Annotated in this window: 56 protein-coding genes, 2 tRNA genes and 2 pseudogenes (1 of these 60 running past the window's edge); 40 read left to right on the top strand and 20 right to left on the bottom strand. The window is 62.9% G+C overall.

The window, feature by feature from the left end:
- Positions 1 to 53: 53 nt before the first annotated feature.
- From E3T39_RS12775 to leuA, 7 genes are all read left to right on the top strand, one after another.
- Positions 54 to 413, top strand: a complete 360-nt coding sequence (locus E3T39_RS12775) for a hypothetical protein (RefSeq protein WP_134515934.1) — start codon at positions 54 to 56, stop codon at positions 411 to 413.
- A gap of 58 nt (positions 414 to 471) precedes the next feature.
- Positions 472 to 819 carry a GntR family transcriptional regulator gene (locus tag E3T39_RS12780; protein WP_134515936.1) on the top strand — a complete coding sequence of 116 codons (348 nt, stop codon included), beginning with the start codon at positions 472 to 474 and terminating at the stop codon, positions 817 to 819.
- A 2-nt stretch (positions 820 to 821) separates the two neighbouring features.
- Positions 822 to 1,796 (top strand): hypothetical protein, encoded by a 975-nt coding sequence (locus E3T39_RS12785; RefSeq protein WP_134515938.1) that lies wholly within the window; start codon positions 822 to 824, stop codon positions 1,794 to 1,796.
- A 94-nt stretch (positions 1,797 to 1,890) separates the two neighbouring features.
- The gene (locus E3T39_RS12790; RefSeq protein ID WP_134515940.1) at positions 1,891 to 2,367 is read left to right on the top strand and encodes a DUF2975 domain-containing protein; all 477 of its coding nucleotides are present in this window, start codon (positions 1,891 to 1,893) and stop codon (positions 2,365 to 2,367) included.
- Positions 2,367 to 2,615, top strand: a complete 249-nt coding sequence (locus E3T39_RS12795; RefSeq protein ID WP_134515941.1) for a helix-turn-helix domain-containing protein — start codon at positions 2,367 to 2,369, stop codon at positions 2,613 to 2,615. Before E3T39_RS12790 ends, E3T39_RS12795 begins: the two co-directional genes overlap by 1 nt.
- A 38-nt stretch (positions 2,616 to 2,653) precedes the next feature.
- Complete coding sequence (locus E3T39_RS12800) at positions 2,654 to 6,397, top strand: SCO7613 C-terminal domain-containing membrane protein (RefSeq protein ID WP_134515943.1); 3,744 nt, start codon at positions 2,654 to 2,656, stop codon at positions 6,395 to 6,397.
- Between the two features lie 152 nt (positions 6,398 to 6,549).
- The gene (gene leuA, locus E3T39_RS12805; protein WP_134515945.1) at positions 6,550 to 8,316 is read left to right on the top strand and encodes a 2-isopropylmalate synthase; all 1,767 of its coding nucleotides are present in this window, start codon (positions 6,550 to 6,552) and stop codon (positions 8,314 to 8,316) included.
- A 97-nt stretch (positions 8,317 to 8,413) separates the two neighbouring features.
- Here leuA and E3T39_RS12810 read toward each other — a convergent pair whose 3' ends face one another.
- Positions 8,414 to 9,091, bottom strand: a complete 678-nt coding sequence (locus E3T39_RS12810) for a hypothetical protein (protein WP_198416135.1) — start codon at positions 9,089 to 9,091, stop codon at positions 8,414 to 8,416.
- Between the two features lie 168 nt (positions 9,092 to 9,259).
- Here E3T39_RS12810 and recO point away from each other — a divergent pair, with 168 nt between their 5' ends.
- The 16 genes from recO (at position 9,260) to E3T39_RS12885 (ending at position 25,358) form a co-directional block, all read left to right on the top strand.
- Complete coding sequence (gene recO, locus E3T39_RS12815) at positions 9,260 to 10,000, top strand: DNA repair protein RecO (protein WP_134515947.1); 741 nt, start codon at positions 9,260 to 9,262, stop codon at positions 9,998 to 10,000.
- Positions 9,997 to 10,830 (top strand): isoprenyl transferase, encoded by an 834-nt coding sequence (locus tag E3T39_RS12820; RefSeq protein ID WP_241979700.1) that lies wholly within the window; start codon positions 9,997 to 9,999, stop codon positions 10,828 to 10,830. The genes recO and E3T39_RS12820 overlap by 4 nt, the downstream gene beginning before the upstream one ends.
- A 60-nt stretch (positions 10,831 to 10,890) precedes the next feature.
- The gene (locus tag E3T39_RS12825) at positions 10,891 to 11,580 is read left to right on the top strand and encodes a DsbA family oxidoreductase (protein WP_134515949.1); all 690 of its coding nucleotides are present in this window, start codon (positions 10,891 to 10,893) and stop codon (positions 11,578 to 11,580) included.
- Entirely contained in the window at positions 11,577 to 11,717 is a 141-nt protein-coding gene (locus E3T39_RS16185) for a hypothetical protein (protein ID WP_166784130.1), read from the top strand. The genes E3T39_RS12825 and E3T39_RS16185 overlap by 4 nt, the downstream gene beginning before the upstream one ends.
- A 132-nt stretch (positions 11,718 to 11,849) precedes the next feature.
- Positions 11,850 to 13,028, top strand: a complete 1,179-nt coding sequence (dusB, locus tag E3T39_RS12830) for a tRNA dihydrouridine synthase DusB (RefSeq protein WP_134515951.1) — start codon at positions 11,850 to 11,852, stop codon at positions 13,026 to 13,028.
- On the top strand, positions 13,021 to 14,271 hold the full coding sequence (locus tag E3T39_RS12835) for a deoxyguanosinetriphosphate triphosphohydrolase (protein WP_134515953.1): 1,251 nt from the start codon (positions 13,021 to 13,023) through the stop codon (positions 14,269 to 14,271). Before dusB ends, E3T39_RS12835 begins: the two co-directional genes overlap by 8 nt.
- A gap of 131 nt (positions 14,272 to 14,402) precedes the next feature.
- Positions 14,403 to 16,268: a DNA primase gene (gene dnaG / locus E3T39_RS12840; RefSeq protein WP_134515955.1), complete on the top strand. Its 1,866-nt coding sequence runs from the start codon at positions 14,403 to 14,405 to the stop codon at positions 16,266 to 16,268.
- A gap of 222 nt (positions 16,269 to 16,490) precedes the next feature.
- Entirely contained in the window at positions 16,491 to 18,137 is a 1,647-nt protein-coding gene (locus E3T39_RS12845; protein WP_134515957.1) for an ABC transporter substrate-binding protein, read from the top strand.
- Between the two features lie 100 nt (positions 18,138 to 18,237).
- Complete coding sequence (locus E3T39_RS12850) at positions 18,238 to 19,329, top strand: ABC transporter permease (protein ID WP_134515959.1); 1,092 nt, start codon at positions 18,238 to 18,240, stop codon at positions 19,327 to 19,329.
- 2 nt (positions 19,330 to 19,331) lie between these two features.
- Positions 19,332 to 20,399 carry an ABC transporter permease gene (locus E3T39_RS12855; protein ID WP_134515961.1) on the top strand — a complete coding sequence of 356 codons (1,068 nt, stop codon included), beginning with the start codon at positions 19,332 to 19,334 and terminating at the stop codon, positions 20,397 to 20,399.
- The gene (locus tag E3T39_RS12860; protein WP_134515962.1) at positions 20,396 to 22,084 is read left to right on the top strand and encodes an ABC transporter ATP-binding protein; all 1,689 of its coding nucleotides are present in this window, start codon (positions 20,396 to 20,398) and stop codon (positions 22,082 to 22,084) included. Before E3T39_RS12855 ends, E3T39_RS12860 begins: the two co-directional genes overlap by 4 nt.
- A gap of 5 nt (positions 22,085 to 22,089) precedes the next feature.
- Positions 22,090 to 22,992, top strand: coding sequence for an ATP-binding cassette domain-containing protein (locus E3T39_RS12865; protein WP_134515964.1), 903 nt, complete (start codon positions 22,090 to 22,092; stop codon positions 22,990 to 22,992).
- Positions 22,993 to 23,222: 230 nt separating this feature from the next.
- Positions 23,223 to 23,295, top strand: a tRNA-Asn gene (locus tag E3T39_RS12870).
- Between the two features lie 124 nt (positions 23,296 to 23,419).
- Positions 23,420 to 24,295 carry a sensor histidine kinase gene (locus E3T39_RS12875; protein WP_134515966.1) on the top strand — a complete coding sequence of 292 codons (876 nt, stop codon included), beginning with the start codon at positions 23,420 to 23,422 and terminating at the stop codon, positions 24,293 to 24,295.
- A complete protein-coding gene (locus E3T39_RS12880) occupies positions 24,292 to 25,056 on the top strand; it encodes an AzlC family ABC transporter permease (protein ID WP_134515968.1) in 765 nt (254 codons plus the stop codon). Before E3T39_RS12875 ends, E3T39_RS12880 begins: the two co-directional genes overlap by 4 nt.
- Complete coding sequence (locus E3T39_RS12885; protein WP_134515970.1) at positions 25,053 to 25,358, top strand: AzlD domain-containing protein; 306 nt, start codon at positions 25,053 to 25,055, stop codon at positions 25,356 to 25,358. Before E3T39_RS12880 ends, E3T39_RS12885 begins: the two co-directional genes overlap by 4 nt.
- A gap of 15 nt (positions 25,359 to 25,373) precedes the next feature.
- Here the strand turns inward: E3T39_RS12885 and def are convergent, their stop codons facing one another.
- Positions 25,374 to 25,946, bottom strand: a complete 573-nt coding sequence (gene def, locus E3T39_RS12890; RefSeq protein WP_134515972.1) for a peptide deformylase — start codon at positions 25,944 to 25,946, stop codon at positions 25,374 to 25,376.
- A 40-nt stretch (positions 25,947 to 25,986) separates the two neighbouring features.
- Here def and E3T39_RS12895 point away from each other — a divergent pair, with 40 nt between their 5' ends.
- The 6 genes from E3T39_RS12895 to E3T39_RS12920 all read left to right on the top strand — a co-directional run bounded on the left by E3T39_RS12895 (position 25,987) and on the right by E3T39_RS12920 (position 31,343).
- Positions 25,987 to 26,901 (top strand): DMT family transporter, encoded by a 915-nt coding sequence (locus E3T39_RS12895; protein WP_134515974.1) that lies wholly within the window; start codon positions 25,987 to 25,989, stop codon positions 26,899 to 26,901.
- Positions 26,902 to 27,142: 241 nt separating this feature from the next.
- Positions 27,143 to 28,336: a glycosyltransferase gene (locus E3T39_RS12900; RefSeq protein WP_420898162.1), complete on the top strand. Its 1,194-nt coding sequence runs from the start codon at positions 27,143 to 27,145 to the stop codon at positions 28,334 to 28,336.
- Between the two features lie 41 nt (positions 28,337 to 28,377).
- Positions 28,378 to 28,451: transfer RNA gene (locus E3T39_RS12905), tRNA-Ile, on the top strand.
- A gap of 504 nt (positions 28,452 to 28,955) precedes the next feature.
- Positions 28,956 to 29,447 carry a hypothetical protein gene (locus E3T39_RS12910; RefSeq protein ID WP_166784131.1) on the top strand — a complete coding sequence of 164 codons (492 nt, stop codon included), beginning with the start codon at positions 28,956 to 28,958 and terminating at the stop codon, positions 29,445 to 29,447.
- A gap of 340 nt (positions 29,448 to 29,787) precedes the next feature.
- Complete coding sequence (locus E3T39_RS12915; RefSeq protein ID WP_134515978.1) at positions 29,788 to 30,690, top strand: SCO6745 family protein; 903 nt, start codon at positions 29,788 to 29,790, stop codon at positions 30,688 to 30,690.
- Positions 30,691 to 30,875: 185 nt separating this feature from the next.
- A complete protein-coding gene (locus E3T39_RS12920; protein WP_277612824.1) occupies positions 30,876 to 31,343 on the top strand; it encodes a tetrahydrofolate dehydrogenase/cyclohydrolase catalytic domain-containing protein in 468 nt (155 codons plus the stop codon).
- 60 nt (positions 31,344 to 31,403) lie between these two features.
- On the opposite strand, the pseudogene E3T39_RS16495 reads toward E3T39_RS12920, so the two are convergent.
- A pseudogene (locus E3T39_RS16495) lies at positions 31,404 to 31,907 on the bottom strand (MmyB family transcriptional regulator); the annotation flags it as partial.
- A 1,026-nt stretch (positions 31,908 to 32,933) separates the two neighbouring features.
- Between E3T39_RS16495 and E3T39_RS12930 the strand changes: the two are divergent.
- Positions 32,934 to 33,395, top strand: coding sequence for an SRPBCC domain-containing protein (locus E3T39_RS12930; protein ID WP_166784132.1), 462 nt, complete (start codon positions 32,934 to 32,936; stop codon positions 33,393 to 33,395).
- Between the two features lie 259 nt (positions 33,396 to 33,654).
- Here the strand turns inward: E3T39_RS12930 and E3T39_RS16500 are convergent.
- Positions 33,655 to 33,853 (bottom strand): annotated as a pseudogene (locus tag E3T39_RS16500) (IS3-like element ISAar46 family transposase); the annotation flags it as partial.
- Between the two features lie 366 nt (positions 33,854 to 34,219).
- Here E3T39_RS16500 and E3T39_RS12935 point away from each other — a divergent pair.
- A complete protein-coding gene (locus E3T39_RS12935) occupies positions 34,220 to 35,644 on the top strand; it encodes a GntP family permease (RefSeq protein WP_134515983.1) in 1,425 nt (474 codons plus the stop codon).
- On the opposite strand, the gene E3T39_RS12940 is transcribed toward E3T39_RS12935, so the two are convergent.
- Positions 35,628 to 36,407: an IclR family transcriptional regulator gene (locus E3T39_RS12940; RefSeq protein WP_134515985.1), complete on the bottom strand. Its 780-nt coding sequence runs from the start codon at positions 36,405 to 36,407 to the stop codon at positions 35,628 to 35,630. The genes E3T39_RS12935 and E3T39_RS12940 overlap by 17 nt on opposite strands.
- Before the next feature lie 113 nt (positions 36,408 to 36,520).
- On the opposite strand from E3T39_RS12940, the gene E3T39_RS12945 reads away from it, so the two are divergent.
- Together E3T39_RS12945 and E3T39_RS12950 are read left to right on the top strand one after the other, a co-directional pair.
- Positions 36,521 to 37,570, top strand: coding sequence for a tartrate dehydrogenase (locus E3T39_RS12945; RefSeq protein WP_134515987.1), 1,050 nt, complete (start codon positions 36,521 to 36,523; stop codon positions 37,568 to 37,570).
- Between the two features lie 701 nt (positions 37,571 to 38,271).
- Positions 38,272 to 39,048 carry an isocitrate lyase/PEP mutase family protein gene (locus tag E3T39_RS12950; protein WP_134515989.1) on the top strand — a complete coding sequence of 259 codons (777 nt, stop codon included), beginning with the start codon at positions 38,272 to 38,274 and terminating at the stop codon, positions 39,046 to 39,048.
- 210 nt (positions 39,049 to 39,258) lie between these two features.
- Here E3T39_RS12950 and E3T39_RS12955 read toward each other — a convergent pair whose 3' ends face one another.
- Both E3T39_RS12955 and E3T39_RS16190 read right to left on the bottom strand, forming a co-directional pair.
- On the bottom strand, positions 39,259 to 40,080 hold the full coding sequence (locus E3T39_RS12955; RefSeq protein WP_241979701.1) for an endonuclease/exonuclease/phosphatase family protein: 822 nt from the start codon (positions 40,078 to 40,080) through the stop codon (positions 39,259 to 39,261).
- A gap of 4 nt (positions 40,081 to 40,084) precedes the next feature.
- Positions 40,085 to 40,285 (bottom strand): hypothetical protein, encoded by a 201-nt coding sequence (locus tag E3T39_RS16190; protein WP_166784129.1) that lies wholly within the window; start codon positions 40,283 to 40,285, stop codon positions 40,085 to 40,087.
- Positions 40,286 to 40,485: 200 nt separating this feature from the next.
- Between E3T39_RS16190 and E3T39_RS12960 the strand changes: the two genes are divergently transcribed.
- Positions 40,486 to 41,049 (top strand): dihydrofolate reductase family protein, encoded by a 564-nt coding sequence (locus E3T39_RS12960; protein ID WP_134515993.1) that lies wholly within the window; start codon positions 40,486 to 40,488, stop codon positions 41,047 to 41,049.
- Between the two features lie 209 nt (positions 41,050 to 41,258).
- Complete coding sequence (locus tag E3T39_RS12965; protein ID WP_134515995.1) at positions 41,259 to 41,993, top strand: VOC family protein; 735 nt, start codon at positions 41,259 to 41,261, stop codon at positions 41,991 to 41,993.
- Between the two features lie 68 nt (positions 41,994 to 42,061).
- Here the strand turns inward: E3T39_RS12965 and E3T39_RS12970 are convergent, their stop codons facing one another.
- Positions 42,062 to 42,529, bottom strand: a complete 468-nt coding sequence (locus E3T39_RS12970; RefSeq protein ID WP_134515997.1) for a VOC family protein — start codon at positions 42,527 to 42,529, stop codon at positions 42,062 to 42,064.
- A gap of 268 nt (positions 42,530 to 42,797) precedes the next feature.
- On the opposite strand from E3T39_RS12970, the gene E3T39_RS12975 reads away from it, so the two are divergent.
- Both E3T39_RS12975 and E3T39_RS12980 read left to right on the top strand, forming a co-directional pair.
- On the top strand, positions 42,798 to 43,280 hold the full coding sequence (locus E3T39_RS12975) for a COG4705 family protein (protein ID WP_198416136.1): 483 nt from the start codon (positions 42,798 to 42,800) through the stop codon (positions 43,278 to 43,280).
- Between the two features lie 276 nt (positions 43,281 to 43,556).
- Complete coding sequence (locus tag E3T39_RS12980; protein ID WP_134515999.1) at positions 43,557 to 44,312, top strand: ZIP family metal transporter; 756 nt, start codon at positions 43,557 to 43,559, stop codon at positions 44,310 to 44,312.
- A 51-nt stretch (positions 44,313 to 44,363) separates the two neighbouring features.
- On the opposite strand, the gene yidC is transcribed toward E3T39_RS12980, so the two are convergent.
- Positions 44,364 to 45,179: a membrane protein insertase YidC gene (gene yidC, locus E3T39_RS12985; RefSeq protein WP_134516001.1), complete on the bottom strand. Its 816-nt coding sequence runs from the start codon at positions 45,177 to 45,179 to the stop codon at positions 44,364 to 44,366.
- Between the two features lie 187 nt (positions 45,180 to 45,366).
- On the opposite strand from yidC, the gene E3T39_RS12990 reads away from it, so the two are divergent.
- A complete protein-coding gene (locus E3T39_RS12990; RefSeq protein ID WP_134516003.1) occupies positions 45,367 to 45,678 on the top strand; it encodes a thioredoxin family protein in 312 nt (103 codons plus the stop codon).
- Between the two features lie 222 nt (positions 45,679 to 45,900).
- Here E3T39_RS12990 and E3T39_RS12995 read toward each other — a convergent pair whose 3' ends face one another.
- From E3T39_RS12995 to E3T39_RS13025, 7 genes are all read right to left on the bottom strand, one after another.
- Positions 45,901 to 46,269: a hypothetical protein gene (locus E3T39_RS12995; RefSeq protein ID WP_134516005.1), complete on the bottom strand. Its 369-nt coding sequence runs from the start codon at positions 46,267 to 46,269 to the stop codon at positions 45,901 to 45,903.
- 127 nt (positions 46,270 to 46,396) lie between these two features.
- Positions 46,397 to 47,248: a ComEA family DNA-binding protein gene (locus E3T39_RS13000; protein WP_134516007.1), complete on the bottom strand. Its 852-nt coding sequence runs from the start codon at positions 47,246 to 47,248 to the stop codon at positions 46,397 to 46,399.
- 7 nt (positions 47,249 to 47,255) lie between these two features.
- Positions 47,256 to 47,741 carry a hypothetical protein gene (locus E3T39_RS13005; RefSeq protein ID WP_134516009.1) on the bottom strand — a complete coding sequence of 162 codons (486 nt, stop codon included), beginning with the start codon at positions 47,739 to 47,741 and terminating at the stop codon, positions 47,256 to 47,258.
- A complete protein-coding gene (locus tag E3T39_RS13010) occupies positions 47,738 to 48,445 on the bottom strand; it encodes a 4Fe-4S single cluster domain-containing protein (protein ID WP_241979703.1) in 708 nt (235 codons plus the stop codon). Before E3T39_RS13010 ends, E3T39_RS13005 begins: the two co-directional genes overlap by 4 nt.
- Positions 48,442 to 48,654, bottom strand: a complete 213-nt coding sequence (locus tag E3T39_RS13015; protein WP_134516013.1) for a DUF2997 domain-containing protein — start codon at positions 48,652 to 48,654, stop codon at positions 48,442 to 48,444. Before E3T39_RS13015 ends, E3T39_RS13010 begins: the two co-directional genes overlap by 4 nt.
- A 9-nt stretch (positions 48,655 to 48,663) precedes the next feature.
- Entirely contained in the window at positions 48,664 to 50,292 is a 1,629-nt protein-coding gene (locus E3T39_RS13020) for an AAA family ATPase (protein WP_134516015.1), read from the bottom strand.
- Entirely contained in the window at positions 50,289 to 51,095 is an 807-nt protein-coding gene (locus tag E3T39_RS13025) for a hypothetical protein (protein WP_134516017.1), read from the bottom strand. The genes E3T39_RS13020 and E3T39_RS13025 overlap by 4 nt, the downstream gene beginning before the upstream one ends.
- Positions 51,096 to 51,545: 450 nt before the next feature.
- Between E3T39_RS13025 and E3T39_RS13030 the strand changes: the two genes are divergently transcribed.
- Positions 51,546 to 51,812, top strand: a complete 267-nt coding sequence (locus E3T39_RS13030) for a DUF3140 domain-containing protein (RefSeq protein WP_134516018.1) — start codon at positions 51,546 to 51,548, stop codon at positions 51,810 to 51,812.
- 538 nt (positions 51,813 to 52,350) lie between these two features.
- Here E3T39_RS13030 and E3T39_RS13035 read toward each other — a convergent pair.
- The gene (locus E3T39_RS13035) at positions 52,351 to 52,917 is read right to left on the bottom strand and encodes a hypothetical protein (RefSeq protein ID WP_134516020.1); all 567 of its coding nucleotides are present in this window, start codon (positions 52,915 to 52,917) and stop codon (positions 52,351 to 52,353) included.
- Between the two features lie 223 nt (positions 52,918 to 53,140).
- Between E3T39_RS13035 and E3T39_RS13040 the strand changes: the two genes are divergently transcribed.
- On the top strand, positions 53,141 to 54,187 hold the full coding sequence (locus tag E3T39_RS13040; RefSeq protein ID WP_134516022.1) for a TM2 domain-containing protein: 1,047 nt from the start codon (positions 53,141 to 53,143) through the stop codon (positions 54,185 to 54,187).
- 42 nt (positions 54,188 to 54,229) lie between these two features.
- Here the strand turns inward: E3T39_RS13040 and E3T39_RS13045 are convergent, their stop codons facing one another.
- The 3 genes from E3T39_RS13045 to E3T39_RS13055 form a co-directional block, all read right to left on the bottom strand.
- The gene (locus E3T39_RS13045) at positions 54,230 to 55,009 is read right to left on the bottom strand and encodes an SDR family NAD(P)-dependent oxidoreductase (RefSeq protein WP_134516024.1); all 780 of its coding nucleotides are present in this window, start codon (positions 55,007 to 55,009) and stop codon (positions 54,230 to 54,232) included.
- Between the two features lie 81 nt (positions 55,010 to 55,090).
- Positions 55,091 to 55,729, bottom strand: coding sequence for an MBL fold metallo-hydrolase (locus tag E3T39_RS13050; protein ID WP_134516026.1), 639 nt, complete (start codon positions 55,727 to 55,729; stop codon positions 55,091 to 55,093).
- Positions 55,730 to 55,796: 67 nt separating this feature from the next.
- Positions 55,797 to 55,871: the final stretch of a putative quinol monooxygenase gene (locus E3T39_RS13055; RefSeq protein WP_134516028.1), read on the bottom strand. 249 nt of this gene lie beyond the right edge of the window; only the last 75 of its 324 coding nucleotides appear in the window; its start codon lies off the right edge, out of view; the stop codon is at positions 55,797 to 55,799.

Raw genomic sequence — 55,871 nt, forward strand, 5'->3', positions numbered from 1 at the left:
GTTGTTCATGATTCAACCCAACACCCGACCACCGACATTCCCGAGGAAAAATCATGCTTATAAGCGCTAAATCGCCAAAACCCACCAAAAAATACCCAAAAAAATGTTTCCTCTGGCATATCGATCGTCGACCAGGGCTGCTCTTTCTCGAGTTCTTTCTCGGCATCTCAATCTTTCTTCCGCCAAAGTTCCGGCTCGTGCTGCTTTCTCTCGGCATAACCTTTCACTTGGGAATCGCGATCACGATGGGGCTCGTGAGCTTCGCGTTCGCTATGTGGGCGGCACTTCTTTTGTCGCTCTGGCCCAGTGGCAATTTGATCGGACTCATCACAGCGTTGATCCGCCTGCGGCTGAACAAGCGACTCGCGGCGCGGCCTAACTTCGTTCTTGCGAGCGACGAACCGGGGCGGTAGATGTCGGTCTCTGTCGCATTCTGGATAGGAGATGCATTGTTATAGTAACATTGCAGGCATGTTGGTCCGCATTGATCATGGCTCAGAGGTTCCCCTCGGCAAGCAAATAGCCGTCCAAATTCGTTCGGGGATTGCCGAGGGCAGTGTGCAAATCGGTGAGCGACTACCACCAGCGCGCGAATTGGCGCAGGCATTGGGGGTCAATATGCACACGGTCTTGCGAGCCTACGGTCGACTCCGTGAAGAAGGAATCGTCGAGATGCGGCAAGGGCGTGGCGCCTGGGTTCGAGCTCGGACGTCACCGGAACACGCACACCTGACTCGGCTGGCTGAAAAAATCCTGGCCGAAGCATATGAATTGGGTCTGACTCGTGCAGACGTGATCCGTCTAATGGAAAGGATTTAATCATGGCTGCAACACTCGGGGGCGTGCGCAGGGTTCGCACCGTCACAGCAGGGGTCCTCACCCTGATGCCATTTGTCGCCATCGTTGCGACATGGCTATTGTGGCGCGGCAGCCTGCCGGAGGCTCTTCCCACCCAGTGGTCTGGCGACACAATTGCCACCACCCAACCGACGTTCGTTCTCCTTGGTATCACTGCCGTCACGGCAGTTGTTACCGGCGCATTTGGTCTCACCTCGGGCCTCACGCGCACAGCGCATTTCACGCCGCGTCTGCCTCTTCTCGTCACGGGGATCGTTGGAAGTCTCTGCTTCATCATGTGGACGACCAGTGCGGCGTTGGGCGCGGCAGCCGCATCGCAGCCGGTTCTGGAGAACTTGGGTGTTGTGATTTGGGGCGCGATCACTTTTGGGTTCTTGCCCGCCATAATTGCTGGCAAGCCAGCGCGGCCGGATGCGGAAGGGCAGCCTGACCCCCTGGTGTTGTCGCCGACACAGACCGCTGCCTGGAGCCACACAATGACTGTGCCTGCTTTCGCTTGGACCGCCGTGGGGATTTTTGCTGTAGGTACCGTTTCGTTGTGGGTCCCGCTGGCCTCACCGAACCCAGGTGTGGCAATTGTCAGCTCTGCCGTTGTTCTGGCTGTGGTCGTGCTCCTCATGGTGGCCATGAGTAGGGTCAGAATCACAGCAGACGGCCGCGGCCTTCGCATGCGCTCTCAGCTTCTTCCTTTTGTCGCAAAGTCCATTCGACTATCGCAAATTAAAAAGGTCCGTACGGAAGCTGTCAATCCAGGTGCATGGGGAGGGTGGGGCTACCGAGTCCTGCCAGGCCGCTCGGCGGTAGTGCTCCGGGCGGGCGAGGGCGTCGTGCTCACGCTCAATAACGGCAAAGAGTTCGCCGTCACGGTCGATGATTCCTCGAATCTTGCCTCCGTCCTGGGCGGACTGTCGGCGACACCCGTTGAAGAAAATGAGTAGCTAGCTTATCGAGTAATCACCCCTTTTCCGAGTTCGGAATAATGTGTGTATATTGTTTATCGATAGATTTACACCGATAATCGATAGGATTAGCATGCATCGCACGGCGATCATCACCTTGAAAACACTCATCCTCGCGCTGATCGCGTTGCTTTTAGCGTGCCAGGTCTTCGTGATTCCCGCGGTCGCGCAGCAGATGGTCGAAAAGTCCCCGCAGCTGGGCTATCTCCAGGTACCCGGGATCGTGGTCACCGTCGGGTTCCTGCTCTGCGTGCAGGTCGCACTCGCCTGCGTCTGGCGGCTGCTCTCGTTGGTGCGGGCATCCATCATTTTTAGAGAAAACGCGTTCAGGTACGTCAACATCATCCTCGGCATAGTCGCCCTGGCGACCCTCCTCATCCTCGGATCGTTTATCACCCTGGCCGTTGCTGGTGTTGCCTCACCTTCGGTCATCATGCTGTGCTCGCTCGGAATAGTCGTCGGTTCGGGCCTTGCCTTGATGATCGTTGTGATGCGAGGGCTCTTGCGCAAGGCCTCGCAACTCGAACGCGACCTCGCGGAAGTGGTCTGATGCCCATCGTGATCAACCTCGACGTCGAACTCGCCAAGAAGAAGATGTCGGTCGCCGACTTCGCTGCCGCGATCGACATCACCCCGGCGAATGTGTCCGTGCTTAAGAACGGGCGGGCAAAGGCCGTGCGATTCTCAACCCTGGACGCGATCTGCCGCGTGCTCGAATGCCAGCCCGGTGACATCTTCAGGTGGGTGCCGAACGATGACGCGGATTTTGCCGCACAAGCCACGGTGACGGGCGCATGAGCATGCAGCCAATGTTGCAACCGTGGAACGATGTTGCGATGAGCCACCTTCTCGACCGGAGGTCGTGCCCGGTCTGCGGGGTCGCCGCGCTGCCCGATGAACACTGCCGCAACTGCGGTGCCGCGCTCGTGGGCATTCTGGCTGCCCAACTCTGGGAAGCCTCCGAGGCAGCAGCCGAGGCGCTCGTTGCTCGACAGGAAGCACTCGTCCGGGTGTCGCGCCCGTCTACAAGAACCGAGGTCGAAGCCGGCGCCGGGCCTGTGCCGCCGAAATCGGCATCGACAGTTGCACCGAGGCCAAAGCGGATGCGCGGGCGCCCCGACATAAGCGCAAGTGCGGCGACCACAGCTGCTGCGCGGTCAAGCGCGACCGTTCAGTCGGTGTTGGCTGTTGCGGGCGCTGGATTGTTTGCGGTCTCCGCGGTCGTCTTCACCTTCTTCAACCCCGACCTCACCGATCACACCCTGCGCAGCGTGATCGTCGGGCTGATCACCATCCTCTTTCTTAGCGGCGCCTGGCTTCTGGCCCGCCACCAGTTGCAATTGTCGGCGGAGGCAGTAGGTTGCCTCGGGATGGTCTTCATTGCCCTCGACGTCTTTGCTGTCTCGCAACTGTCGCAGCCCGGGGCCGGCCCCTGGGTGCTCGCCGCCACCGGAACAATCGTCAGCTGCGGCGTCATGGTCTTCGCCTCGACGCGCGCGCGCATTCGCGGCTGGCTGTGGATCTCGCTCGCGGGTCTCACTGTCGCTCCCGCGATGCTGGGCTACGCGGGGGGAACCACACTGTCGGCGACCCTGGGGCACCTTGGAGTGGCGTTCGTCGCGCTCGGGCTGATCGGGACGACACCCGCTCTCGCGCACCGGTTTGATGGGCGCCTCCGGCCGGAGCGGATGACACTTGCGACGATTCAGATCGTCGCGGCCGGCATCGTGCTTGCCCAGATAGGGTTCATCGAGTTCACCACCACGACCCAGTACTGGCTGACGATCACCGCAGTGTTGGCCGCCGTCGCAGCGCTCGCCCTACTTGCGACCCGGCAGATCGCCCGGACCTTCTGGAGCGCCACCACCGGCGCTACCGCGATGGCCGCCGCTGTCAGCTTCCCGTTCGCACTCGACCTCTGGGCCAACGGTGCGGGCGTGTGGTACTTGACCGTCGCCCCGGCAGCGGGGGCCGCCGCACTGCTCGTGTTTCAGGCACTTGCCCCGAGAGCGCGTGCCCTCGGGCGGCGAGCCTTCCTGGGGGGTGCATTTGCGTTGGCCGGTGTGAGCGTGCTCTCGCCTGTTTTCCTAGCTGTGCTCATCGGGGCCGTAACGGTGCTCACTTCTGCCAGCGGCTCAGACAGCGGTGCGAGTGACGTACTGCCTCCGCATGGGGTTCTCGCTGTTGTGCTCGGCCTTGGCGCCATGTCCGGAGGGGTCGGCGCTTTCTCGGTACTAGCGCGGCGCCCGAGCGCAACGAGAACGGATGCCGCTTCCCCCAAGCTGGCAGCGTGGACCGGCTCGATTGCGATCTGGCTCGCCGCCCTCGCTGGGCTGGCCCTTGCTTGTCTGCCCGTCTTGCCCCTGGGGTCGCGAATCGCGATCGCCCTGAGCCTGGCCGTGACAACGAGCCTTGTGCTCGTTGCTGTTCCGCGCATCAGGGGCGCCTCCCTCAGGATGCGATTGCCACTCGTTTTGGGCACCCATTTCGCAGTGTTGCTGGCTACTGTTTGCTCCCTGGCCGACGGTACTGTGACCGTCTGGGCTGGCATCGCGATCATCGCGACCATCGCCGTCATCGCGAAAACTGTACCGACCAAGACGCGGTTTCTGCATGTCGGAGCGGGTTACGCCTACGCACTGTTCATCTTCGCGCTGGCACTGAACCAAGTGGGCGTCGGCACCATTGCGTTACTTTGCCTCACCACATCGCTCGGGTCGATCGGTGCGATCGCCGCAACCTTCCTTCGACGGGTGGCACCTCCGGCGTGGTACGCGATTCTGGTCGTGACGTCGGTGCCGTTCATGATTGGGGTTGTGCAGGTGCTCTTCGAGCGCAGCGGCTGGACGGCGCTCTCGACCACGCTCATCTTTTTGCTGGCGCTCACCCTCCTCAATACGCGGCGTGCGGGCCTAGGCATCGTGCTCCGCTTTATCGCTGCCAGCCTCCTCGTTCCGTCACTGGCCGTCGTGGTGATCTGCCTCGGCGCGCAGGTGCTCCTCGGCAGCGCGTCTCCGGTGACCCTGCCGGTGATCGCCGCTCTTGTCGCCATCGTTCTCCCCAGCACCGGCTTGATCGGCCGGGTGCTGGGCAGGCGGGGGATTGGGACTCGAGATGCGACGGCTGCCCGAATCGCGATTGAAGCCTCCACACTGCTCACCGCAGCGATCGCTGTCGTGCTGGCGCTCGTGCGCGTGGCCGCAGGATTACCGACCACCTTCATCGTGCTGGTCGTCCTCGGGCTCGGCGCCGCAGCCACGGCCTTCTGGGGAAGACGTCGCTACGGGTGGTGGGTCGCCGCCGCCTCATTCACCGGCGCGCTGTGGTGCCTCTGGGCCCTGGCCGGAATCAGCGTGCTCGAACCATACTTGCTTCCACCGAGCCTGGCCGCCGTGATCATCGGAATGATCCTCGCCGCACGCGGTTTTCGCACCGTATCGCTCTACGCGACGGGCCTGGTCGTGGCCGTCGCACCGGTCCTGGTGGTTCTGGCGGTGTCCGGCACGGCAGCTGCCGCGTTGTCCCCGTGGCGTGGCTACAGCCTCGTCGCCGCGGGCTGGCTCCTACTTGGTCTCGGCGTGTTGCTCGGTCGCGGCTCTACGGCGCGTGGCGAATTACTCCGCGTCCTGCAGATACCGACCCTCGGTGTCGCGATAGCCGCCGGGGTGGCCGGTGCGATCCAGGGTGTGAGATTCGGCCTCGGCACCGACGCGATCACCACCGGAGGGGTACCACTCGTTCTGATCTGCTTCGGAATCGGCCTGGCGGGCGCGCTGCCGGCTGCCCTTGGGGCGCGCGCCATCCGCTCGATTGTGTCGGAGGACTCATCGCTCGCCCGCACTCGCTGGTTGTATGCGCCCTCCGCCGTCTACGTCGCCGTCGCCACCTGGACGGCGATCGAGCGCGATTGGTTCACGATCTGGGCAATGTGGGCACTCATGCTCGGGTACCTCGTCGTCATGATCGTCATCGCCTGGCGGCTGCGCACCCACCCAACGAGCCTGCCACCAGCGTGGTTCATCTTTGCCCTCGCTTTCGTCACGTCAATCGTGGCGTGGAGTCCCCGAGATCTGCGTGTCGAGTGGTTCTCCTTGCCCCTGGGCATCTTCCTGATTGGGGCTGGCGCCGTGATCCTCGGGGGTACGCGAGGGCATGCCGCGCGCGTGCATTCAGATAGTGGCCGCCGGCGTGACGGCACCGTCAACAGCTGGCCGGCAGGTTGGATCGGCTCGTGGCCCGTGCTCGCCCCGGGGATCGTGACCCTGCTGTTGGCGTCGGTCCTGGCCACCTTTACCGACCCACAGACCTGGCGGGCGATTCTCGTGATCATCATCGCGCTCGTCTGTATCTTGATCGGGTCGAGTCTCAAGCTCGCAGCGCCGTTTCTAGTCGGCATTGTCGTGCTTCCCCTCGAGAACGTTCTCGTGTTCCTGGTGCAGATCGGCCGGGGGATAGAGTCGATGCCGTGGTGGATCACCCTGGCTGTCGTCGGTGCCGTGCTGCTGATTATCGCCGTCACCTATGAGCGACGAGCAGGTGAGGACAATAGCATCACTGATCGGTTGCGAGATTTGCGCTAGAGCACGTGGTCGCAACCGTGCCAAACGGTGCTAGCCTAAAAAACGTGTTGAACGGTGCGCTCCTCCTTAGCTGCCGCGACGAGTCCTAATCTAAAGGCCTCCCTCGTCGCGGCGTTTGTCGTTGGCTGTACGACACCACGAGGAACAGGATCATGAAGAACAACCAGACCGCATCCACCCTGCCGATCCACCGCTATCGCCCGTACCACGAGCAGTTCGCCGTCGAACTGACCGATCGTACCTGGCCGAGCAAACACATCACGGTTGCCCCGCGCTGGTGCGCGGTCGACCTGCGGGACGGCAACCAGTCGCTCATCGACCCGATGAGCCCCGAGCGCAAGCGCATCATGTTCGACCTGCTCGTGCGCATGGGCTACAAGGAGATCGAGGTGGGCTTCCCCTCGGCGAGCCAGACCGACTTCGACTTCGTACGCAGCCTCATCGACGACAACGCCATTCCCGACGACGTCACCATCCAGGTGCTCACCCAGGCGCGAGAACACCTGATCAAACGCACCTATGAGTCCATCACCGGTGCCAAGCAGGCTATCGTGCACTTCTACAACTCCACCAGTATTTTGCAGCGCGAGGTTGTTTTTCGCGAACAGAAGCAGGGCATCGTCGACTTGGCCCTGTTCGGGGCTCGTCTGTGCAAGCAGATGGAAGCGACCATTCCGGGCACGACCATCTACTACGAGTACTCCCCGGAGAGCTTCACCGGCACCGAGCTGGACTTCGCCGTGGACATCACCAATCAGGTCGTCGAGATCCTCGCGCCTACCGCGGACCGCAAGGTCATCGTCAATCTGCCGGCCACCGTTGAGATGGCCACCCCCAACGTGTACGCCGACTCCATCGAGTGGATGAGCCGTCATCTGACCCAGCGCGAGAACATCCTCATCTCGCTGCACCCGCACAATGACCGCGGCACCGCCATCGCTGCCGCCGAACTCGGCTACCTGGCCGGCGCCGACCGCATCGAAGGCTGCCTGTTCGGCAATGGAGAGCGCACCGGAAACGTCGACCTCGTCGCCCTTGGCATCAACCTGTTCACCCAGGGCATCGACCCACAGATCGACTTCAGCAACATCGACGAGATCAAACGTACGGCCGAGTACTGCAACCAGCTGCCGGTACCGGAGCGCAACCCGTGGGCCGGCGACCTGGTCTTCACCGCCTTTAGCGGATCGCACCAGGACGCCATTAAAAAGGGCTTCGAAGCGATGGATGCCGACGCGGCCAAGCAGGGCTGCACCGTCAACGACCTGGTCTGGGCCGTTCCCTATCTGCCGATCGACCCGAAGGATCTCGGACGCAGTTACGAAGCCGTGATCCGGGTCAACTCGCAGTCCGGCAAAGGCGGCGTCGCTTATCTGCTCAAGACCGACCACGCCCTCGATCTGCCCCGTAAATTGCAGATCGAATTCTCCGGTGTCGTGCAGGCCAAAACCGACGCCGAGGGCGGCGAGGTGACGAGCGAGCAGATCTGGGACATCTTCAACGACGAGTACTTGCCGGCGACGATCAAGAGCCCCGAAGCCAAGTGGGGCAGGTTCGAGCTGCACTCCACCCGCACGTCGAGCGACCTGTCCGGCACGGTTGACCTGGCGGTCGAACTGCGCGACGGCGACACGGTGACGCCCGTGACAGGTTCCGGCAACGGCCCGATCAACGCGTTTTTGGGGGTAATGGCCGAGCGCGGCATCGCCATCACGCTGTACGACTACGTGGAGCACGCTCTCTCGGCCGGCGGCGACGCGCAGGCGGCCGCCTACGTCGAACTCGACGTGAACGGCAAGCGCTACTGGGGCGTCGGCATCGACGCGGACATATCTACAGCCTCGCTCAAGTCGGTTGTCTCCGCCGTCAACCGCGGCATCCGTGCCGAGGTCGGCGACCTGGAGCTGGCCGCCGTCTGACACCGCAGCATCCGTTTTCGCTAAGACGAAAGCCCAGTCCCGTCAGGCGAGTCTGGGCTTTCGTTGCACCATCCAGGTGCGGTCGGTGAGCCGGTGATCAGGCCAGCGCAGGCAAATACACCGTTCGGTTCAGGTGGCGCGTTCCCAGCAGCACTCTGCAATCGTTGATCGCGTGATCGAGCAGGGCATACAACCGGGCGTCCGGGTCGCTGATACAGGCTTCTCCGATACCCTGCACGGCGACGCGAATGATCGTGTCGGCGGTACGCGGTGTGAACTTGGTGTGCGACCACGAATGCACACTGCCGATGAAGCCGCGCGCCCAGCGCTCGGCATCGGGCGCTTCATCGAGGGCGGCCCGAATGAGGGGGCGCACCCGCTCGGCCAGCGCCGGATCAAGAATGGATGCCGTGCGCTCGCAGGTAAGCACGCCCACCGCGAGCGCGCGCTGGCGTTCCAGGCTGGCCACAGGAAGCGCTTCGCAGCTGGCCCGCAGCGCGATCACGACTTCGATCCGCTTGTCGGAACCGGTCAGGCCGATAACCGACGGAATCAGCAGTGCGAGCCGCGACCTGGCGTCGTCTGAACTGCAATCGTTGACCATTCGAGCCAGTGAGGCGAGCTCCGGGTGGGTGCATGTGGGGTGGTCGCTCCAAGACTCGCCAGCGAGGTAGGAGGCGAATTCCATGAAGCAGCCCCCGCTTTTGGGAGTGCGGTGTTTGCCACGCGAGAGCACGGGCATAATGTCGGGCAGACTGCCCTGGACTGGTTTCATGAAAACCTCCATACCACGGGGACTATGTGCCCTTAAGTCTCCCCCCGTCCGGTGCGAAAGACCAGAGCCAGCAGCGACTAGTGACAAAAAATCAGTCAAGCGCGGCAGTCGTTCTGCGGGTACCCGCGCCGTGGCCGCACTCCCAGCGGCAGAGTGGGATAATTATCTGTGCCTGTCTACCGAGATGAAGCCGTCGTGCTGCGCACCCACAAGCTGGGTGAAGCCGACCGGATCGTCACCATGCTCACGCGGCAACACGGCAAGGTGCGCGCAGTCGCCAAGGGTGTGCGGCGAACCGGCTCCAAATTCGGAGCCAGGCTTGAGCCGTTCATGGTCGCCGACGTGCAGCTCTATGAGGGCCGCAGCCTCGATATCATCACCCAGGCGGAGTCGCTCGGCTCATACGGCGCCCTGATCACCGCCGATTACGGCAGCTACACTGCCGCAAGCGTGATGGTTGAGACCGCCGACAAACTCACCGAATCCGAGGGGTCGCTGCAGCAATACCTGCTGCTCGTCGGCGCGCTGCGATCACTGTCCCGACAGGAACACGGTTCCCACCTCACCCTCAACTCCTACCTGCTGCGTGCCGTGTCAATGGCTGGTTGGGCGCCGAGCTTTCAGGACTGCGCCCGGTGCGGCGCGCTCGGCGAGCTCAGCGCGGGCGGTCAACACAGCGCCATGGTCGTGCAGATGGGCGGCATTGTGTGCGACGAGTGCGCCGCACCCGGATCGCCCCGGCTCGATGCGGCAACCATCGATCTGCTCAGTGCGCTACTGACCGGCGATTGGGTGCACGCCGCCGAGTCGCCCGAACGCACCCAGAGCCAGGCGGCTGGCGTCGTCGCCGCCTACACCCAGTGGCACCTGGGCCGCGGGCTTCGCTCGCTGGAACACATCGCTCGATGATGGCGAGTCTGTTCGGTCTGAAAGGTTCGGCGCACGCGCCGTTTACCCACCGCGACGCCGCTCCGTTCAAACCGCTCGACTGGACCGGCCTGTACCCGCCCGAACTACCCCGCAAGGTTGTGCCGGAACATGTTGCCGTGGTCATGGACGGCAACGGACGTTGGGCCAACGGGCAGGGCCTGACCCGAATTGAGGGCCACAAGGCCGGCGAGGCCGCTCTGCTCGACGTCGTCGCTGGTGCCATCCAGATTGGCGTCAAACAGCTCAGTGTGTACGCCTTCTCCACCGAAAACTGGAAGCGTTCGCCCGAGGAGGTGCGTTTTCTCATGGGCTTCAACCGTGACGTGCTGCACCGCCGCCGCGATCAACTCAACGAGTGGGGCGTGCGCATCAAGTGGGCCGGGCGCAAACCGAAGCTGTGGGCATCCGTTATCAACGAACTACAGTTCGCCGAGCGGCTCACCGCCGGCAACGATGTTCTCACCCTCACCATGTGCGTGAACTACGGCGGTCGCACCGAAATAACGGATGCCGTGCGCGCGCTAGCCGAGGACGTCGCCGCCGGCAGGCTGAAGCCGTCTGGTATCACCGAGAAGGCCATCGCCAGGCAGTTGTACGTGCCAGAGCTGCCCGACGTCGACCTGTTCGTGCGCAGTTCGGGGGAGCAGCGCACGAGCAACTTTCTGCTTTGGCAGAGCGCCTACGCGGAGATGGTCTTTCTCGACACGCTGTGGCCGGATTTCACCCGGGTCGACCTCTGGCACGCGATTGAGCTCTACGCTTCACGCAACAGGCGCTATGGCGGCGCCGTCGACACTCCAACGGCCTGAACACCGCCGGCTAATATTCCGAACGGGAATACACAGAGACTGGCCCCCGTTGTGACGAAGGTGACTGATACGAATACGACCGCAAGCCCAAGTTCTGACCCCATTAAGGTTGACATCTGGTCCGACGTGCAGTGCCCCTGGTGCTACATCGGTAAACGCAAGTTCGAGGCCGGCGCAGCCCAATTCAGCGGTGCCATCGAGGTGGAATATCACAGCTTCGAACTCTCGCCCGACACTCCGGTCGACTACGCCGGCACACCGTCTGAGTATCTGAGCGAGGCAAAGGGCATGTCGCCCGCGCAGGTCGCCGAGATGCTCGAGCGTGTCACCGGCATTGCCGAGAGCGTGGGCCTGCACTACGACTACGATTCGGTGCACCAGACCAATACGGTTATCTCCCACGAGTTGCTGCACTATGCCAAGGCCCACGGTCGCCAAATCGACATGAAGGAGCGTCTGCTCAAGGCCTACTTCATCGATGGGCGCCATGTTGGCCGTATCGAGGATCTAGCCGATCTGGCCGCGGAAATCGGCCTTGATCGTGCAGACGTTGTGCGGGCGCTGACCGCGCACGACTTTCTGGCTGACGTCAAGGCAGATGTCGCGCTGGCCAATGAATACGGGATCCAGGGAGTTCCATTCTTCGTCATTGATGGCAAGTACGGCATCTCCGGCGCGCAGGATCCTGCTACTTTTACTCAGGCTCTCAACCAGATACTCACCGAAAGATCAGAGGAGAAAATCGCATGAGCGACACCAACACCACCATCGTCCCGCCGGTGTACACCGATGCAGCCGGTCGACCCACGATCCAACTCATCGGACAAACCGACGCGTCAACCGACGAGGCCGCCGGTTCCTGCTGCGGTGGCGGCTGCTGCAGCTGATCTAAATCCATCTCACCCAGGCGCAGCGGTCAAACGGTCCATTCCTTGCGGCAGCTGCGCTTTTGTGCGCCGTCCGGCCTGCCGCCGCGGCCGATTCGCGGATCCTTCGCTTTCTGGGAGAATTGACCCAACATGACTTTACGCACCCCCACAATCGGTGAGCCGGCGCCGCCAGCACGTGAACCGCTGAGAATAGGCCCGCTCACGCTCGATGTGCCCGTGGTGCTCGCGCCGATGGCCGGCATTACGAACACGGCCTTCCGTCGCCTCTGCCGCGAATACGGTGCCGGACTGTTCGTCAGCGAGATGATCACCTCCCGCGCACTCGTGGAGCGCAATGCCGAGACGATGCGGCTGATCACCCACCATGAGAGCGAAACCACCCGCTCCATTCAGCTGTACGGCGTTGACCCGAAAACCGTGTCCGAGGCCGTGACCATGCTCGTCGCGGAGGACCGTGCCGATCACATCGACCTCAATTTCGGCTGCCCGGTACCCAAGGTCACCCGCAAGGGCGGGGGAGCGGCGCTGCCCTGGAAGATCGGCCTGTTCCGCCAGATTGTCGAAGCCGCCGTCACGGCGGCCGGCCCGATTCCCCTCACCGTGAAAATGCGCAAGGGCATCGACGCCGACCATCTCACCTATATCGAGGCCGGCAAAGCCGCCGCCGGAGCCGGCGTATCATCCATCGCCCTGCACGGGCGCACGGCAGCCGAGTTCTATTCCGGCGAGGCCGACTGGTCGGCCATCGAAAAGCTCAAGAATGCCATCAGCGACGTGCCGGTGCTCGGCAACGGCGATATCTGGTCAGCCGATGACGCCCTGCGCATGGTTCGTGAGACCGGATGCGACGGCGTCGTTGTCGGGCGCGGGTGCCTGGGCCGTCCGTGGCTGTTCGGCGACCTCGCTGCGGCGTTCCGCGGCAAGGAGCTCAAAGCCGAACCCGGCCTCGGCCAGGTCATCAACGCTTTCCGCCGCCATGCCGAACTGCTCACCGAATACTTCGACAGCGAAGACCGCGCCTGCCGCGACATTCGCAAGCACGTTGCCTGGTATTTCAAGGGCTACCCGGTGGGCGGCGACCTGCGAGCGAGTCTCGCCATGGTGCAATCCCTCGCGCAGCTCGACGACCTGCTCGGTACCCTCGACGCCTCGTTGCCCTACCCGGGCGCCGACGTCGAGGGTCCGCGCGGTCGCGCGGGAACACCGAAGAAGCCCTCGCTGCCCGAGCACTGGCTCGAGTCGCAGGATCTCGTCGGTGCGCAACGAATAAATCTGACCGAGGGCGAAGGGGACACCAGCGGTGGCTAACAAAACGGGATACAGCGAGACTGACGAGGCGCGTTGGCTTCCCGAGGAACATTATTCGCGGCGCAGCGACTTCGCCCGCGACCGGGCACGCCTGCTGCACTCGAGCGCCCTGCGTCGCCTCGCGGCCAAGACGCAGGTGCTCAGTCCAACGGCGGGGCTCGACTTCGCTCGAAACCGGCTAACCCACTCGCTCGAGGTTGCTCAGGTCGGGCGGGAGATTGCGTCGCGCCTCAACGTCGACCCCGACATCGTCGATACGGCCTGCCTGGCGCACGACATCGGGCATCCGCCCTTTGGGCACAACGGCGAGAAGGCACTCAGCCTCTGGTCTGAAGATATCGGCGGGTTCGAGGGCAACGCCCAGACCCTGCGTCTGCTCACGCGGCTGGAACCCAAGGTGTTCGGTCCCGATGGTCACAGCTACGGGCTGAACCTCACCCGGGCCAGCCTCGACGCGAGCTGCAAATACCCCTGGCCCGAGGGCTCGTCGGTCTTCGACCCGAGCGGGCGCGCCAAGTTCGGGTTTTACCAGGATGACATCGCCGCCTTCGAATGGCTGCGCGACGGAGCGCCCGACCGCCGGCTCTGCATCGAAGCGCAGGTGATGGATCTCTCCGACGACATCGCATACAGCGTGCACGATTTTGAAGACGCAATCGTCAACGGTTACGTCGACGTGGCCGCCCTGAGCAGCCGCACCAACCATGACGAACTCCTCGCCACCATGTCAGAGTGGATCGGCGACGCGACCAGCGCCGACGACCTCGCGACCGCATTTAACCGCCTCGACTCTCTCGATGGCTGGATGGATTCCTGGACCGCCGGGCGCCGCGACCAGGGTCACCTCAAGAACCTCACGAGCCAGCTCATCGGCCGCTTCAGCGGTGCAGCGGTGCACGCCACCAAGGAAGCGTATCCGGGCGCGAATATGCTGCGCTTCGGGGCCAACGTGATCGTGCCCCGCGAGATCCAGGCCGAAATCGCGGTGCTCAAAGGCATCGTGGCGGCCTTTGTGATGACCCGCAACACCCGCAAGCCCATCTACGTGCAGCAGCGGCAGGTGCTCACTCTGCTGGCTGAAACGCTGCACCAGTCTGGCGACGAACACCTCGACCCTGGTTTTCGCGAAGACTGGCATGCTGCCGCCGATGATGCCGCCCGAAAGCGCGTTATCGTCGACCAGGTCGCGAGCCTCACCGACCAGTCGGCCCTGGCCTGGTTCGAGCGCCTGGTGCAGGGCTAAAACTCCCTCTCTCTGTGGACGGGGCCTGGGCCCCGTCCGTGGGCCCAGTTTATAAACTGGGCCCACGGTCCGAACATGGGCCCGGGGACCTCGCGACGAAGCCCGTCGCCCCGGGACGATAGAATTAAGGCATGGCTGGACTGATTCGACAAAGTGACATCGAAGAGGTCAAGGCTCGCACGAATATCGCCGACATCGTCGGTGATTACGTCACCCTGAAGTCCGCGGGTGTCGGTTCGATGAAGGGTCTCTGCCCCTTTCACGACGAACGCAGCCCGAGTTTTCACGTGCGTCCCCAGGTCGGTTTCTACCACTGCTTCGGCTGCGGTGAGAGCGGTGACGTCTACTCCTTTCTGCAAAAGATGGACCATGTCAGCTTCAGCGAGGCCGTCGAACGCCTGGCCGGTCGGGTCGGGCTCGACCTGCACTACGAAGACGGTTCCGGCGCAGCTCCCGACCACGGCAATCGTGCGCGACTGCTCGCTGCCAATCAGGCAGCATCCGATTTCTTCATTGAGCAGCTCGGCAGCGCGGGTGCCGAGGTTGGCCGCGCCTTCCTGGGTCAGCGCGGATTCGACGCCAACGCCGCAACTCGATTCGGGGTGGGGTTCGCCCCGAAAAGTTGGGACGAACTGACCAACCACCTGCGTGGTCGCGGATTCACCACCGAAGAACTCACCCTTTCCGGCTTGGTCTCCGCTGGCGACCGCGGCATCTACGACCGCTTCCGTGGTCGCCTGGTCTGGCCGATTCGCGACATCACCGGGCAGACCATCGGCTTCGGCGCCCGCAAGTTGCTCGACGACGACAAGGGCCCCAAGTACCTCAATACGCCCGAGTCGCCCGTGTACCACAAGGCCCAGGTGCTGTACGGCCTCGACCTGGCCAAACGCGATATCTCGCGCAGCCACCAGGTCGTGGTCGTCGAAGGCTACACCGACGTTATGGCGTGCCACCTGGCCGGAATCACCACGGCCGTCGCTACCTGCGGTACCTCATTCGGGGTCGACCACATCAAGGTGCTTCGCCGTGTGCTCGGTGATGATTCCGGCGTTGGCGAGGTCGTTTTCACCTTCGACCCGGATGCCGCCGGCCAGAAGGCCGCCATGCGCGCTTTCAGCGAGGAGCAGCGGTTCTCCGCCCAAACCTATGTGGCCGTAGGCCCGGAGGGACTCGACCCCTGCGACCTGCGACTGCAACGCGGTGACGACGCCGTACGGCGGCTGGTCGACTCGAAGAAGCCCATGTTCGAGTTCATGATTCGGCAGATTCTCTCTCAGTACAATCTCGACACCGTCGAGGGCCGAACGGCGGCCCTGCGCGCAGCGGCCCCCGTGGTCGGCGATATTCGCGACCCCGTGCTGCGCCCCGGGTATACCCGCGAACTCTCCCGCATGCTGGGAGTCGACATGGGCGAAGTCGCCAGGGCAGTGACGAACGCCCAGTCCGGGGCACGCGCCTCGGCGAGCGGCGGACCGAACGCGCCACGCCACGCCGGCGCGGTCGAAGTTTTGCCCCAGCGGCCGTTTTCGCTGGTCGAATTGCCCGGCGACCCGGTTACCCGGCTTGAGCGCGACGGTCTCATGGCGATGCTTCAGCGACCGACACTGATCGGGCGCGACATTCTTGACAGCGCGGTGCAGACATCCTTTGCGAACACCTCGCTCGCGGTCGTGCGCGACGCCATCGCCGCGAGTCTCGCTCATTTCGAAGCGCCCGACTGGCTCGATCGAGTGGTCTCCGAGGTTCCTGACACCTTCAAGAACCTCGTGCAGGAACTCGCCATGGCCAATCTTCCCGAGCGCACCGAGAAAGACGTCGCCCGTTACGTACGCGACATCACGATCGTGCTCATTGACAAAGACCTGCTCAGGCTCAAGGCCGAATTACTTGGGCGCCTCCAGCGAGCGGATGCCGCCGAGACCGACATGTACCGCACTCTTCAGCGGGAACTCGTGCGGGTCGAGGCCGAGCGCCGAGCCCTCCGCGAGGAATGACCCTGTAACCGGCATTTTTCGTACCCTCGCCAGCAACGCCTGAGCCGCGAATTTCAACCTGCAACACCTGAGCCCGAGTTTTGTTGCAGATCTGTAAAGAAGCTGTGGTTGATCGTTGCGATCTGCGGATTCTGTGCTAATTCTTGGCTAACAGCAATGAACAGCTGCGCTCTTTTCGGGTGCTCCTGATCATAGGACTTCTACAGGAAGAGGACGACGGATATGACATCCGCATTCACTAACGGCAAGCGCGCTCTCGCTGCCACAGCCGGCTTCGCGGTCGCAGCACTAGTACTGTCCGGCTGCGCCGCCGGCGGCGGAGGCGACGGAGGCGACGACGCCGCCTCCACGGGTGGCCCGATCACCATCGGAACCACCGACAAGGTCACCACCCTTGATCCGGCCGGCTCCTACGACAACGGCTCCTTTTCTGTGCAGACCCAGGTCTTCCCATTCCTCATGAGCAGCAAATTCGGGACAGCGGATGTCGAACCTGACATCGCGGTCAGCGCCGAGTTCACAGCGCCCACGGAATACACCGTTGTCCTCAAGCCCGACCTCAAATGGGCCAATGGCAACGCCCTCACCGCAACTGACGTCAAGTTCAGCTTCGACCGCCAGCTCGCCATTGCGTCCGATGTCGGCCCGTCGTCGCTGCTCTACAACCTCGACAGCACGGCTGCCGTGGACGACACCACGGTTGTCTTCACGCTCAAGGCCGGCAACGACCAGATCTTCCCGCAAATTCTGTCCAGCCCCGCTGGAGTCATCGTGGATGAAGACTCTTTCTCCGCAACAGAGGTCACGTCCGACGATGACATCGTTACCGCTGAGGCCTTCGCCGGCCAGTACGTGCTGACAAGCTACGACTTCAACAACCTCCTCTCCTATAAGGCGTACGAGGGCTACGACGGCCTGCTCGGCGCGCCCAAGACGGATGTCATCAACGTCAAGTACTACACCGACGCCTCGAACCTGAAGCTCGACGTGCAGGAAGGCAACATCGACGTCGCGTGGCGCAGTCTCTCGGCGACCGACATCGACGACCTGCGCGGCAATGACGCGGTCAAGGTCGTTGACGGCCCCGGTGGAGAAATTCGCTACATCACCTTCAACTTCAACACGCAGCCCTTCGGTACGACAACCGCTGACGCCGACCCGGCCAAGGCCCTCGCCGTTCGTGCGGCCGTCGCCGACGTTGTTGATCGCGCCGAGCTCGCCGATCAGGTCTACAAGGGCACATACACCCCGCTGTACTCCTACGTTCCCGCCGGAATGACCGGTGCAACCGAGTCGCTCAAGGGTCTCTATGGAGACGGCCAGGGCGGACCGGACGTCGAGAAGGCCAAGGCCGACCTCGCTGCAGCCGGCGTGACCACACCGGTCGCACTCAACCTGCAATACAACGCCGACCACTACGGCCCCGGCTCGAGCGACGAATACGCGCTGATCAAGGACCAGCTGGATGCCTCCGGCCTGTTCACTGTCAGCCTGCAGTCGACCGAGTGGGTGCAGTACTCCAAGGACCGTGTCGCCGACGTGTATCCCGCTTACCAGCTCGGCTGGTTCCCGGACTACTCCGACGCTGACAACTACCTGGCACCGTTCTTCGCCGAGGGCAACTTCCTCAAGAACCACTTCGACGATGCCGACGTTACTGCCCTGATCCAGAAGCAGGCCGTCACAACCGACCCCGCGGAGCGCACCGCGCTCATCGAAGAGATCCAGAACAAGGTGGCGGCCCAGCTGTCGACAGTGCCGCTGCTCCAGGGCGCCCAGGTTGCCATCACCGGAACAGACATCACCGGAACCGGGGACACGCTCGATGCGTCGTTCAAGTTCCGTTACGGCGCGCTGGCCAAGGGCTAGACCGTACAGCGACTAGAGTTTTCTCTAGTTTGATCACCGGGGGTGTTCAGCGACACGATCGCTGGATGCCCCCGATTCTTTGTGCAAATGTGAGGTAGTAATGACCACTGTGGCGATGAAGCCGCCCGTTCCGGCGGCTGGGCGTAGTCCCAAGAAGAAATCCAACCCGGGCGGTGGAATAGGCCGTTACCTTCTCATACGATTCCTGCTCATCTTCCCCACCATTTTCATCCTGGTGTCGATGGTGTTCTGGCTCATGCGCACGACGGGTGACCCGATCACCGCCGCCCTCGGCGGCAAGCTGGGCCCTGATCAGCTCGCCGTACTCATCCACGAAGCCGGCTACGACCGACCGATCATTATTCAGTACTTCGAATACCTCGGCCAGGTCTTCACCGGCAACTTCGGAACGACCATCAGCACGAATCGTCCCGTTTCTGAAGTGCTCTTCACCTACGGATCCGCGACGGCCGAGCTGGTGTTCTACGCGCTCATCGTGGCCTTCATTGTCGGTATTCCGCTCGGCATGGTCGCCGCATACTGGCGCGACAAGGCGCCGGACGCTTTCCTGCGTGTCTTCGCAATCCTCTGCTACGCCACCCCGGTATTTTTCGCCGGGCTTCTTCTCAAGCTCATCTTCGCGGTTTGGCTCAAGGTGCTGCCGGTGGCTGGCCGCGCGACGGTCGGTTCGGAATTGGAGATGCAGTTTCTGCCGGATAAGACCGGCATCTATTTCATCGATGCATTGAAGACCGGTAATCCTGCGGTGTTCGGGGATGTCCTACTACACGCAGTGCTGCCCGCATTGGCACTCGGACTTCTCACCGCCGGCGTGTTTCTGCGCCTCGTGCGCACGAACGTCATCGGCACGCTGGGAACCGAGTACGTCACCGCCGCTCGCTCGCGCGGTGTCAACGAGTTCCGCCTGGTCAGCAAGCACGCCTACCGACCTGCCCTCATCCCCATCATCACCGTCATCGGATTGCAGGTGGCGCTGCTTCTCGGCGGTGCCGTGCTCACCGAGACCACCTTCGAGTGGAAGGGCCTCGGCTTTATGCTCATCGAATTTATCAAGGCCCGCGACTTCGTGGCCGTGCAGGGCATCGTCGCGCTGCTCGCCGTCATCGTGGCCCTTTCCAACTTCATTGTGGACATCATTGCCGCGCTCATCGACCCGAGAGTGCGGTACTAGCCATGACTATTGACACCCACGCCCATAAAGCTCCGCTCTGGACCCGGCTGCCCGTCGTGCATCAAGTCCGCCAGAGCATCGGTCTGCAACGCGGCATGCTCGTGGTCGGCCTCGTCATTACCGGCATCTTCATCTTGACCGCAATCTTCGCTCCACTGCTCGCGCCCTACGGCTACAGTCAGCTGCGCGGTGACAATGGCACCTTCGGCGCCCAACAGGCGCCCGGAGGGGAACATCTGCTCGGCACCACCGTCGGCGGCTACGACGTGCTCTCCCGCGTCATCTGGGGCTCGCAGACCGCGATCACCGTGATGGTCATCGCCGTCGTCCTGTCGATCTTCGCTGGCGTGGCTCTGGGACTCGTCTCCGGCTACTTCGGCGGCTGGCTCGACCGGGTGCTCGTCGTCATCTGCGATGCCGTCTACGCCTTCCCGGCGCTGCTGCTCGCGATCGTCATGGGTATTGTCATCTCCGGCGGCCGCTCCGGCCTGTGGGGCGGAATCTTCGCTGCCGCGATCTCGATTACCGTCGTTTTCATCCCGCAGTACTTTCGGGTAATTCGCGCCGAAACGGTTCGGATCAAGGCCGAGGCCTACGTGGAGTCCGCCCGGGTGCTCGGGGCCAGCAACGGACGCATCATGTTCCGCCACGTACTGCGCAACGCCACCCGCACACTGCCGCTTATCTTCACGCTCAACGCGTCGGAGGCCGTACTCACTCTGGCCGGCCTCGGTTTCATCGGCTTCGGAATCGAACCCTCGTCGGCAGCCGAGTGGGGCTACGACCTGAACAAGTCCCTCTCCGACGTCACCAGCGGCATCTGGTGGACCAGCTTGTTCCCCGGACTCGCCATCGTGCTCGTCGTTCTCGGCATCACCCTGGTCGGCGAGAGCCTCAATGACCTGGCCGACCCACGCCTTCGCAGCCGGCGTGCCCCGGGCAAGACCTCGGTGGCGCCGGTCACTCCGGCCGAGGTGCGTTCTCTGGCCGGACCCATCGACACCAGCGGAAACTTCAGTTTTCAGAGCACTCCGCGAATACGACCAGACGGATTGGAATCCATCTCATGACCGACGTCGTACGCATCGACAACCTCAATGTGACCTTTGCCACCGATGGCGGCGCGGTGAAAGCCGTCGACGGGGTCACGCTGCGCGTCGCGCCCGGCGAGGTGCTCGCCATTGTCGGGGAGAGCGGCAGCGGCAAGACCGTCACGGCGAAGACCATCCTGGGCCTGCTCCCGGAAACCGCCATCGCCCACGGCGCCGTCATCCTGAGTAGCAAAGACGGCGCCGACTCCAACGACGTTCTCGCTGTCAGTAAGCAGAAGTTGCGCCTGCTGCGTGGAACGGACGTTTCCATGGTGTTCCAGGAGCCGTCCACGGCCCTGAACCCCGTCTTCACCGTCGGCTGGCAGATCGCCGAGGGCATTCGCGCCCACGGTGAATTCACTAAGAAGCAGGCACGCGCCAAGGCGATCGAAATTCTGGGCCGGGTCGGCATCCCCGACCCGGAAAGCCGTGTCGACTACTATCCGCACCAGTTCTCCGGCGGTCAGAAACAGCGAGTCGTCATCGCCATGGCCCTCGTGCTCGATCCAGGGCTGATCGTCGCCGATGAACCGACTACCGCCCTCGACGTGACGGTTCAGGCCGAGATTCTCGACCTACTGCGGCGCTGCCGCGACGAGTTCGGCACTGCGATTGTGCTGATTACCCACAACATGGGCGTGGTCGCCGACCTCGCCGACCGAGTGGTCGTCATGTACGAGGGCAAGATTGTCGAAGAGGCCCCCGCTCGGGCGCTGTTCTCGAATCCGCAGCACGACTACACCAAACGACTGCTCGGCTCGGTGCCGCACGTCGGTCAGGGCACGGCGCGGGCTACCGCGCGGCTCGAGGCTCGCGAGACTGACTGGGCAGCATCCACGCCGGTCATTGTCGCCGACAACCTGAAAATTCAGTACCCGGGTCGGCTTGGTAAACCGGGTTTCACCGCCGTCGACGGCGTGAGCTTTAACATCCGTCCCGGCGAGGTGCTCGGCCTGGTCGGTGAGAGCGGATCGGGCAAGACCACGATCGGTCGTGCCATGGCCGGATTGACTCGGGTGACCGGTGGATCCCTCACCGTTCTCGGTCACGAGATGCACGGATTCAAGGAACGCACCTTCAAGAAGGTGCGCAGTGACATCGGTTTCGTCTTTCAGGACCCGGCGTCGAGCTTCAACCCGCTGCTCACGATCGCTGAATGCGTGGCCGAGCCGCTCGTCGTACACGGGCGAGCCGCCAATCCCCGGGCTGCCCGTCAACGCGTCAACGAGCTGCTCGAGGCGGTGCAGTTGCCGCGCGCGTTCGGTGATCGCTACCCGCACGAGCTCAGCGGTGGCCAGCGTCAGCGCGCGAGCCTGGCCCGCGGACTCGCGCTGGAGCCGAGCCTGCTCATCGCGGACGAGCCCACCAGCGCTCTCGACGTGTCGGTGCAGGCCAAGGTGCTCGAGCTCTTCGCCGAGTTGCAGAAGGAGTTCGGTTTTGCGGCGTTGTTCATCAGCCACGATCTCGCCGTTGTCGATATTCTTGCTGACCGCATTGCCGTGCTGTACAAGGGCAAGCTGGTCGAGGAAGGCACCGGTGCCGAAGTGCTCGGTGCCCCGAAGGATCCCTACACCCAGCGGTTGCTCGCCTCGCTGCCGGTTCCGGATCCGGCGGCGCAGGCTCTGCGGAGGGATGAACTCCGCATTCTGCGTGCGGCGGGATAGAACCTATGAGCCCTGGCGCAGCATCCGTTTCCCCGATCCAAACGAGCGATCTGACCATTGAATACCCGCCGCACGGGGCGAGCCCAGCATTTGTCGCGGTGCACGGGTTCACCCTGCGCATCGCGCCGGGCGAGGTGGTGGGGCTGCTTGGCGAGAGCGGTTCCGGCAAGAGCACCCTCGCCCGGGTGCTGTCCGGCGACGCCTTCGTGAGTGAGGCAGCAGGCATCCGCCCGCAAATCACCGGGGGAGAGGCGACCGTGCTCGGGTTCGGTCTGCGCCGCATCAGCAAGCGCAAGCTGGGCCGGCTCACTTTCGGGGTCGGACTGCTGGCCCAGGACGCCGCAGACACCCTGCCGTCGACCATGACGGTGGCCGAGATTGTGGCCGAGCCGGTGCTCGAACGAGATCGGCGCTACAACCGTCGCGCGCTAGGTGCCCGGGTGGCCACCATGATCGACGCGGTGCGTCTGCCGTTGGCCGTTCTCGGCCAATATCCGTATGAGCTCTCCAGCGGTCAGCGACAGAGAGTGGCGCTGGCCCGGGCGCTCGTGTTCGGCCCGGCGCTGCTGATCGCTGACGAGCCCACAGCGGGCGTTGACGTGTTGGTGCGTGACGCCGTGATTGACCTGATCAGCGAGTTGCAGCAGGAACGATCCTTCTCCGCGTTAGTGATTAGCAGCGACCTGGCCGTACTCCAGCGCGTCACCAGTCGTATCGGGGTCATGCACCAGGGCGTGCTGGTCGGTCTAGGCACCATCGACGACGTTTTTCGAGACCCCTGGCACCCGTACGTCCGTGGACTCGCCGCAGCCTTGCAGCCTCCAGCAGACACTGCCGTTGTCGAACATGTGGCCAGCGTCAGGATTGGCGATATCACCGATGAAACGGGGTCCGGGGGCGGGAAGTGATCCGAGTCGCGACCGATCGCATCCGCTGTGAAGCCTGATCGGTCGCGACCGGTCCGACACGCCCGACCGGCTTTTGGCGCACCAGACTGCTCAATTGTTGTCGATGGCCCACGTTTCGAGGCCTGTAAGGGCTTTTAGTCGGTCAAAATGAGAATTCAGAGCCGCTCGGCAGTCATCGTGGTTTTGGCACGACAAGAAACCTTGGTAAAGTAGCAACGCTGTTCCAGTATTCCTCGATAGCTCAATTGGCAGAGCAGCGCACTGTTAATGCGCAGGTTCTTGGTTCGAGTCCAAGTCGGGGAGCGAAAGGCCACTCAGGGCTCCACCCCGGGTGGCCTTTTTTGTCGGTACATTTTGTTTCGACCGAAGATTCTCTCCTAATTCTCAAAGTGCGCCATAGTTTCGGCACAAGAAACGGCGGTCAGTAGTGGATTTCTCGCAACTTCTGGTACCGGCACTCGGCGTACTCTCCGGAGCACTGCTCGTGTTGTGGACCATCTCCTGGCTGCGCTCACGTCGGGTCTTCTTCGATCGCAATGCCGCTGAACGTGGGCGTATCGAACTGGAACTCTCCCTCGCCGAGCAACAGGGGCGCCTGGCCATCATTCGGGAGCTGCAGGATGGTGCCGTGCTCACCATCGCCCGCCTCGTCACGCGAGCCGAGGGCGCCCGCTACACGGCCGAGAGCGACCCCTCAACGGCCGTGCGCGCCGCCACAGCGCTCGTTGATGATGGCCGGGTCGCACTCGCCGATATGCGCCGCGTGCTGACAATCGTGCGCGAAGGCGAAACCGTTGGGGCCGTGCAGCCAGGCCCGCAGTCCACCCGCGACCTGTTTCGCGTGATGCGCGACGCCGGACTCGTGGTCAGTTTCATCGAATTGGGCGAACGATTCGCGCTCAAGGCGGGCGCCGAGCTGGCCATCTTCCGAATTCTGCAGAGCGCCCTGTCAAACGCGCTCAAGCACGGTGGCGTCGGTACCGAAGCGCGCGTGTCGTTTACCTGGACGAGGGACGGCCTGCAGCTGCTGGTCGACGATGACGGGATCCGCGCGGCAGCCCGTCGGGACGGCAAGGAAACCGGCGAACAGGCCGCACGCACCCCGTACACGATCGAGGATGACCTCAAGGCCCTCAGCGAGAGCATCGCCGGCCCGGGCATCACACAGATGCGGGAGCGAGCGCAGCTCTTCGGCGGTGTCTTCAACGCCGGAACGGTACCCGGGCTGGGCTTTTCGGTGTCGGCCGTGTTCCCGTCCCTGCGCTTTCACAACGGCGTGCACGGCGTAGACCTCAGTCGGTGACTTCGGCACCGCTCGCAGAGCCTGCCACCCATCCCGAAGCCGAGGCACACCAGCAACGCCTGGCCATTCGTGAAGGTGTTGCCGTTGGGCTCGCCACCGCGGCCTACGGCGTGTCTTTCGGGGCGTTGTCGGTCGCAGCGGGTCTGGAAATCTGGCAAACCAGCTTCATCAGCATCGTCATGTTCTCCGGAGGCTCCCAATTCGCCCTCATCGGTGTGCTCGCCGCTGGCGGCGTCGCTGCCGGCCCGGCGGCCATCGCCAGCGCGGCGCTGCTCGGCGTGCGCAACGGCATCTACGGTGTGCGCACCGCACCGATCATCGGCCCGGGCGTCTGGAAACGCCTGGCTGCGAGCTGGATCACCATTGACGAATCCACCGCGGTCGCCCTCGCCCAACCGACCCCACGCAGCCGGCGCGTCGGATTCTGGGTCACCGGCCTCGCCGTCTTCATCGGGTGGAACATCACGACGTTAATCGGAGCGTTAATCGGTGATGCCGTCGGCGATACCCGGGCGTATGGGCTCGACGCTGCCGCGGCAGCGGCCTTCGTGGGCCTGCTCTGGCCTCGCCTCAAGCGGATGCAGGCGGTCGCGGTGGCCGTCGCAGCCGCGGTCGTCGCCGCGACGCTGACCCCTCTAGTCATGCCGGGACTGCCCGTGCTGATCGCAGCCCTCGTCGCGGTGGTAGTCGGCCTGTTCAACTGGCTGGGCGGTTCGACCGACGCGAGTGCGGCATCCGCCCGATCGGGGTTGCGCTTATGACCGTGTGGCAGATCATCATTTTGGCGTCTATCGCCGTGCTCGCGCTCAAGCTGGTCGGGTATCTGGTGCCGCCAGCCCTGCTGCAGAAACCCACTCCCTCCCGCATCGCCGACCTGCTGACGGTGGCTTTGCTGGCGGCGCTCATTGCCGTGCAGACGCTGGGCAGCGGGCAGGCACTCACCGTGGATGCGCGCATCCCCGCCGTTATCGTCGCCGCCGGGTTGTTTGCGATCAAAACACCGTTCATTGTCGTGGTGCTGGTCGCGGCGCTGGTGGCGGCCGGCCTGCGCGCGCTGACCTAAACTCGCGCTCGCCTGCTAGCCCTCGAGGTTGTCGACGCCGGGGGTCCAGCTCAGGCCGGGCACGCCCCAACTCTTCTTACGTTCGACTTTTGCGGCCATCTTCGCGTAAACGTGCTCGAGGCGATCAACATACAGGGTGCCGTCGAGGTGGTCGTACTCATGCTGAAAGATACGGGCGAGCCAGCCGTCCGCTCGAATCTCAAAAGGTTGTTGCTCGACGTCAACGGCCCGCAAAATGGCCGACCCTGCCCGTTTCAGTGGAAACCGCTCGCCCGGAAATGACAGGCATCCTTCGTCTTCGTCGACATCTTCGTCGTCAACGGGCTCGGCCGACACCGGTGTGATCCATAGTTCCGGGTTGATCGCGACGCCACGCCACGCCACATCGTCGTCGTCCTGGTAGCTGTAGGTGAAGATGCGCAGCCCGACACCCACCTGCGTGGCGGCAAGACCGACTCCCGGCGCAGCATCCATCGTCTCGAACATGTCTCGCACCAACTCGCGCAAATCGTCGTCGAAATCGACGACGGGAGCGGCGGGGGAGTGGAGAACGGGGTCACCTGAAATTACTATCGCGCGTACGGCCATTTCTCCAGAATATCGTCAAGCTTGTCGATAGGGTCGTCAAGTGACCTCTGACCTAACCGATCTGGCGACGGAAATTGCCATTGATCCACGGCAGGCCATCGGGATTCCGCTGGCCTTGGTCGGCGCCGTATTTCTCTCCCTCGGTGCTCAATTTCAGCATCGCGGCGTGAATAAGGTCGAGGCGCTCACTGGATCGGTCACCGGCGGGCTCAGCGTGCGCCAGCTGACCCGGCTGCTGGCCCGGCCGTCCTGGGTATTCGGCTCGCTGATGCTCGGCCTGGCCGTTGTGTTCCAACTGACCAGCCTTGCCTTCGCGCCCATCATTGTCGTACAGCCGCTTGGGGCGGTCGCCCTCGTCATCACCGCTGTTTTAAATGCCAGAGTCAGCAAGGTCAAGCTCAATCGTGCCAGCGTTATTGCCATCTCCATGTGCGTGGGCGGGGTAGGCCTGTTCGTGACAGTGGCCGCGTTCACCGCGGTCGACAAGCCGGTCACCGACCAAAACCTGGTGACAATTCTCATCGTTCTCGCGTTCGTTCTGCTGGCCTTTGCGCTTGCCTTCGGGTTTCTGCGCCGTCGGTCGCAGGCAATTTTCTACATTCTCGGTGCCGGTGTGCTCTACGGATTCGTTGCGACGTTGGCCAAGGTCGTCATCAATCGCACCCAGCACGGAAACTTTGAGTGGCTCACTTTGACGTGTGTGCTCGGTCTACTGCTCGCCGCCGTGCTGGGGGCGTACTTCGTGCAGAACGCCTACGCCTCTGGCCCACCGGATCTCGTGATTGCCGGGCTCACCGTGGTCGACCCGCTCGTCGCTGTAGGCATTGGAATCGTCGTGCTTGGCGAAGCCAGCCAGGCACCGCCCGCAGCTGCGGTCGCGTTTGTCGTGGCGGGGGCGATCGCCATTTGGGGTGTATTTCTGCTCGCGCGCTACCACCCCCAACTCGACCGCTGAATCGTCAAAAATTTTGGGCCGCCACGGTGCGGGACACCGCGTAATGGGCACGGTTTAGAATAGGGTTCGAGTGCAACGCGTCATGATCAGCGAATGCACCCAAGATTTCCTGCCGGATGATGATCCCGGCCCAACAACGTAGGGACTACTCCACTTGTCAGATTCGACCGACTCGCTGAGCAGCCTAACCCCGGGCGATGCGCCCGAGCGCAACGGGGGTGCGCCGGACGAAAAGCCGCGGATTCGTGTTCTCATCGCCGCCGATACCTTTGCACCCGATGTAAACGGTGCTGCTCGATTTGCCGAGCGACTGGCCGCCGGCCTGGTGGCACGCGGCCACGAGGTTCAGATCATGGCGCCGGCGCCGTCGCGCAAGCACGGCAGTGGGACCGAAATGCACGAGGGACAGCCGATGGTGGTGCATCGCCTGCACAGCTGGCGCTGGTACCCGCACGATTGGTTACGCTTCGCCCTACCCTGGCTGGTTCGCGGTGAAAGCCGGCGCATTCTCGACTCTTTCCATCCCGACGTCGTGCACTTTCAATCCCACATCAACGTCGGCCGCGGCGTATCGATCGAAGCGGCCAAGCGCAACATTCGCATGGTCGGCACGAATCACTTTATGCCCGAGAACATGGTGAAGTTTTCCCTCGTACCAGTCGGCTTTCAGGATCGTGTCATCAAGGCCGCCTGGCGAGCTGCCCGGCGCACCTTCGGCCGTGCCGCAGCCGTGACTACCCCGACCAGACGTGCCGCCCAGTTTCTGGAGAAATACACCGGTCTCACCGGTGTCCATGCGATTTCCTGCGGAATCGACGCCGACAACTACGCACCGAACTTCGAGCCGCGCACGACGAACCGAATTCTGTTCGTCGGTCGAGTCACGGGAGAGAAGCAGATCGACGTCCTACTGCAGGCGGCAGCGCTGCTGTCACCCGACCTCGACGCCCGGATCGAGATTGTCGGCGGGGGCGACCAGAAACGCAACCTGGAGCACCTGGCCGATACCCTCGGGATCCGCTCGCGTGTCACGTTCACCGGTTATGTGACGGATGACGAGCTGCGCGCGGCGTACTCACGGGCTACGGTTTTCGCCATGCCGTCCATTGCCGAGCTGCAGAGCATCGCCACGATGGAGGCCATGGCGTCGGGATTGCCGATTGTGGCCGCCAATGCCATGGCGCTTCCACACCTCGTGCATGACCAGGCCAACGGGTACCTGTTCAAGCCGAGCGACGCGCAGGATCTCGCGGACAAACTGACCATGGTGCTCACGGCGTCGCCGGAACACCTGGAGGCACTCAAGCGGGAGTCGCTCAAGCTCATCGCTGCACACGATATCAAGCGCACTTTAAACACCTTCGAATGCCTGTATCGTGGGGAGCCGGTGAGCGATCTGGTCACCAACGGGGCCTCCTCGCAGACGCCGGAATAGTCACGTAATTGTGGGTGCGACCGTTCGGTCGTTCCCTTTTTGGGGCGGTAGCTCAGCTGGTTAGAGCAGCGGACTCATAATCCGTCGGTCCCGGGTTCAAGTCCCGGTCGCCCTACTGTAATTAGATTCGATCAGTGTTTTTATCCGGCACAATGGCCGAGATTTGATGATAAGAATATCGGTCCCGGATTCAAGTCCCGGTAACCGCGAAAAAACAGCACCTGATCAAGCCTTCTGTTCGCCCGCGAACGAGTCAAACTCGGTGAATATCGCTTCGGTCCTGGATTCGAGTCCCCACACCGTTTGTGGAAATCCGGCTGATCAGGAATTTTCTGTCGGCAGAGGCGCGACGGGATTTGACGCGGTTAACGTTTATTCGACGTTTATTCCGAAATATTGCCTATTATGGGCGTTTACGCAAAAGGTGCTCGACCAATCTCGAGTGGCATCGAGTGGCATCGAGTTGCACCGATTGCTTTCGGTCGAAGGGGACTAAACGCTTTCTCGCGTGTGGCAGTGATCCGAACTACTCAACGGGCATGCACGCCGAGTAGTTCAGCGTGCATGCCCATGTGCACGAGTTCGTGGGCGTTCTTAGATAACCGCTAAGGAAGCGATGATGGCTGGACGACCACGACTGCCGATCAGCACGTTCGGTGCGATCAAGACCACGACGCTTGGCATCCGGCAGTACCGGGCGCAGACGTGCTTCCGCGATTGGGACGGCCGAACTCGGCAGGTCACCGCGGTCGGTTTCAGGCGCAACGCGGCGCAGGCAGCGCTCAAGGTCGGCCTGGCCGCACGCCTGCCCGGCGGCGGTATCGGCGACTCGCTGACTGCGCCTTCACCCTTCCCGGCGCCTGCCCACGCGTGGCTTGAGGATGTGACGCTCGACGTTGACCGTTCCCAAGGAACGAAAGACACCTACCAGCGCCAGGCGCGTGGACTCGTGCTCCCGTTCTTCGAACACTTCCCTGTGCGCGAGGTGACGGTGGGCCGGATCGAGCGATTCCTGAGGGAGCAGCGAGCGCGGTCATATCCTCGAGCGAAGCACTCCCGCACCATCCTCGGCATGATCTCGGCGTTCGCGGTACGGCGCGATGTTTCATAACTACCGGTCAGTACCGTTATTCAGCTAGGACGTATGCGCCGTTGTTATTAAAATCGTCGCGCAGCGAGATTCGGGTGATCTGGAATGGCGAAAAAGGGGAGTGGTGATACGTCCTAGGGTTTCGAGACGGTTGAAGCGTCGAAATAGTGTGGCGGTTATGGCATCTGAGGGGGCATCTTTGATGGGCGGGTCAAACGCGACACCTTCTGATACATCGACGTCAGCACGAAATCCTGTTCTCGACGCCTAGGTCCGCAACATGCCATCGGTGGGCCGAGGCCTTGAGGTCGATGTTGCCCCGCGCAATAGAATCGGAAAGACGCTGCGACGAAGGAGACGAATGAACGAGCTGGAGCATCGGGTTCGGGCACTGTGGACGTTGTTCGAGCCGATCCACGCGGTGACGTATTTCTCGCCGGAGGCGAGGGAGGCGTTCGCAGATATCGGACTCACCCGTTACTGGGACGGATACTTCGCCGGTCGCGCCGCCCCGCTCGGGGCCGTGACCGCCGGGCCGGTGGTGGCGATCTTCAGTGGGTTCGCTCCGTTCTTGGTCGAACGGGTGCTGCCGGCTGTGTGGTCGACGGTGACGTCGGACCGGGTCCTTGACGCGCGGTCTCGGGGTGCAGCAGTGACGCTGCGAAACCTCGTGCCCGACGAACGATCTGTCACCGAAGCGGCTGACGTACTTGCCCAGGCTGCGGCTCGTATCGACACCATAGGCCGACCACTCGCGGCGGCGAACAGCGCTCTGCCGGTGGAGTCGGATCCGTATCGCCGTCTCTGGCAAGCCGCGGCCACTCTTCGCGAGCATCGCGGAGACGGGCATGTGATCGCACTGGTCGAGGGAGGGATCGCGGGCATCAGCACCATCGTGTTGCGCAGCGCGGTCGACATCGACGCGACGAGCGTGCGAAAGGCGCGTGGCTGGACGGAGGAACAGTGGGCAATCGAAGTCGACGAGCTCTCGGCCCGCGGGCTACTGGCCGGCCAGGGCCAGATCACCGAGAAGGGCACAGCGGCACTCGATCGTGCCGAGCAGGTGACCAACCGCTTGGCCGTCCATCCGTGGAGGGGAGTGACCGACGACGAGATCGCGGATGTCGCCCGAACGCTGGCGCCCATCGCAAGAGCGTGCCAAACGGTCTTTCCATTTCCGAACCCGATCGGCATGCCCCAGCCGTGGGACCCGAATCTCGACCCGAACGCGTCCTCCGTCCCGACGTCGCCGCGCGCGAATTGAAAAGGTTCATCGACGGGGACGGATCATGATTCGTTTGGGGCGGATCGGCGTCCCGGTCACCGTTCCTCGCTTCGAATATCGGAAACCGTGCGTTTCGGCGCGGTGGGTGCTCAAGTCCGTCAATTGCTTGGCCTGGCTCTACGATTGGGAACACACGACTGGCGCGGGTAGAGAACTACCCGGGAGTGGAGTCGAGAACATCATCCGCCTGGGCGTTCTCCGCATCGAACGCGGAAAACGTCACGACAGCACAGCTGATGGACGGTACGGGCCTCGCGGAAGAGACCTTCGCGCGGATCACCGAAGGCGCAGCCCAGTTTCTAGCAGTCGTCGGTCAACGCCCGTGTTTGGTCACCGTCCTGGTGGGGGATGATCCGTCTTCACACGTGTACGTGCGGATGAAGGCCAATCGCTCAGGCAAGGTCGGCATCGAGTCCCGACGTATTGACCTCCCGCAAACGACGACAACGGAAGAGCTCGTTGCAGTCTTGAAAGACCTATCGGACGACCGGTCAGTGGACGGAATCCTGCTGCAACACCCGGTCCCCGGACAGATCGACGAACGTGCCGCATATCTCGCCGAATACGCGTGCTTCGCGGACGATGCCATCTGCCGAGTCCTGCACTGCCAGCCCGGCGACACCCTGGTCTGAGATGACGACCAGCCCGCAGCCTCCTGATTCCCAGAAGAGTCCCGCAAGGGGTTCGGCAGCGTGCGTCATCATTCGGTGTCCGCTGGCACCGGGAAGGTGGAGGACCTCGAAACTGACGTCGAAGTCCCCAACCTCGGGGTGGTGGAAGCGCTTGATACCGCTCACGCATTGTTGGACCGGGTGCTTCGTCCACATCGCAGCGAAGTCGGGGCTCTTGAGCGTGAGTTCGCCGATGAGTTAGGTCAGTTCGGCGTCGTCCTGGTGTTGTGCGGCGATGAACCGCAACGATGCCACGGCGAGGGAGGCCTCGTCACGCCAGTTGCGATAGAGGTCTTTCGTGTGGGGGTCGAGGAAGAGCATCCGGGTGAGGTTTGGCCGATCGAATGGCCGGCTTGGCGCGTCTAAGTCGGTGTGCCCGGCGACGAGCAGATGCCCGAGCGGGTTCCAGGCCAGGACTTCGTTCCTTCGGCCCATGATCACGGTCGGAACATTGGCCATGGCGCTCAGAAGACGTATGGTGCCGGGCGTTGCCTGGTCGGGTTTGCTAGGCGCAGTTGCCGTCATCGGTTGGTCTCACAAGTCCTCATTTATGCCGACTACTTTCGCGCCGCGGACACTGCTATTTTTGCGCACACAGCGACCGAGAGTCGCCCCGCCAGAGCCTTCATTCAAGGTGAAGGACATGATCGAAAAGGGAGTTCCCTGTCATGAAAATTTCGTGCCCCTTCTGCCATTCAGAGGCGACCCTTACTCCGAATCCCGCTCACGACGAGCGTCCCTCACTACCGAATTACCTCCTAACCTGTTCCGGATGTCAGCGCACCAACGTGCAGCGCGATCCGGTTCACCAGCCCCGGATATCGGCCAGAATCCTCGTCCCGTCCCACCAATTCGGCTAACCGCTCGCAACTCACAAACACGGTCCGGCGCCAATATTCGGGTCTGAGTAGTACTGGAACGAAACGTCCGCTAAGGGCTTGGTCGTTCAGACTTGGATGTTCGTATCACTGATGCGGAAGGAAGCGACCATGACCGGCCGGAATGGTCAAAAGACATCAAAAGACAGTGCCGCGCAGCGGCTCCGCTTAGGTCGGTCTGAGGGCGGCCACGCCGCCGTTCCATTGTGGCGGGAGAGGGCTGTGACTGCGCCGCTGCTTCCGTTGTGATGCCCGCCAGGGCTGTCTTCCGGGGTGGGCGGTGTGAGACGTGGACGTCGGCGGCTGACACCTAAGCGGACACCTAACGGTTCTCCAAAGGCAGCGAATTTGTCGCCGTAGGGCTGGTCGGCTGGGTGCGACGCAATCGCTGCTGCGCGAAGCCTTCGACCCAAACCGGGCCCTTCCGAATGCCCGTGCCGGACTGAGCGGAAACCACGCCAGGCGACTGCTTGAGCTCGTGAGGCCTCCATGTGCTCCGGGCTCCCTAGGACCGACCTCTGATGCGTTGCCCCTCGCGTTCACGGCACTCGCCCGGCCGTGAACAGACACGCAATCATGGGTAGGCTCGACGAGGCGCGTTTGCAGAACTTGTTGACGTTCCGCTCGGCGGGCAATGTCCCGTCGCGCTCGGCTTGAACGTGAAGGAAACACCGTGTCTGATCACGCAAGAATCAAGGGGCACACCGTGACCCGCACCGTGCACATCGAAGCCTCGCGTGCGCGCGTTTGGAAGGCCCTGACCGACCCCGAGGTGATGGTCAAGTGGTTTGGCGACGGTGTGGGGTTCACCGCGCTCGAGCCCGGTGCAACTGGCAGCATCCACTGGGATGACTACGGCAGCTTCCCGATCGAAATCACCGAGGTCGTACCCGACGGCTCGTTCGGCTTCCGTTGGTCGGGAATCCCCGCCGAACAGCTCGACGAGTACTCGACGCACGTGCGCTTCACCATCGCCGATGCTGGTTCCGGGACGGATGTCACCGTGATCGAATCGGGCTTCGATACACTGCCCGGCGGCACCCGCTACCGTCGCGAACGTCTTGAGCAAAACCGAGAGGGCTGGGACGTCGAACTCGACGAGCTCGCGATCCTATTCGCCGGTGTCACTGATTAGTTCACGATTACGGGGGAGTCACTCGACGAGTTGGCCACGTTGCTCGGCCGGTAGAGGACTATTTGGCGGAGCGCAGAGGATGTAGTTCCCCACCAATGAGGACTTCCTTGACTCAATAGCCGAGTTCGTCGGGCTACGAACCATACACGGGCCGAAGCGACTTCAGGAACGATTGAAAGCACTGAAGCACTGAAGCACTGAAGCACTGAAGCACTGATGCGCTGTTGCGCTGCGGGCCTTCCTGCACCATACGACCGCTACCCGCCAGCACACCTTCATCGCGGAGCTTGCGCCATTCGGTGATCTGCGAGAAGTAGATCCGCTGCTCCCGCAAGTACGCACCGCCTGCGCTGTTCTGGATGGCGGCCGCGTAGGCGGCCAGGTGATCAAGTTTCTGTGCCGGGGTAAACGACCTTTCTCCAGGTCGGACCGCCGGCTCGGAGTCCGGGACTACTCATTTGACTATCGTCGAGTACGGCGATCAGAGACGGGCTGGGCATGGTGGTGGTTTCCGGGTTCTCGCCCTACGTCATGCGGCGGACTTGCTGGTAGCTACCTTCCTCACCCAACCCTGACACGCAGGGGTGGACACCAATCGGGTCGCGCTCTCGGTGACGCTCGTCGATGGCGACGGTCTGCCTGGCGCGAAGATCGAGTTCGTCGCTGACGAAAACTCTCGGGCCCTGCGTTGATGGCGACTGCGCGGCGGTCGGTTTCACTTGGGTGAAACATTCGACGACAGGCGACTTTGACGGCATGGGGATAAAGCCATAATATGAGTTTGCAACTCACATACTGAGTTCTCAACGATGAGGAGAAGCGCTATGGACGACTGGGTAGTAATCGCGGTGACCGCTGGGGTGATCGTCGCAATGGTCGTGTTGATCGTCAAAGTGCACCTGAACCCGGCCGTGGCGCTGGTCATCGGGGCCGGCGCCATTGCTCTGGTCGCCAGCGGAGACGTAACGCAAACGGCGAGCATCGTCACCGTTGGATTCGGCGAGATCATGGCCGAGATCGGCCTGCTCATCGCCTGGGGCGTGCTGATCGGCGCCATTTTGAGCGAGGCAGGAGCCATCCAGCGTCTGGTAGACGGGCTCCTGCGCATCTTCGGCGCCCGTCGGGTGCCCTACGCGTTTGCGACAACTCTCGCCGTGGCCCTGCCGTCAATTTATATCGACGTTCTGCTCGTCATGAGCGCACCCTTGGGGCGACGGATGGCGGCACGACTCGGTCGCACGGGTACCGCCCGAGTCGCTACCGCCATCGCCGTGGGACTCGAATGCGGCCTCGTCATGATCGTGCCAGGCGTGGGCGCCCTCGCCTTGGCGGGCCTTCTCGGCGTGCCGTTGGGCATGATGCTGCTCGTTGGCGTGGTGGTCACCGTGCCGACAATCCTGCTCACACTCCTCGTGATGTATTTCGCCTTCGACCGCGGCTTCTGGAATCCCGAGCGCGATGAATCCGTAACCATCATCGACACGGAGGCTGACGAAGACGCCGACGATGAGTATCCCAACCGGCCGGCGACGGGCTATACCTCGGCCATCGCCACGGTTGGCGCCCCGCCCCGCGCGCGAACCCGTATGCAGCAGTCGACACGTGAGCCCGCTTTGGCGCTGCTCTTCGCGCCCATGATCGTGTCGCTGCTGTTCGTTGCCACCGGCGCGATTGTGCAGGCGACGGATGCTGACCTCGGCCCGATCAGCATCGTCTTCGAGCCGGTCTTCGCCCTGCTGGTCGGGCTACTCGGCACGAGCCTCGTTGCGCGGCTCACCATTGGTGCCGAAAGAGTCAACAAGGCCGTCTCCCGCGGGTTTCGGGAGTCGGGCCAGATTCTCATTCTCACCGGTGCGGGCGGTGCCCTGGCAGCGGCCGTCGCGTCAACGGGCATCGGCGAGATCTTGGGGTCGCTGTTCACCACCACGACCGTCGCTCCGCTGCTGCTCGTCTGGGTCGTCGCCGCCGTGCTTCATATGGCCATCGGATCGGTGTCGATATCAGCCATCACCGCCGCGGGCCTGCTCGCCTCGGTCATGAGCGAGATTGACGTTGCCCCGGTGCTCGTGGCCCTCGCCGCCGCCGCCGGATCGCTCTTCGTCGTTCACGTCACCTCGAACACGTTCTGGTTGCTTCAGAGCTCGCTCAACCAGTCCACGCGTGGCACCTTCAAAACCTGCACCCTCGCTGTATCCGTTGCCTCCGTGATCGCACTCGGCCTCACGATGCTGCTCAGTCTGGTGCTGTGACCGCCGCACCGAGGGCTCGGCTCAGATGGGCGCCGGCCGCGACCACCGACGGAGTGAGGTGGGTGACGACATCCGGTGTCATGCGCGAACTCGGACCGAGCAGGCTCAGGGCTCCGAACAGCGAGCCGCCGTGTTGGAACACCGGTGCGGCGACACTGCTCACCGACGACGTGCGTTCGCCGACGGTGTACGCAAAGCCGCGCTCGCGCACGGTGACGAGGGATCGGCGCAACTCGTCGACATCGACAATCGTCTCTTGCGTCAAGGCGGGCAGCGGATGCTCGAACACCCGGGTCGCGAGCTCGTCGTTCCACGCCAGCAGCACCCGGCCGGAAGACCCGACGTTCACCGGCGTCACCTCGCCGAGGGCGATCACGCGTCGCACGCTGTGCCGACTCTCCGCCATCGCAACGCACACGCGTAGCTCTCGCGTGGCGATGAACAGGCACGCGGTTTCACCGGTTTCATCTCTCAGGGCGGCGAGCACGGGCTGCGCCAACTCGCCCACGTCGAGACCGTGGAAAGCGGATCCCGCCCAGGTCGCCACGCGCAGACCGATGCGAAATTGGTCGCCGTGGCGGTCGAGAAACCCGCTCTGCACGAGATTGGCGACCAGGCGTTGCACCGTCGACGCCGGCAGCCCTGTCGCGGTGCGCAGATCGGCCAGCGACCGCTCCGGAGTCGAGAACGTGAACGCGTCGAGGATGGTGCTGATTTTCGCCAGCACGAGCAACGGACTGTTCGACGCTACTTTGCCTGCCATTCCGCGAGTTTATCGGTATCCCCAACCCCCCACTAAAGGAGAACTCATGTTCGATGCACGACACGACAGGATTGCGCCCCTCGCCGATAACGGCACCGTAGGGGAGGTCACCCATGTCTGAGTATTCGCTCGCGCTCATTCCTGGTGACGGCATCGGAGTCGACGTCGTAGCGGCCGCTCTCGTGCCGCTCGAGGCGGTGGCTGACAAGCACGGTTTCTCGGTGCGTCACACGAGCTTCGACTGGTCGTGCGCTCGCTACCTCGAGACCGGAGCGATGATGCCCGATGACGGCCTCGAGCAGCTGAGCTCGCACGATGCGGTACTGCTGGGGGCGGTGGGGTGGCCGGCGCAGGTGCCGGACTCGGTGTCGTTGCATGGGCTGCTGCTACCCATCCGCAAGGGATTCGATCAGTACGTGAACATGCGCCCGCACCTGCTGCTTCCCGGCATCACCGGGCCCTTGCGCAAATCCGAATTCGACATTCTGGTGATTCGTGAAAACACCGAGGGTGAATACTCCGGTGCGGGCGGACGCGTGCACCAGGGCACCCAGAACGAGGTAGCGGTTGAGACGGCCATCTTTACGCGGGCCGCGGTCGAGCGCATCCTTCGCTACGGGTTCGAGCAGGCTCGCTCGCGCTCGGGTCGGCTCGCGTCGGTCACAAAATCGAACGCACAGAAGCACACGATGGTGTTCTGGGACGACGTGACCGACGAACTCGCCGCCGAGTACCCCGACGTGACCGTCACGCGGTACCACATCGATGCCATCGCGGCTCGATTCGTGACCCACCCGGAGACCCTGGACGTTGTCGTCGCGTCCAACCTGTTTGGCGACATTCTCTCCGATATCGGGGCGGCCATTCAGGGCGGACTCGGGTTCGCCGCTTCGGCCAACATCAACCCTGACGGCGGTTTTCCATCGATGTTCGAACCTGTGCACGGATCGGCGCCCGACATCGCGGGCCAAGGCATCGCCAACCCCATCGCCACTATCTGGAGCGTCTCGCAGATGCTTCAACACTTGGGGGAGCAGGCCGCCGCAGCCGACCTGCTGCGCGCGCTCGGTACCGTCACGGCCACGCCCGCGCGGCTCACCCCCGACTGCGGCGGCACCGGAACCACTGACACTGTCGCCGCCCAGGTCGCCGCCGCCCTCTGACCTGCGCAGCCGCCGGATCGAGCTTGTCGAAATTTCAACCAGCGAGGGGCGTAACTCCTGCTCCATGCAGGAGTTACGCGGGCGAGCGACCGCTTGAGGCAGCGGATGACCTCTCGCTTGCTTCTCCTTACTCGGTGCGGTTCTGTAGCTAATTCTGGGTGGTTTCATCCCACCGAAGTCGCGTCAGCAGGATTCGATACTGGGCCGCATTGGGTTGACGGTTCCCACCGCGATTGAGGCGCCGCTTGGTCGTTTCTCTGACGAGAACTCAACCCAGCTGACGCCGCAGAGCGCTGCCAAGTAGGCTTCGTTCTTCATTCTGCATTCTTTCGGGATTGTCGCCGACGGCGATGAGCAGCGCTGCGGCGCTGTCGTAGCCGACGCCCTGGCTAAGGACCGGACGGCGGTGACTGTCCGGGCCGCGGATTCAGCGTCAATGGCCAGCGCCCAGCGTTCCGTGCCAATGGCTTCTGACCGCGCTGAAAGCGCTAGGGATCGGCGCGAGGCCTTTAGCGGATGCGGATCGGTCGACCCGCACGAGTGCACGCCTGACCGACGGCTCGAGATTCCCGGTCGGCCATCTCAAAAAGACTAGATCCGGATTATCCGTCTGGTCAGGCGTGCTGGCCCGTGCGCCCGCAGGGCACGCAGGTAGGCTGCATCGAATCCAACTACTTACTGTGCGGGGTAAAGGAATGAAAATGCCGACTTTTCGGGAGCTCCACTACTCTGATAAACCGTTTCTGCTGCCCAATGCCTGGGACATCGGCTCAGCCCTGGCGTTTGCGGCCGCAGGATTCCGCGCTGTTGGAACCACCAGCTTTGGCATTGCGGCCAGCGCGGGCGTTCCCGATGGCAGTCGGTCCAGCAGTGCGGTAACCGCCGCACTGGCGGCGCAACTCTGTCGACTGCCTGTCCACGTCACAGCGGATATCGAGGACGGATACTCCGATGACCACGCCGAGGTTGCTGATTTTGTGGCCAAGCTGGCTTCTCTCGGCGTGGTCGGAGTCAACATTGAGGACAGCACTGCCGGGCACTTGGTAGACGTGACGTCGTTTGCGGCCAAGGTGACCGCAGTCAAGCGCGGCACTCCGGGCATGTTCGTCAATGCCCGGGTGGACAATTTTTGGTGTGATGACGGGGCCACGGTGGAGGCCGTCTCGCTCCGAGCGCGCGCGTACGCCGACGCCGGCGCCGACGGAATCTTCGTCCCCGGCGTTTCCAGCCGGGAGGACATCCGGAGCATCACCAGGGCGGTTGACCTCCCGGTGAACGTGCTGGCACATCCTTCACTAACTGTGGCCGAGCTGGGGCAGCTAGGGGTCAGGCGCGTGAGTTCCGGCTCCTTGCCGTACCGCGCAGCCTTGGATGCCGCCGTGAGCATCGCCACTGATTTGCGCGACAACCGACAGCCGCCAGCAGCGACTCCCTACTGGGAGTTGCAGTCTCGCCTGGTTGCTTTCAGCCAGGCATAGAGCGTCACTCGGTGACCCACGGATGCCCGACCCGAGGAATGGCGACCCAGCCAGTTCGACCGTCGCTGACAGCGGCGCGCCGTCATTCACCGTGATTGCCGACCAGAACGGCAACACGGGCGTCCTTTGTGTCACCGAGTCCCGTGCGACGAAGCCTGCTTCGTGACCATCCTGAATCGATCCTGAGCCAACCCCGGAGGTGGCGCCGACTCACCCGCTGATGGTGAGCACGGCCTGAACAGGCGTGTGGTCCGAAGGCCATTTGCCATCGAAGCGCGTCACATTTATGGCAGTGCGCCGCACGGTGATCGTGGGCGATACGAGGATCCAGTCGATGCGTTTGCGGTCAAGACGCGGATCGTGATAGTTCGGAAACGTGCCCCAGGCTTTGGTGACATGAAGTTTTGCCGTGTCCCAGGTGTTGATGATTGCGCCCGATGCCATCAGTTTCGCGTGGGGGAGGGAGTCAACATCGGTGTTGAAGTCCCCCGTGACTATTGTCGGCAGGGAGGAGGTCGCGATGAGGAGGAGTATCTGGTCGGCGGAGGCGGTCCTCGATTTCCTCGAGAAGTGGTCAAAATGTGTATTGAGCACACGGAACTCAATTCCCGTCTCGCGGTCGCGGAACGTGGCGTCGACGGCTACTCGCGGCGTTCGATTCCCCCACGAGGTCGATCCGGGTATTGACGGAGTGCTCGAGAGCGCTGTCTGCGCCCAATCAAGAAGCTGGACCCGGGCAGCATCGAAGATGATCGGACAGCCTTCACCGCGCCTGTTCGCGTTGCGACCGAAGCCGACGGAGCGGTAGTTTTCTCCGATCGCGTGCCGCAGGAATCCGGCTTGGTCAGGGAGCGCCTCTTGAATGCCGATGATGGTGGGGCGTTCGGCGTGGAGCATCCGTTTGATGAGCGGGCTGCGGCGTTCCCACCGGTCGGGGCTGCGCTGCAACGGGCGCGTCATTCGCCGCCGAATGTTGAATGACATCACGTGCAGGTCCGGCGCTGCGACCGGACCGATGAGTGCAGTGTCCATCGTGTTAGTGACGGCTAACGCCATCGCCGAGGTGGCGGTAGATTGTGCCGCGGGCGAGCGTGTCATCGAGCGCGGGACTCTTTACCCCCACTTTAGAAGCGCGCTCGACGACCACGCTAATGCGGCCGTCAACCGCTAGAGCATCCGTTTGCCCCTTGGGGTTTTCTTCCCGGCTTGGGACGCGCGCGTATTCGATGAAACCCATATCGATAATGTAACAAGGTGCCCCCCTGCCCAAACACCCGCCGTGACTTCGTCGATGCATGCGTCGTCCTCAAGACGGTTCACCTCAACGCACCGGGCCTGCCACTGCTGCAAAGTTGGGCGGTAGGGGGACCCTGCAAATCGCGTTGCGTTCTGCGTCGTCCGGCGTATCGTCGAACGCATTACCGAGGAGGATTTCTGATGCGCAAAGTGACCTGCTCCATGAGCGTTTCACTGGACGGCTACATTGTCGGGCCGGACGGCAACTTCGATTGGACGGCGCCCGACCAGGAGGTCTTTCGTTTCTGGATCGACGATATTCGACAGGTCGGCGTCCACTTGCTGGGACGAAGGCTATACGAGACGATGCTGTACTGGGAGTCGGCCGACCAGGAAGCATCACTCGACGCTGCCGACCGTGAGTGGAATGCGCTCTGGAAGCCGCTCCCCAAAGTGGTGTTCTCTACCACGTTGTCCGCAGTCCAGGGCAATGCCCGCCTGGCCTCCGGCGACCTCGCGGAAGAGATCGAGCGATTACGGGCCGAGCCGGGGGAGGGCGACATCGCAATTGGCGGCGCGACTCTCGCTGCCGAGGCCGCTGCTCTAGGACTGATCGATGAGTATCAGGCCATGGTCCATCCGGTGCTGGTGGGCGGCGGCATTCCGTTCTTCCCCCGCGGCGAGCGCCGCGTGAACCTCGAACTCGTCGACAGCCGCACCTTCCCTTCGGGAGTCGTATACCTCCGGCACCGCGTGGCACGCTAGCCGGACGGCGGTCCAGATCAGGCCACGCTGAGAGAGCACCGATGGGTCATTACGAAGGCCCCCCGAGTAAAGTTCTCAACCGACGAAGACGCAGGTCGAGCCGAGTCCGGCCTCGGTATTCCGGGCGCTTCGGAAAAGATCGAGCGAGCGAGGTGGAGTTTCGGAAGGCATCTGGTGTCAGATGCCTCCCGCGAATAGGCTTGGTCGCCATGGCGCTCCGACTCGTTCAGGTGAATTTCAAGGCTCGGGATGACTCGGCGCTCGGCCGCTTCTGGGCGGAGGCACTCGGCTGGGGCGTGTCCAGTGAGGGCCCCGGCGTGACCAACGTTGAACCCCGGGGAATGATCCTGCCGGACCCGGCGGCCGTCGGCGTCGATGTCGTCACCATCCCAGACCCCGCAACGGTGATGTACCGCGCACACCTCGATCTCGCCAGCACCTCCGCGGCCCATCAGACGGAACTCGTCGGGCGACTCAAGGAGCTGGGCGCAACCTCCGCTGATATTGGCCAGGGCGACGTGCCGTGGACAGTTCTGGCCGATCCCGAGGGCAACGTGTTCTGCGTTCTGGAGCCCCGGTCGATCTACCAGCACACCGGACCGATCGCCGCGGTGGTCGTCAGCTGTACGGATCCGCGGGCGATGGCCAAATTCTGGAACGCAGCTTTGGATTGGACCCTGCACGAGGTGACCGACGATCTGGCACGGCTGCGATCGGCCACGGGTGTGGGGCCGTATTTGGAGTTCGTTCGCGTACCCGAGGTCACTGCGTGGACCCGCGTCCACCTCGACCTGCGGCCTTATCTTCGTGACGACCAGGCGGCGGAAGTTGCTCGGTTGCGAACTCTTGGGGCAGTTGACGCTGATATTGACCAGGGCGACGTTCCGTGGGTGGTGCTCACCGACCCGGAGGGGAATGAGTTCTGCGTCCTCACGCCGGCCTGACCCTACCCAGTGCGTATCTTCTTACCTCGCGGGGCATTCTGAAATGATGCGGTCGTGGAGCGAAGTGCTCAGGCGTTCTCGAGTTCCGCGATCACAATCTTCTTCTGGCCCATCATCACGCCGATCTGCCGAGGTCGGCGCGTCAGATCGGCCATGTTCTCGGGGATAATCTGCCAGCTGACGCCAAATCGGTCTTTGCACCAACCGCACTGTTCAGACGCGGGTACGTGCGAGAGCTTCGACCAGTACGAGTCGATTTCATCTTGGTTCTTGCACGACACAACGAACGAGATCGCCTCGTTGAAGGTGAAAAGCGGCCCGCCGTCGAGACAAACAAAGTCCACTCCGTTGAGCGTGAATGAACCGTTCAATACTTTGGCGGACATTCCGACAAAGTGTTCGTCGAGAGCCGCATCGGGGTAGTCGACGATGGAATTGATGCGGGAGTTTGGGAACAAATCGACGTAGTACGTCATCGCCTCGCGCGCGCTGCCATCGAACCATAGGCATGGTCGGATGGGTAGAAGTTCGGTCATCGATACCTCCGTGTTAGACCTTTTCCGTCACACCCTAGTTCGACCCCCGCATTTTTCCAAGGGAGTTCGGCCCGATCCTGTGGTGGGGATTCCACCCTCGTCTTTGGCATATAAGAATCCGCTAAGACGGAAAAGAGCCCGGCGGGAACGATTCTTAGAAGGTCCTGTGACGTCACGCCTGACTCTAGAAGGATGAGCCTACATCGCCGGTTCGCCCGGACCGCTATTTCGGTCGTGCTCATCAGCGTTGTAGGTACTCTGATCACCGATGCTGTGGGTGACAACGGTCGTCTTCGCTGTCGCGCTGGCCGCGACCTTCACGGTCTGGGCCATTTCAGAGAAGACACCCTCCATCCACTCCATTTTCACGATCCGGCGAGAGTCGTTCTATTGGCTGGCCGTCTTGTTCACGTTCGCCCTGGGCGCCGCGGCCGGCGACCTCGTGGCTGAGGGACTCAATCTGGGCTTCCTCGTGGCGCTGCTCGTCTTCGCTGCCGCCATCGCGTTGGTTGCCGTGGCGTACTTCGTCTTTAATCTCAATGCTGTGCTCGCCTTCTGGATCGCGTACATCCTGACCCGCCCGTTGGGCGCATCCACCGGCGATCTCCTCTCGCAGCCCCTCGCCGGCGGCGGGCTCGGGCTCGGAACCACGGGAACCAGCGTGCTCTTTCTGTCGGTGATCCTCGTCCTGGTGATCGTGCTCACCCGCCGCGCACGCGGCACAGATGCACGTCTGACGGCCACGGTCTAATCACCGCGTGCAGCAGCGGATGCCTGACGCGAACGCAGGGTTTTTGGATCGGTTCAGGCCGTCGGCTGTCACGATCGCCCGATTCGTGCCGGTCGTGCGTCGTGCTCTCCGTCGTGCCCGTTGAAATCAGGGTCGTCGTCACACGTCGCCAGAGTTCTCGCGTGTGACCATCGGCAGGCTCATCCGCCTCGGCGACCCTATGATTGGCGCAAGAGGAGCCATGCGGTGAGTTCGAGAAGTTGACACAGTAACTGAATTCTGGGAAAGGTGACGACCATGCCGGTGTGGTTGCAGGCTCTCTTTTGGGGAACGCTTGCGGGTGGAGCGCTGGTTCTTGGCTCTGCCTTGTCGTGGTGGTGGAACATCCCCTCCAAGGTTGTTTCGCTGATCATGTCGTTTGGCGCCGGAGTATTGATTTCCGCTCTGGCTTTTGATCTGGTTGATGAAGCGGCCCGTGCCGGGGGCCTGTGGCCGACAGCGGCAGGTTTTCTGGCGGGTGCGTTGGTCTACGTGGGAGCCAACGCGCTTCTCGCGCGGCGAGGAGCTAAACATCGGAAGCGGTCCGGGGGCAAGCAGCCATCGGAAAAGGAGAGTCCGGGTAGCGGGACTGCCATTGCAGTTGGAGCGCTGCTCGACGGTATACCCGAATCCGTCGTTCTTGGGCTCGGACTCGTCGCCGGTGGTGCGGTCAGCCCTGCCGTGCTGGCAGCGGTATTCATCTCGAACGTGCCGGAAGGACTTTCCAGCACTGCTGGCATGAAGAAGGCCGGCCGGAGCGCGGGTTACGTCTTCGGTGTCTGGGGAGGGATTGCCATCATCTCGGGAATCGCTTCTCTGATCGGATATCTCAGTTTACAAAGCGCTTCGGTCGAACTCGTCGCATTCATTACCGCAACGGCTGCCGGCGCCATTCTGGCTATGCTCGCCGACACGATGATCCCCGAGGCCTTCGAAGAACACCACACGCTCACTGGCCTCATTGCCGCTGTGGGGTTTCTCACCGCGTTCACGATCAATCAGGCAGGGAATTAAGCCCGCGCTTGGCTAGTTACTCCGTCACCGGGTAGCGCGGCAGAAGGGTGACTACGTAGGAGGTCCTGCGCCTGCCGGTGGCAGGCTCCGCAGGACGATGACCTGCTGCACCAAGGTCCAAAGGTTAGAGGTGAGCAAGTAGAACAAGACGCCGAGGGGCAAGGCCACTCCGGAGACGACGAAGATGACGGGCAGCAGATACGTCAAGATCCGCTGCTGGCGGAACAGCGGAGACGCTCTATTCTCCGGCGAAATGTACTTTTGCATGACGAGCTGTGACGCCGTCATGAGTGCGACCATTGCCGCGGCAATCCACAAAACGGATGGCTCGAATGGCACGCCAGCCGTCATCAATGACCATTGCGCGGCGAACGAGTCGTGCAGGGCAGCGGCGCCGAAGAGCTGTGCGCTGCCGAACTGCATGGCGAGGGGCTCATTGAGCAGGCCGATGCCGACCTTCCCCTGCTGGGCGTCGTAGAGCACGGAGAATAGTGCGAGGAAGATTGGTGCTTGAAGCATGAGCGGGAGATAGACAGTCAGCGGGTTCGTTCCGGTAGCTGCGTAAAGGGCCATAATCTCGCGAGACATGGCCTCGCGAGAGAGGGGGTCAGTCTTGCCCTTGTACCGATCTTGGATCGCTTTCAGCTGCGGCGCAATTCGCAGCATCCGCTGCCGGCCCCTTATCTGCCTCGCGACGAGAGGAATGAGAGCGGCGCGCACCACGAGTACGAGGCCGATGATCGAGATTACCCACGTGATACCGGCGGCCGGTTCGAGGCCAAAATATGAAAATAGCCAGTGCCAACCGACCAGTAGCAGCTCCACGATCCATTTCACGGGCCAGAGGATCGTGCCGATGACATCCATTTTGGAATCCAATCCCTTCGTGCGACGTCGTGACCAATGTAGCGGGACTTTCCCCGAAGCGGGCATCCATCGGTCGCCGCGGTGGCCTCCGCGAGGATGATGAGTTCAGCCGCTTACGGCGCGCGGTGACAGAATTGGGTGAAGGGTCGACGCAAATTTCGGTGGCCCTGCGCAGAGAAGGAAACCCATGGCGACAATCGAGCTGCTCCACATTGCCGGCTGCCCGAACTCCGAGCTGACCCTCGATCGCCTGCAGCGCGCTGTTGACAACGCGATGCCCTCGAACGCACAGATCAAATACACCCTGATCGATTCTGCCGAGACGGCCGCACAGGTCATGTTCGCTGGATCGCCGACGATCCTCGTCGACGGTGTTGATCTCTTCCCGACGGATGGCCGAACCACCGATCTCGCCTGCCGCATCTATCTCACGCCGAACGGCCTGGCCGGAGCTCCAACGCAGCAACAAATCGAAACAGCGCTCGCGGCGCATGGATAACGCTTCAGACCTCACCTGCTCGTGTTGCGGTCGCGTCTACCCCCGCCGCCGGCTGCATGCCCTGAGTGACACGGTCTTTATCTGCCGTCGATGTGGGCTGTGGGTTGCGCTCCGGCTCCGGGCCGATTCACTTGGGCACGATCAGCAGTGACCGAGCTGCAAGAACCGCGGTGTCCACTCCGCCCGATTATCGGGCCGCGCGCCGCACCCGCTTGACGAGTATTAGAAGGTTGACAGTATCTCGATAGCCAAAACGCTGGCAATGATCGCGAAGAACGCTGCGATGCAGGTCAGCACGATTTGTGTGACCTTCAGGCCGTGCGAACGTGAGGGCAGAACGAGCAGATAGGCGAGAAGCGTGAGGAAAGTCCCGACGGCAGTGAGCGGGAAAAGCCACACCATCCAAACGACGAAAGCCTGGTACGGAGCGGCCGGGCGGGTGCCCGAACTGCTGTCAGCCACGTTGAACGCGTCGGCACCCGCGAAAGCGGCGATAGTCATCACCGCGACGAGCGCAACGGCCGGAACCGCGTGCACCCAATACCGGGATCGACGGGAAGGAAAGACGACTGGCGGATGCGGGTAGGTCATGATTCCTCAGGATAGTGACACAACCAATGGCTCTGAGGACGACCGGATTACTTCGCGGACGAGTTCATCTTTTTCACGCCGCGTGTTGCTGGAGGCTGAATGGCCTTCCGCAAGATGGTTCTCGAGTTCAGAAATCGACTCTGCGGCCAAAGCTGCGTCTGGCTCGGGGGCGGGGCGAGCAAAAGGCCTCGCTGCCCAACCGCATCAGCTCGTGCGGCTGGAGCCCGGCCATGGCGGCGAAGGCGGCGAGGGAGGCGAATCCGCCTCGCTTAGTACGTTCGGCAATGGCCGCCTTGGCCAGTGCGCGATCCATGCCGGTGAGCCGGGCGAGCGTGCGCTGGTTCGCCGTGTTCACGTCGACGAGCTCGGCCTGCGTGAGCGGTGTGGCACCGTTCACGGCGCCGGCGTTCGCCGCCGCTTCGTTTTCCGTGCGGCGCTGAGCTCGCGTGGTCCGGCGTCGCGACGGCGAGGCAGCGGCAGCAGGAGCGGAATCGTCGACGTAGTCGGACCGTAATGAGCCGCCGCTGCCGCCGACGAGCCGCTCCGCTTCCTGCGGCAACGCCGCTGCGCGTTGCGTCGACCGGGATGGCGCGTTCCTGCGAGCTTTCCCGCGGCGCGCGTTGCCGAAGATTGTCAGTCCATTTTCCTTCCGCCCCCAGAGAAGCAGAAGCCAACCCTGGTTGATGATCAGGCCGTGCACCAGGGCCACCAGATACAGTGATCCCTGAGCGATTTGCCCGGCGGGGTCCTCTGGGAGCGCCACGGCGACCGCGGCCACCGCATAGACTCCGGCGACGACTCCCCATGACCGGCGACGGGCAACGACGGCGACAATTCCGAAAGCCGACCAGGACAGTGCGCCACCGCCAATTACGAGGAGCAGCATCCACGCGCTCGCGCCGAGACGCCAGCGGAGTGACGGTCCCAGCGCGGTCGCCGATTTCGGCGCGCTGCGCGTTCGACTGGAGACATTCGTCATCGGTTCGCTAGGCCTCCGCGCGCACGTTGAGCACCATCGTCACTGTGTCGTCCGCCTCCCGGGTCTCCGAGACGAGCTCGAACCCCGAGCCTTTCGCGCGAGCACGAATCTTCTCGGCGACGGCCTGCTGCACCAGCGCGGCATATTCGGTGTCGAGTTGCTGCAAAAGTTCGGTGGCACTGACAACGGTGACGTCCCGGCCTTCCACGTGTGCCTCCCAAACCGTGTCGTCGGTGAGGGTCATGGTCAACGTGATGCCGTCGACCTCGGCGGTGACGCGGGAGCCCGCGACATCGATGGCGCTGGCGCCGAGGTTGCCGAGGGCGTCGGCGAGTAGCGTGCTGTCCTTCATTCGGGTGCGCACCCGGATCGCGGGCCGAGATTCATCGCCGTCCTTTCCTTTCGCCGTCACGGCCGCCCCGAGAACGCCGACGCCGCTGGCTGCAGCGGCCACGGCCAGGGCGATGGGGAGAAGGATTAAGGTGACACTCATGGGAGTCTCGCTTTCGTTCCGGGCCGGTCCTGTCGGGGACCGAGGTCGTGCAGAAGTTCGTCGAGGGCCGCGTCGTTGGCCCAGCCGTTCACGTCGACCCGGCCGTCGGGGTGGATGCGAACTTCGAGCCGGTCCAGCCCGCCTTCGCGTTCGATTTGGGCGACCTCGGCGGCGTAGACGGGCGTGAGTGCGCGGATGCCCTGGTTGGTCGACCCGAGCCACGGCCGCCCGGCATCGGGCTGGTCGCGCAGGTACGGACCGTCGATGAGGAGGTCGGTGGCTCCCAGCAGTTGGGCGATGTCCGGGCGGTTCTTCGCCCATTGGGTGAGCAGATGCAGGGGGTAGCCGGAGAAGGTCATTACGGTCAATCCGGAAGCGCGAAAGGCTTGGGCGATCGACCCGAGCGCGGCAGCCTGGTCGAAGGGTTCACCGCCGAGCAGGGTGATGCCCCGGGCGCCGGCATTGAGGGCATCCGTTACCAGGCGATCGGCGAGCCGCGCCGTATTTTCGACCCGCCCGCCGATCTCTGCCCAAAGCTGTGGGTTGAAGCAGCCGGGGCAATGCACGCTGCAGCCCTGCACCCACAGCGCTGAGCGCAGCCCCGGCCCCTCGGCGATCGTTGCGGCCAGAAACCTCGACCAGCGCAGGTCGGTACCCGGCCTCGCGACCGGTTCGTGAGTACCCAGCGTTGCGAGTGGGGTCACCGGATGCCGTCCCAATTCTGCGCCGTTGACTCCTGCGTCGCCGCTACCTGGCCATAGGCATCCGTGAATGACGACGTAGTCGTCTCCGCGTCGAGCATGTTCTCGAGAATGGCGATGTAGTCGAGGCACTCGTTGCCGTAGAGACCGACGGTCTCGGCGTGCACGGTACCGTCGGGCCGCACCTGCACGATGAGCTGTTTGTCTGTCATGGGGTGTCCTTAGAAATCAACGGTGCGTCCGCCGCGGCGGCTGGAGAGTGCCGAACTACTGGTGTTGCTGGCGTCGACCAGGGCGTCTTCGTCGGGGTCGATGTCTTCGCTGCCCGTGGCTCGCACAGCGCGCACCTCGGCCCAGGCGCGAATGGTCTGCACTTCTTCCGCCTGGGTCACGGCGAGAGGGATCATGTTGATGATCGCTTCGGTGAGGTCGCGCAGGGTCGCGGGCCGGCGTTCGGCGAAGGCCTCGTAGAGAGCCACGATGACGGCCTGCTCGATCTCGGCGCCGGAATAATTCTCGCTGTCGGCGATGAGTTTTTCGACGTCGGAAGCGCCGATAGCCGCAAGCCCGTTGCCGGGGGTGGCCTTCGAAGCGAGCTGGATGGTCCAAATGGCCCGCCGCTCCACGGCCGTCGGCAGATCGACGAAGAAGATCTCGTCGAACCGGCCCTTGCGCATGAACTCCGGCGGGAGGGAGTCGATATTGTTCGCGGTGGCGACGACGAACACCGGGTGCTGCTTCTCCTGCATCCAGGTGAGGAAGTAGCCGAACACGCGCGCGGTCGTGCCGGAGTCACCGCTGCCCGTGGTGTTGGAGAAGCCCTTTTCGATCTCATCGACCCAGAGGATGCACGGGGCGACGGCCTCGGCGGTGGCGAGCGCTGTACGCAGATTCTGCTCCGATGAACCGACGAGTCCGGAGAAGATCCGGCCGATGTCGAGCCGGAGCAGCGGCAGTCCCCACGACGCGGCCATCGCCTTGGCCGTGAGTGATTTTCCACAGCCGGGCACTCCGGTGATGAGTACCCCCTTCGGGGCCGGCAGTCCGAACTCCTCGGCTTCGGCCAGCCAGGAGCCGTCGCGACGGGACAGCCAGCGCTTCAGGTTGTTGAGACCGCCAACGGAGTCGAGGTCGAGGGCCTTCGTGACGAAGTCCAGCAGGCCGGACTTACTGACGATCTGGCGCTTCTCGTCGAGCACGACCGTGATGTCGTTCGAGGTGAGTTGGCCGTCGTCGACCATGGCCCGGGCGAACGCGTTCTCGGCCTCGGACATCGTCAGTCCGCGCGCGGCTTGCACGAGGGCTTCGAGGGTTTTCTCATCGGCCTGAACTTTGATCCGGCCGCTCCCTGAGGCGTTGTTCTCGATCATGGAGTCGAGCATCGAGCCCAGTTCGGTGGTGTTCGGCAGAGGGAACTCGAGCAGGTGGGCGAGCTTGTCGAGTTCCGGTGGGATACTTCGAACCGGAGCCGTCACGACCAGCGCTCGGGCGGCATCCGCGTGGCGCAGTTCGAGCACGGTCTCGCGCACCTTGCGGATGATGACAGGGTCGCCGGGGCGTTGCTCGGTGCCGAAGTAGGCATGCAGGTCGCAGAAGACGAAGACGGCGTTTTCGGGGATCCCGACAATGTGGTCCAGCGCCCGGGCTGGTGCGTTCGTGTTGTTGATTCCCTTGCCGTCGGGGCCGATCAGCCCGGTAGCGCTCGTCCAAGTCCACACCTCGCGGGGGCGCCGCAGCGCCTGGGCTGCGCTGGTGACCGCATCGAGGGCGCGCACTTCCTCGCTCGTCTCGATGTACAACAGCGGCAGGCGGGCCTTGAAGGCCTGATCGAGCGTCTGGGCGAAACTCATGGCGTTCCTTTCGGGATGTCAGTGGATGCCGGGGGATCCTGCGCTAATTCGTCGATGTCTACCGACCAGGCGCCCCGGTTTTCGTCGGCCTCGATACTGATGTACACGGCCTCGGTCGGGTCCCAGGACAGGCGCTGGTCGACATCGCCGGACTCGATGATGGGCTGGTCCGACTGCTCTTCGACGGTTTGAACGGTCACGTAGAAGAGCCCCTCACCGTGATGTACGAAGCGTGCGCTGACCGCGGCACCGCGGTAGACCAGAAAATCGTTGCCCTTGCCGCTGGCGAAACCGTCCGTGATCTCGGCGACCTCGGCCTTGTACAGAGTGAATTCCCACGGTTCGTCGGTACGCACCCACAGTTCGAGGTCGCCGTCGGGTGGAAGCACGAGCAGTTCGGCGTCGGGATCGTAGAGATAGCCGACACTGGTCGGGTAACCGCGGTCGTCGTCGGGTCGGCCGAGATCGTCGATGCCGGTCATATAGAGGCCAAGGTATTGTCCGGTGATGAGACTCACGATGTAGGGGTCCCGATCGTGCTCTTCGAAGGGAATGCTGATCAGGCCGCTGCCCTCACCCGAGTACGTGGTGCCGTCCGGTTCAAAAACGGTCGGCGCTTCGACGTCCCACGGGTTCGCCCCATCACCAAGGATCGCGAAGCCCGCGTCGCCGATCCCAACGTCGGCAAAGGTGTTCAGCGCGCCGACGAAGAGAGCCAGAGCGCCGCAGCCCCAGATCCAGACAGAGAATGAGCGGATGCGTCGGCGAGCACCGCTCGACACCGAAACATCCCTCATACTCACGATGCGTCTCCTCCCACCAGTGCGCGGCGCAGCGTTCCCAGCCTACTTGGACACGTGGACCTCGATTGCGTGCAGCTTGACTCATGAAATCATCGGCGACAGCTCGGACCTGCGAAATGAAGCTGGAGTGTCGATGACGATCGAGCCCCAGCCATTCTGTTTCACGCGACGAAAGCGAAGCTGGCGGTGGGGACCTGTTGTCGCCCGACCGCGACTCGGGCTTCAAGACGAGCGAATCACGTCAGCGCGACGGCGACCCGAACGTGACGGGCAAGAAATTTGGCCAGTGTCCAAACCGTGCCAACCGAAGGTACCGACAGTGAGATAAAAATGCCCGTCGCATAGCAGGTGCCCTATCGTGACGACAGCTTGCGCAGGGCACTGGCCTTGTGCGCGGCTTCCGCATCCGTCTTCTCGGATTTCACAATATTTAGGGTCATCTTTTGACGCGTGAAACGTTGTGCCCGCGAAGTCAAGGAGGTCGGGCAGAAAGACGATGGTAGCGGGGAATCCATCGGGCATCGGTCCGGGCGCAGGATCGTGACGATTCTTGGAACGAAGAAGGGCGATCTGACCGCGTCTGATATTGAACACATGCATACGGTGGTCGGCTACGTCAAGCGACATACGGCACAGAAACCGGATTCCGATGTCGAGCGCTCGCGCTGGCGCTACTCGCTGATGAATTGGGGAAATGATCCGCTGAAAAGGGTCTAGCGTCGCGCTATCGACGGCGGACAAACTGGTTCTGGGAGCTGAACGCGCGCCTGAGTTCCGGAGGGCGCCCCAAGTTGAACGGAGGGTTCCGCGGCAACACGGGCAGCAAGCGTCCCCGTTTCGTTGAGGTGAGACCCCAGTCGGGCTTTGGGCGCGCCCGACGCCAATCGAGTCCGGTGACAACACCCCCCGGATCATCAACGACTGGGGGCAACAATCATGCCGGACCCGACAGGTCAACTCCCTCAGATACTCACACCATCCGAGGTTACGAACAAGGTAACGGGGCACGTTCCGGCGGCCGGGTTCGATCCAACTGTCGCAGCTCTGGCCTATCCGGCCACCAGCGTCGACCTGCCAATGGATGAGCGAAACAGCCCCTGGCAGACCGGTAACAGGACGCTTTCGTTCCTAACCTTGCCGACCGAAGGGATCGTTGCGTCGCAAAGCTGGCGCAATGGTTTGGGCGCTCTGACGTCGCGCTCTGACCCGCCCGCCTCGCAGAACACATCATCCCGGTGGATATTTGGTCGGGTGGCTAAAATGCCGGTGTCGCTGCGGCCTCGATTTTGTCGTGCGCGCCTTTCAAGGCGCCGGCTCGCCGTTCCCTGATTCGGTTGGCGTGGTGACCGTTCACTGAGTCGCCACGAAGGTGCGCCGAGAGAACTTGGAGGGCATCGTAGAGCGCGGTCGTCTGCGATCGTGGTGGCGTTTCATCGACGTAGCCATACTCGGGACCGTCGACCGGATTGCGAGCCACCAGGAACGCGTCCTCAATAAGCGACCGTACTTCACCGTCGCCGATGAGCTCGCCGCCCATCTCAGCTCCATGGAACGTAGCTTCCTCAAAACGGATTGGATCGAGATTGCCTTCTTGATTCCATTTCCGAGCGGCGACGTAGAGTTCAAAAACGAGTTCCCGCACCTGTTCAGTGGCTTTCCGACTCAACTCGTTTTTGGCATGCTCGCGTCTAGCGTCCTCCATGCGGGACGCCCGTTTGTCCGCGGCGCGATTCGCCAGCCAAGTACCGCCGAGCGTCAGCAATGAACCTGCCACCAGCAAGGCAAGGTCGCGGAGCGCCCCAAACAAGAATTCTTCAGTCACGCAACAAATGTAGCGGTTGACTCGCGCCTCGTAGACTCGGAGCATGGACTGGAGGGCGACGCGCGACCAGCTACTCGCGTCGTGTACATACGGCTTCGTCAATGTGTTGAAACCGCCGATTTTGCCGACACTGTGCACTTACACTGGTCTCTAGTTGAACCAGCCGGGACATCCCGAATGGTACGAAGCTGTACTGCTATTGACTGAATGGCGCGGCTGAGCAATGAAGTGTCATGGGTCCGATCGCGACCCAGTGCCAAAGACATGGAAAATAAGGGGGAGGGACTTGTCGAGCAGCCCGCCGCCACGCGTGTCCCTTCCGCCAGGCACGTCTTCAACTAACGCTGTACCGGAAGGCAGCAAGAGCTTCATCGTGACGGCGCTGCTCGGCTTCTTTTTCGGTTTTTTTGGCGCCGACCGGTTCTACCTCGGAAAGTCCCGATCGGCGTGGCTCAAACTCTTCACCCTCGGCGGCTTTGGCTACTGGGTAATCATCGATCTGCTGATAACCCTTTTCGGTGGCCAACGCGATGCGTGGGGCTTCCGGCTGGAGGGGTACGACAAACATAAGAAGATTGTCTGGATGATCGTTGGCGCGATCTTCGGTTCCAGCATCCTTTTCAGCATCGGCGTGGCGACGATCACGGCCGCTTTCGACTCCCATGGTCCAACGGTCTTTGGCTGGGTACTGATAGGCATTCTCGCTGCAGCCGCGGCCGTCGGAGGCGGTATTTGGGCCGTATGGCGTCGTCGTACACGGGGCACGCGTCCAAAGGCCACGCGCGCGGTCGACCCAGTACCACCGCTCATCCGCGCCCACATCGTGAAACTTCTGGAACTCAAGCAGTTGTATCAAACGCAGGCGGCGGCTGGCAACCGGGTGGCTTCCTCGGTGATCGGGCAGATCGATTCGGTGGTTTCAAACGTGACCGAGCTATTTCGTCGGCTGAGTGTGAAGGCCGACGAAGCGCAACGAGGCCTCGCCCGAGCTGAGTATGAGGACAAACTCGGCAAGCTCGCTGCGGCTCTCGACCGCGACTACCTCCTGGACGTGCTCGCCAACCCTCGACTGTGGGATAACCCGGACAAGCACATCCGCGACGTGCAAGGGGCGATCGAAGCGGTGGACGTGCAACTTCTCGACAACATCCGACAGGTCAACGGCCACCGTGGGCTGGTGTATCAGGTCGCGCTCGGTGGCCTCATGGGCCCGCGCAAGGCGATGGATGACTGGCAGCGCGACTTCGATGAAGCTTCTGAAACCAAATAGCCCGCATGGCGGCTTCGCCTGCAGTGTTGGTGAGCCGTCGGATCAGTTCGTGCGGTAGCGAGATGCGAGTTGCGGGCTCTGGGCCGCGAACGCGGCGAGGTCTGCGCTAAATACAGCCTCAAGGAGGCTGTATTCCTCGACGCCGGGAGCGCTGACAACTTCGCCGAGTTCGATGCCAGCCAGCGCAGCGACGACGACGTCGTCCGCGGACATTCGAGGCACACCTGACAAGTCCATGCCCTGAACCTCGTGGAACTCGGTGGCCACGACCCCGGGACAGACGACATGCACGTTCACACCGGTCCCCTCCAGCTCCGCATGCAGGGTCTGTGACATGGTGATCGTGTGAGCAAGTGTTCCAGCGTAGATGGCGCGACGTGGCATCTGCGATGTCGGTGCCGGTCCCGAAAATGCGATCATCCCGGCAACGTTCACGATCGTTCCCACACCGCGTTCGATCATGCCAGGCAGCGCCGCGTGGGTCAGCATCGTCGGCGCGACGACCTTGACGTGCAGCAGCTCCCGCGCCTTCTCGGCGGGCAACTCCGCCATCGGCATGTAGTGGGCGACGCCAGCGTTGTTGATCAGCATCGTTAACGGTTGGCTTGCGCACAACTTTGCGACCGTTTCGATGCCGTCATCGGTAGAAAGGTCAGCGGCGATAACCTGCACCGTCACTTCGGGGAGCGATGCGGCGAGTGCTTCGAGCCGTTCGAGCCGGCGGCCGACCACGATTAGGTCGTAACCGTCGCCGGCCAGACGCTCAGCGAACGCTTTGCCTATTCCGGACGATGCACCGGTGATGAGGGCGAGTGGGGACATGTCTGCAGCTCCTTAAAATTGTCTGGTCTGAAATAAGGCGCAGTGATGTGAGCCGCCGGATGCCCGAGGCGGCTGCTGTCGTCACCAGCCGCGTTGTTTCCACTCGGAGAGCTTGCCCCGCTCGGCTCCAAGCGTTGTGCCTACCCCGTGGCCCGGGTGCACCAGTGTGTCGTCCGGAAGGTAGTCGAAGATTCGGGTGACGACGTCGTTGTACAACGATGCGAAACGCTCGGCATCACCGTTGGTGTTCCCAACTCCGCCTGGGAAGAGCGAATCACCCGTGAAAAGATGGGCGGGACCATGCAGATCGCGGTAGAGCACGGCAATCGACCCGGGGGTGTGTCCGCGCAGGTGGATTATTTCGAGTTCAATGCCTTCGATGGACCTGACGTCCCCGTGGTGCAAGGTTATGTCCGTAGGCACGGCAATGTCCGCGATATCGTCGAGACCCGCCGCCGCTGGTGCCTTCGTCAGTTCCCTGACCTCGCCAAGTGCCCGCACATGATCCCAGTGCGAGTGGGTGGTGATTATGAGGGCCAGCCTGGTGATGGCAGTCGTGTCTTTCCGTGCATCTTCGAGCAGGGTGAAGATGGCGGGTGCATCGTCCGCGGCGTCGATCAGCACCTGCGCGCCGCTGGATTTCGAGGTGAGTACGTACACGTTATTGCTCATCTCGGACACTGAGATGCTGCGAACCGTAAGGGCGTTGAGATCGTGCATAGTCCTGTTCCTATAACCGGTTACTGGTCTCGTTCGGCGGCGTCGCGGGGTTAGCGGCAAACAACCGCTACACGGGCATCGTCATTTCTCCCAATGGGCCCCAGCCTTCAGCGTCGATACGCTCGCTGATGACTTCTGGAAT

This window comes from Cryobacterium suzukii, from assembly GCF_004403185.1.
GTDB lineage: Bacteria > Actinomycetota > Actinomycetes > Actinomycetales > Microbacteriaceae > Cryobacterium > Cryobacterium suzukii.

Coding starts and splice junctions, on each gene's coding strand:
- E3T39_RS12775 (WP_134515934.1), top strand. CDS start 54: ATGCTTATAAGCGCTAAATCGCCAAAACCCACCAAAAAATACCCAAAA.
- E3T39_RS12780 (WP_134515936.1), top strand. CDS start 472: ATGTTGGTCCGCATTGATCATGGCTCAGAGGTTCCCCTCGGCAAGCAA.
- E3T39_RS12785 (WP_134515938.1), top strand. CDS start 822: ATGGCTGCAACACTCGGGGGCGTGCGCAGGGTTCGCACCGTCACAGCA.
- E3T39_RS12790 (WP_134515940.1), top strand. CDS start 1,891: ATGCATCGCACGGCGATCATCACCTTGAAAACACTCATCCTCGCGCTG.
- E3T39_RS12795 (WP_134515941.1), top strand. CDS start 2,367: ATGCCCATCGTGATCAACCTCGACGTCGAACTCGCCAAGAAGAAGATG.
- E3T39_RS12800 (WP_134515943.1), top strand. CDS start 2,654: ATGAGCCACCTTCTCGACCGGAGGTCGTGCCCGGTCTGCGGGGTCGCC.
- leuA (WP_134515945.1), top strand. CDS start 6,550: ATGAAGAACAACCAGACCGCATCCACCCTGCCGATCCACCGCTATCGC.
- E3T39_RS12810 (WP_198416135.1), bottom strand. CDS start 9,091: ATGAAACCAGTCCAGGGCAGTCTGCCCGACATTATGCCCGTGCTCTCG.
- E3T39_RS12820 (WP_241979700.1), top strand. CDS start 9,997: ATGATGGCGAGTCTGTTCGGTCTGAAAGGTTCGGCGCACGCGCCGTTT.
- E3T39_RS16185 (WP_166784130.1), top strand. CDS start 11,577: ATGAGCGACACCAACACCACCATCGTCCCGCCGGTGTACACCGATGCA.
- dusB (WP_134515951.1), top strand. CDS start 11,850: ATGACTTTACGCACCCCCACAATCGGTGAGCCGGCGCCGCCAGCACGT.
- dnaG (WP_134515955.1), top strand. CDS start 14,403: ATGGCTGGACTGATTCGACAAAGTGACATCGAAGAGGTCAAGGCTCGC.
- E3T39_RS12845 (WP_134515957.1), top strand. CDS start 16,491: ATGACATCCGCATTCACTAACGGCAAGCGCGCTCTCGCTGCCACAGCC.
- E3T39_RS12850 (WP_134515959.1), top strand. CDS start 18,238: ATGACCACTGTGGCGATGAAGCCGCCCGTTCCGGCGGCTGGGCGTAGT.
- E3T39_RS12855 (WP_134515961.1), top strand. CDS start 19,332: ATGACTATTGACACCCACGCCCATAAAGCTCCGCTCTGGACCCGGCTG.
- E3T39_RS12860 (WP_134515962.1), top strand. CDS start 20,396: ATGACCGACGTCGTACGCATCGACAACCTCAATGTGACCTTTGCCACC.
- E3T39_RS12865 (WP_134515964.1), top strand. CDS start 22,090: ATGAGCCCTGGCGCAGCATCCGTTTCCCCGATCCAAACGAGCGATCTG.
- E3T39_RS12885 (WP_134515970.1), top strand. CDS start 25,053: ATGACCGTGTGGCAGATCATCATTTTGGCGTCTATCGCCGTGCTCGCG.
- def (WP_134515972.1), bottom strand. CDS start 25,946: ATGGCCGTACGCGCGATAGTAATTTCAGGTGACCCCGTTCTCCACTCC.
- E3T39_RS12910 (WP_166784131.1), top strand. CDS start 28,956: ATGGCTGGACGACCACGACTGCCGATCAGCACGTTCGGTGCGATCAAG.
- E3T39_RS12915 (WP_134515978.1), top strand. CDS start 29,788: ATGAACGAGCTGGAGCATCGGGTTCGGGCACTGTGGACGTTGTTCGAG.
- E3T39_RS12935 (WP_134515983.1), top strand. CDS start 34,220: ATGGACGACTGGGTAGTAATCGCGGTGACCGCTGGGGTGATCGTCGCA.
- E3T39_RS12940 (WP_134515985.1), bottom strand. CDS start 36,407: ATGGCAGGCAAAGTAGCGTCGAACAGTCCGTTGCTCGTGCTGGCGAAA.
- E3T39_RS12945 (WP_134515987.1), top strand. CDS start 36,521: ATGTCTGAGTATTCGCTCGCGCTCATTCCTGGTGACGGCATCGGAGTC.
- E3T39_RS12950 (WP_134515989.1), top strand. CDS start 38,272: ATGCCGACTTTTCGGGAGCTCCACTACTCTGATAAACCGTTTCTGCTG.
- E3T39_RS12955 (WP_241979701.1), bottom strand. CDS start 40,080: ATGGACACTGCACTCATCGGTCCGGTCGCAGCGCCGGACCTGCACGTG.
- E3T39_RS16190 (WP_166784129.1), bottom strand. CDS start 40,285: ATGGGTTTCATCGAATACGCGCGCGTCCCAAGCCGGGAAGAAAACCCC.
- E3T39_RS12960 (WP_134515993.1), top strand. CDS start 40,486: ATGCGCAAAGTGACCTGCTCCATGAGCGTTTCACTGGACGGCTACATT.
- E3T39_RS12965 (WP_134515995.1), top strand. CDS start 41,259: ATGGCGCTCCGACTCGTTCAGGTGAATTTCAAGGCTCGGGATGACTCG.
- E3T39_RS12970 (WP_134515997.1), bottom strand. CDS start 42,529: ATGACCGAACTTCTACCCATCCGACCATGCCTATGGTTCGATGGCAGC.
- E3T39_RS12975 (WP_198416136.1), top strand. CDS start 42,798: ATGCTGTGGGTGACAACGGTCGTCTTCGCTGTCGCGCTGGCCGCGACC.
- E3T39_RS12980 (WP_134515999.1), top strand. CDS start 43,557: ATGCCGGTGTGGTTGCAGGCTCTCTTTTGGGGAACGCTTGCGGGTGGA.
- yidC (WP_134516001.1), bottom strand. CDS start 45,179: ATGGATGTCATCGGCACGATCCTCTGGCCCGTGAAATGGATCGTGGAG.
- E3T39_RS12990 (WP_134516003.1), top strand. CDS start 45,367: ATGGCGACAATCGAGCTGCTCCACATTGCCGGCTGCCCGAACTCCGAG.
- E3T39_RS12995 (WP_134516005.1), bottom strand. CDS start 46,269: ATGACCTACCCGCATCCGCCAGTCGTCTTTCCTTCCCGTCGATCCCGG.
- E3T39_RS13000 (WP_134516007.1), bottom strand. CDS start 47,248: ATGACGAATGTCTCCAGTCGAACGCGCAGCGCGCCGAAATCGGCGACC.
- E3T39_RS13005 (WP_134516009.1), bottom strand. CDS start 47,741: ATGAGTGTCACCTTAATCCTTCTCCCCATCGCCCTGGCCGTGGCCGCT.
- E3T39_RS13015 (WP_134516013.1), bottom strand. CDS start 48,654: ATGACAGACAAACAGCTCATCGTGCAGGTGCGGCCCGACGGTACCGTG.
- E3T39_RS13020 (WP_134516015.1), bottom strand. CDS start 50,292: ATGAGTTTCGCCCAGACGCTCGATCAGGCCTTCAAGGCCCGCCTGCCG.
- E3T39_RS13040 (WP_134516022.1), top strand. CDS start 53,141: ATGAAGTGTCATGGGTCCGATCGCGACCCAGTGCCAAAGACATGGAAA.
- E3T39_RS13045 (WP_134516024.1), bottom strand. CDS start 55,009: ATGTCCCCACTCGCCCTCATCACCGGTGCATCGTCCGGAATAGGCAAA.
- E3T39_RS13050 (WP_134516026.1), bottom strand. CDS start 55,729: ATGCACGATCTCAACGCCCTTACGGTTCGCAGCATCTCAGTGTCCGAG.